The following is a 57,671-nucleotide window of genomic DNA, read 5'->3' as shown; positions in this document are numbered from 1 at the left end:
AGAACCCCTGTCGCAGGAGCCTTGAGATGAATGCGGTTGTGTTGGCTGGTCAACGCCTGACGCACCTTATCAAATTGGGAGATGCTTAAAGTCGACAGGTTCGGCTCCTTTTGATCATCCATTTTTTCAAGCATTTCGGTCAATTTGCGCGTCGCCTGCATTAAGGTCACCCGTGCGGTATCCAGGCTGGATTTTTCACTCAAATAATTGTTCTTTGAGAGCAGACCTGCGTCCCAGAGGTCCTGAGTGCCGGTGAATTTGGCCTTGGCAATGCTGAAACTGTCTTTGGCTTTAAGGTAATCGGTCAAGGTTTCATTGTACTGTTTTTGCAATTCACTGGAATTTAAGACAACAACGACCTCCTCTTTATCCACCAGTTGACCATAGTGATAGTTCATGGTTTCAACGACTGCATCCATGGGACTGCTTAAAGTGCTTTCATGCAGCGGCTGAATATTGCCGGTGAAATAGAGCGACTTGTGCAGGACCTCGGGTTTGACCACGTAACGCTGTGTATGGTCTTGTTTTATCTCTTTTTTGCCGCAGGCTGAAAGCAATAGCGCGGCCAGTAAAAGCCCCAGTAATTTTAGACTAATCTTCATTCCCCGTACCTGAGTTTAATTTGCCAATGATCCAGCGTGGTGCCAAGGACACGCTGCAGATCGGACAGTTGATTAAGGTAAGCAATTTTGGCATTGATAAGGCCCGCCTGCGCCTGAATAAGCTGGTTTTGCGTGTTGCTCACATCAAGGGCGCTGGCAATGCCCGCCTGCTGTTTTTTCTTTTCCAGTGCATAGGATTGCGCTGCCAGTTTGACCTGCTTTTCAGCCAGCACATAGCGTTTAGCCTGGCTTTGAATGTTATTAATGGTATTGGTAATGGTAGTAATCAGCGCCCGGCGCATGGCGATGAGATTAAGCCTGTCTTTTTCAAGCTTTACCTTGGCGTTAATCAATTGACTGCGGCGATTCACGTCGTGAATGGGGACCGTGAGGGTAATATTGGCCGATTCGCTGGTATTGCGGCCATTGTAAATCCCCTTCAAACCATTATTGCCATCGACATCCGTCACCATGCCGCTCTGCACGTTAGCGCCCACATCAAGCTGCCATAACTGCTGGTTTTTGGCGACGTCATATGCCCGCTTATCTGCCCGCAGCAGCATCTTCTGAGCGAGGAACTGGGCATTATGATTTAAGGCCATCTCGATCGATTGGTTTAAATCAGGAATGGTTATCTTATCCACAATCACATCACTGGGGACAGCCAGGCGCATTTGCGGGTCCAGACCAATGGTCTGCAGCAAATCCTGTGCGGCAATCTTAAAATCATTTTCCGCCTGCTCCACCAGGAGACTTAAGGATTCGATTTGATAGGATTGTTGAATATTGGCGGTGGGTTCCAGCTGGCCAGCCTTGATTTTCTTTTCATTGATCGCATAGGTTTTTTGGGCCTCATCCAATTGACGACGCTGATTTTCAAGGTTATTGCCGCTTAATATCAACGCGCGGTAGGCGCTGATGACCTGGGTGATCTGATCGCTGACCGCCTGTTGCAAATTGATTTTATTTAACCATTCACTGTCGATGGCATCCCGCAAGGCGGCCTCGTTCACACTTTTGCCAAACCCCCTGAGCAAGGGCTGGGTCACTGAAAAATTAAGGACTGGGCTGTTGTTGTTAAATGCAGTGGCATTGTTCTCGAGGTTTAGGGACAACTGCGTGCCTAATTTGGTTTTCAGGTCCACTTCCGGGGTTAATAAAAAACTCTTATTGGTGCTTTTACCAATGTCCTCGAAACGGTTGCGCTGCACGGCTGCCGAACCCGCCAGGGCATATTGCAACTCAAATTCATTGTGGGCGAGACGCAATTGATAACGCTGGATAATGCGATCGAGTTCTGCATTTTTGATGTTCGGATTGTAGCGCAGCGCTAAAAGAATGGCTTCACGCAGGGTCAAATGCCGGGTTTTTCTGGTTTTGGCATCCGGTGCGGAGGGCAGTTCCACCCAGTGATGGAGCATGTATTCGGGGTTAGCGATTGCCAGGGCCAGACGCTGCTCCGCTTCATCAAGACGAATGGCTTCCTCACCGGGTTTATCCCCCCAGCGATTAAGTGATGTCCCGTTCACTGCGGGCGCCGCAGCGGCCCATGTTAACCCGGACATCAGCAGGAAGAGCAACGCGCAGGCTGGTCGTATTTGACGCCAACTTATCCTAAGTGACACAGAAATGTAACCTTGATAACAATCATGTTTAAAATTAAACCACATTTTACCTCAATACTAAAGAGGCAGATACGCTCTCACGCGTCAACTGACCAGACGTTTACCCGCCGCATGAGCAATAAACAACCTTTTGACCAGCAGAAGGCGATCGCAGCACGAAAGCCCCAGGCCGCGGATCCACCGCACGGGCGGCAAAGGGTTGGCAAACAAGCCCTTCAATGCGTCCATCAAGGCGACACTTTGCCACACCGCATGCCGACGGTGACGCTGATAGGCGGCAAGCAGGCGCGGCGAGTTAAGCGAGCGTCCGCTGGTCAGGCAATCAAGCCAGGCACGGACATCCGCAAGGCCGATATTTAACCCCAGCCCGGCTAAAGGATGGATAGTATGGGCGGCATCGCCTAACAATAGCCAGTTTTTACCGGTGTAATGTTTGGCATGACGCATGATGAGTGGAAATTGATATCGCTCACTGCGTAACGTAACGGTTCCAAGTTTATGGGCAAACGCCTTGGCCAATTGCTGATTGAAACCGTCTTTATCCAGGTCAAGCAATTGCTGCGCCCGGGCAGGACTCGTAGACCAGACAATCGAGCAATGCCTACTGTCAGCCAAAGGCAAAAACGCCAGGGGACCATCGCTGTTGAACACCTGATACGCCGTTTGTTGGTGCGGCTTTTCGGTTTCTACCGTGGCAATCACCGCGTGTTGATGGTAGGGCCAACGGGTTAAGCCTACCCGTAATTTTTGACGTGTAGCGGAATTGGCACCGTCGGCAACAAGCAGTAAGCGGCTTTGCCATTCCATGCTCGAACTCGCGACAGTGACCTGCGGCCCATCGGTATTGACTTTAACGATTTCCTGATGTGGCAGAAGCACGACTTTACCCTGCTCCTGCAGACGCAACAACAGCGCCTGTTTAATGACGGACTCCTCAATGATCGTCCCGAGCTTGTTCTCTGCAATCATTCGGGCGTCAAAGTCAATGCTGGCGCCATTGGCGGCATCCCACACGTGCATATGCTGGTAAGGCGAAAGGCGGGACGGGACCATTAATTCCCAGACCTTCAGTTCGCGCAGCAGGGATTCCGAAGCCTGATTAATGGCATAAACACGAACATCGGGCGCGGGGCTGCCCGCTGTCAGTGAACCCGCATCGATAACCGCCATATCCAAACCGCGTTCGGCCATTGCCAAAGCCGCTGTCAGGCCAACGACGCCACCGCCAACCACGATTCCATCATAAATCACTTGCATGCGTTGTTCCTTAAGTAAGAGTGATACCGCAGGCCAGATCAGACACTACACCGGCATAGCCGCGGGCATAATGCGACAGAATGAACTTTAACAGGGGGGCATTGTCCATCACCATCATGCCCAGGTTGCGTCCGGCGCCAAGACCCGGAATACGACTGCCGAAAAGCGTCACCAGCCCATCGGTAAAATGAATGATCGCCTGCTGATCGTGGAGGCGCATGGCCTGGTATTGTTCCACCATGGCGGGATTGATGCCTTGCTCAACAATGACCTGGGCTAAGGCCGCCATGTCGCGAAGCCCGAGATTAAACCCCTGTCCGGCCACAGGATGCAGGGTCCGGGCAGCATTGCCGACAAAAATAACCGGCCACTGGACCGTTTCAGGCATGACGATCTGTTTTAAGGGATAAACCGCACGCTCGCCCACTTTGATAAAGCGTCCCAGTTTGTACCCGAATACCTGTTGCAACCGTCGTAAAAACTGCGGCTCAGGCAAGGCACTGACGGCTTTGGCTTCGGCAGGAGGAAGACACCAAACCAGCGCCGAGCGGCGGTTTGTCATCGGTAACAGCGCCAGGGGGCCATTGCGGGTAAAACGCTCATAGGCAACGTGATGATGGTCGCGATTCAATCCAATATTGGCAATGACCGCGTGCTGATGATAATCCTTGCCATGCGCCGGTAAATTCAATAATTGCCTCACCGTGGATTGCCCGCCGTCTGCAGCGATAAGCAATTGCGTCGTGATCCGGCGCAATCCCTGCCCATCGTCAATGACTGCCAGACGCTCATCATTATCCCAGGAAATCAATTTTGCCGGTGCAGCCACCTGCTGCGGCGTCAACAAGGGGTACACGGCACGTTGGATGGCCTGCAACGGCACGACATAACCCAAGGGATTGTCTTCTCCGCCCTGTAATCGCGTCGTGGCAAAACGGCCCTGTTCAGAAACATGGATGGTGGTAATCGACGTGGCATCCGGAGCAATCGATGGCCAGAGTTTGAGCATGTTCAGAATGGTGACGCTCGCCGGTGAAAGGGCCAGGGTTCGCGTATCAAAATCGTCCTTAAGCAGGGTGCTGTAAGGCAGCGCTTCAATCATCAAAACGCGATAAGGACTGTTCGCCAAAGCCAGCATCAGGGCGGCACCAATCAAGCCACCGCCGACGATTAAAATATCAACCTGTTCATCAACCACGCATCAACGCCTCTATTTCATCAATTTCTACTGGCAGCGCGGCAGTCAGGTTTTCATAGCCGTCTGCCGTTACCACAATATCATCCTCGATACGAACCCCGATGTTCCACCAGCGCTCATCCACCCCCGGCATTCCAGCACGGATATAAAGACCCGGTTCAACTGTCAGAACCATCCCGGCCTTCAGGGGCCGCCAGTCATTGTCCACTTTATAACTGCCGCTGTCATGCACATCAAGACCCAGCCAATGCCCGGAATTGTGCATGTAAAACGGCTTATATGCTTCAGTCGTCACCAACGAATCGACATCCCCCTGCAATAGCCCCAACTCACAAAGCCCCTGGGTTAAAATCCTGACCATGGTTTTCTGCACCGCATTCCAGGGCAGGCCTGGTTTAATGCAGGCAATGCCTGCACGCTGAGCCTCTAATACCAGTTGATAAATGGCACGTTGCTCTGCACTGAAGCGGCCATTCACCGGAAAAGTACGGGTGATGTCCGCAGCGTAATTTTCATACTCTCCCCCGGCATCAATCAACACCAGATCGCCATCTCGCAAGCGTTGATTATTGTCGGTGTAATGGAGAACACAAGCATTGGCACCGCCGCCCACGATGGGATCATAAGCCGGGCCACGGCATCCCTGACTGAAAAACTCATGCATTAATTCGGCTTCCAGCTGGTATTCGTATTCCGCTTCGCGGCAAGCCTGCATGGCGCGGACATGGGCATTGACGGAGATGCCCGCCGCCCGCCGCATCAAATTGAGCTCCACCTCGCTTTTAAACAAGCGCATCTCGCTTAACAGTGGGTCAAGATCACAGAGTGCGCCAGGCGCCTTCACCCCTCGACGAATCTGACCTTTCAACTCATTCAGTACATGGATGATTTTTTCTTCGTAGGCCGGATGTTTACCCAGCGCATAATAAATGGCAGTTTTATCCGCCAGCAACTGCGGCAAATGGATATCCAGGGTTTCAATGGCAAATGCTTCTTTCATACCCAGGCGGCTGCACGCGTCTTCCTGACCCAGGCGTTTGCCTGTCCATTGCTCCTGGGCAGGGTTACGCGGCCGGTTAAACAAATAACTGTCGCCTTCCTGACCGGCAACAATCACCAGCACTGCCTCAGGCTCATTAAAACCGGTCAGGTAGTAGAAATCGCTGGCCTGGCGAAAACGGTAATGGGCATCGCCATTACGCAGGACTTCATCGGCCGCCGGAACAATGGCCACGGCGCCCAAAGGCAGGGATTGGGCCAGTTGTTGTCGTCTCGCACGGTATTCTTGCTGGGTAATCATCATCTATTCCTTGTTTAACTGGACTAACGCTCAAACTCTAATGAGCCGCATCAGGATTATCCTTATCGCTGCCTTCCTGTAAATCGCTGTGTAGTCGAAGCACGGCCATGCGCGTGTATTCACTGACTTCCATTAAGGCTTTTTCGTCCTCTTCATCGACATCCAGGGATTGGTAATCGAGCTCGGCAAATTCGGTGATGTGTTGCAGGGTATCCTGAGAATCTTCCTCGGCAAATTGTTCAAACCCCACACCCGCGAGAGTCATGCCCTGGGTAAATCCCTCACACCATTCACTGAACGCCTGGGCGCGATAAAGCAGCGGCTCGTGATCGTCTGGCAGCAGCAGCTGAAAATCAAAATCCAGCGTGTTGATCTGCTGTTCACTTAAAGCATAGACGCTGAACATGGCCATAGCCGCCACGCGGGTGGCGTCATCCTTACGGCTGTTCACCGCTAATGCGCGCAGGTAAGCCTCCCCCTGCTGCGGAGCGCCGGCGCACAGGTAACCGCACATCATGCCGTGCAATTCGCTGCTGGAAATCGGCAAAGCCAACACCGCAATGGTTTCAGTAAAAGCCTGGTAATCAGGCAGCTTCGTCAGATGGTTTTCAACCGGCATGGTAAACTCGTTAAAACAAATGGCTAATAATAACTGATTTGCCCCAACAAGCCAAAATTGTTACCATTTACTCATTGCTGTAACCAGAAAGGCTCGCTGACATGAGTACATCCAAAACGTGTTCAATTAGGTTATTAAGTAAAACCTATGACATCAAATGCCCTGAGCATGAAACTGACAACCTGCAATTAGCTGCCCAGAAGCTGCAGGATCAATTGCTTGCCAATAAACGAAAATTCAAGCAGCTGGATGACTTTAATAATTTATTACTGGCCGCGTTGCACATCTCCCATGAGTTGATTAACTACCAGCGTCTACAGGAACAGCAACGCCATCAGGTCACGCAATTCATCAGTTCCCTTGAAAATAAAATCAATCAGGTGGTGAATGGCAGTCCTGAGCTGCAGCCCGACTGACCGTAAAAAGAGAGTAAATTTTACTTTCCTCTGGTGACGAACAGGCCTTCGGTGCTATACTGCAATTAACCCGGCAGCGAGTGATTTATGAACCAACACTCACTGACAGGGGAGCATCCTGCAGCACAGTGTTGTGCAAGCCCACCCTGAGTGGGAAGCCTGAACTGTCTCATCCGCCCCCCACTTGAACCCCAGGGTTCAAAATCTTGGCCTGTCGGGCTGCTTATACGCTTAACTGCTCGCCTGGTTTTGTTTTTTCCTGTAAATCCCCCAACCGACCCTGATGAGCTGCCAACCATTCCAGTAACCCTAATTTTTCAGGGACGCCTAAAATTATTTGTTCCTGTTTTTTTGCGGTACGGTATTTCACCTCACTTGAAAAAAACGTATGACTCAGGCCTTCGCTCTCTCGCTGCTCTCTATATTGCTGCAGCTTAAACAGCACCAGGCTTTCATCGAGTAATTCCCTGTCTTTTGGAGACAACAACCATCCCTCTTGCCCTTTAATCTGTTGACAAAAGGTTTCTATCCTTTCGTACGGCACAGCCATGGCTTTAAATTGCGCGGTTATCGCATTGCATAAGGCCACTTTGCGCGTGATGGCATCGTCAATCCAGCGATCCTGGTTGGCTCTAAAATGCCATAAGTCAGGCGCAAGGGCTTTTAATAACCCCTTGCGCAGAGCCGGCAACAACGGGCGGATGGCTTCAAATTCCTTCTCTTTCAATAGAATATGGTAGCTGATGCAACTCTCCATTTGGTTGATGAGTTCGACAGCGCGGTAGGGGGTGTTTCTTAAAAGACGAAGCATCGCTGATTCAGAGCGCCGCTCTTCATCCGTCGTACGGTCCCGGTAATAAATAAGAAAAGGAATCAACGCCGCCCGCTCCTCGGACGTTTGGTAATACAGCAGATAAAAAAGAGCGGCCATGGACGAAATGGACATGTCGAGATTGGCTTTGGCTCCCGGAGAAGTACTCTTTGCCCGCTTTTTAAGCCTCGCTGACGGGTAACAACCCATTTCCTCGTGTTCCGCATAACCAATAACCCGACAGGTTGATTGCATGAGTGCAGAAAGGGTCTCCGCTTTAAAAAGCCCCGGCGATCCATTAAAGCGGTCAACAATTTCTTTAAAACAGAGGCTGTGGTGGTCATTGACGGGGATCATTTGCTGGGTTTCGAGTTTCTCTTGAAACCGGATAAGCGGCAGAGCTTTTGCATCACTTTCCCATTGATCCGGCTTTAACGTGACAATCACATCCTGCCAATTGTTTTTAATCATCTGCCTTAAGAGCTTTTTTTCATCCTCCCCCACCGTGGAGGTTTCATCAAGCTCGCTCAACGCGCCTAAAATCCCCGTTGCCCTGTCCACCCCCAATGGCCACTTCAACTGCTGATACGCTTCAATCAGTTCCTGCAACGCCTTTTTTAATTCACCTACCGTCATAAACGCTCCTTGGTCTTGTTGATTCGTGCCCTATCCAGTCTTTAGTTGTTCTTTTAACGCCAGTAATTGATCCCGCACCTGCGCGGCCTGTTCAAATTCCATGTTCTCTGCGTGGGCGTGCATCCGCTTTTCCAGCAATTTAATCTGTTTAGCCAACTGATCCGGCGGCAAATGTTCATACCCTGCTTTTTTCTCACTGCTCCTGCGTTTAATGGCATAAGCACCCTCCATGATATCCGCTACGGATTTGCGAATCCCTTTCGGGGTTATGCCGTGCTGTTCATTAAAGTACATCTGTTTTGTTCGGCGGCGTTCCGTTTCGTCAATGGCCCGCTGCATGGAGCCCGTGATGCGGTCAGCGTAGAGCAGTGCGCGTCCGTTGATATTACGCGCCGCCCGGCCTATGGTCTGAATCAGGGAGCGATCAGAACGCAAAAAGCCTTCCTTGTCGGCGTCAAGAATCGCCACCAGCGCCACTTCCGGCATGTCCAACCCTTCGCGCAGAAGGTTAATGCCCACCAGCACATCAAATTCGCCAAGACGAAGATCGCGGATGATTTCAACCCGTTCAACCGTGTCGATGTCCGCATGCAGGTAGCGGACTTTAATGCCGTGCTCGCGCAGGTAATCCGTCAAATCCTCCGCCATCCGTTTCGTCAATGTGGTCACCAGCACGCGCTCACCCTGGCTTACAACCGTATGGATTTCAGACAGCAAATCATCCACCTGATTTCTCACCGGGCGAATCTCCACCTGAGGATCCACCAAGCCAGTGGGCCTGACCACCTGCTCGGCGACATTGCCGGCCTGCTCCTGTTCAAAGGGGCCCGGGGTCGCCGACACGTAAATGGTCTGGGGCGAACGGTGGTCGAACTCTTCGAAGCGCAGCGGCCGGTTATCGAGGGCTGAGGGAAGACGAAAACCATAATTGACCAGCGTTTCCTTTCTGGCGCGATCGCCACGGTACATGCCGCCAATCTGCGGCACCGTGACATGCGACTCGTCGATAATCAACAGCGCGTCCGGCGGCAGGTAATCAAACAAGGTCGGCGGCGGTTCACCTTCGCTTCGTCCCGATAAATAGCGGGAATAATTTTCAATGCCTGAGCAATAACCCAGCTCAAGCATCATTTCAATGTCAAAACAGGTGCGCTGCTGCAGGCGCTGTGCCTCCAGCAGTTTGTTTTCGCGGGTAAAGTAGTCAACCCGTTCCTTGAGCTCCTCCTTCACCCAGTCAACCGTTTGCAGAATACGTTCTCTTGGAGTGACATAGTGGGTTTTAGGGAAAATCGTCACCCTCGGCACACGCTGCAGCACTTCGCCGGTCAGAGGGTCAAAAAAGGACAGGTTTTCGACTTCGTCGTCAAACAACTCAATGCGCACCGCGCTTTTTTCAGAGTCGGCAGGGAACACATCGATGATGTCGCCGTGCACTCGAAATTGTCCCCGCTCCAGAGAAACCTGGCTGCGAATGTATTGCATTTCAGCAAGTCGTTTTAATATTTTACGTTGATCGCATTGTTCTCCGCGAGAGAGATGTAATAACATACGCAGGTAAGAATCCGGATCACCCAGACCGTAAATCGCCGATACGGTGGCGACGATAATTGCATCCCGACGCTCAATCAGTGCTTTGGTCGCCGATAAGCGCATTTGTTCAATGTGCTCATTGATGGAGGCGTCTTTTTCGATGAAGGTATCGGAGGAAGGGACATACGCTTCCGGTTGATAATAGTCATAATACGAGACGAAATACTCAACGGCATTATCGGGAAAATACGCTTTGAATTCGCCGTACAGCTGCGCTGCCAGTGTCTTGTTGGGCGCCATGATCAATGCCGGCCGTTTCATGGCCTGGATAACATGGGCAATGGTAAAGGTTTTACCCGAACCGGTCACCCCAAGCAGCGTCTGGCGGGCCAATCCCGATTGCAGCCCATCGATCAGTGAGGCAATGGCGGTGGGTTGATCGCCGGCGGGTTGATAATCGGCATAGAGTTTAAAAACGTTTTTCATACGAGTAACCGGGTGTTGTAATTGCCTAAAATTAAGGCAGACAGTTAACATCCTAGCATAGGAGTTTAAAAATGAATATCACACTAGCCGGCCGTGTGCAGCAAGTCAAGCCGTCACCGACATTGGCTGTCGCGGCCAAAGCAGCGCAGATGAAAGCCGATGGGCTTGATGTCATTGGCCTGGGCGCCGGCGAACCTGATTTTGATACCCCAATGCACATCAAGGAAGCCGCCATTGCCGCCATTGAGGCCGGCTTCACCAAATACACCGCCGTGGACGGCATTCCCGAACTCAAGCAGGCCATACGCGACAAGTTCAAACGCGACAACAACCTGGATTACCAACTCAATCAGATTTTAGTTTCTGTCGGCGGCAAACAAAGCATTTTTAACCTTTGCCAGGCCTTCATCGACGAAGGCGACGAGGTTTTAATTCCAGGCCCCTATTGGGTTTCCTACCCGGACATCGTCCTGCTCGCGGGCGGCACACCGGTGATTATCCCCTCGACGCCCGCCCAGCGCTTTAAAATCACGGCAGACCAGCTCAAACAAGCCATCACGCCAAAAACCAAAATGATTTTTATCAACAGCCCATCCAATCCATCGGGTGTTGCTTATAGTTTAGCGGAATTAAAAGCCCTGGGTGAGGTTTTGAAACAACATCCACAGATTCTCATTGCGACAGACGACATGTATGAACACATTCTCTGGTCACAGCCTTTCTGCAATATTTTGAATGCCTGCCCGGAATTGTATGAACGCACCATCGTGCTGAATGGCGTATCGAAAGCCTATTCCATGACCGGTTGGCGCATAGGCTATGCCGCCGGACCCGCTGTGCTCATCAACGCCATGAAAACCGTGCAATCGCAATCAACGTCCAACCCCTGCTCCATCGCCCAGCGTGCATCAGTCGCTGCTTTAAATGGCGGGTTGGAAACCGTGCAGGCGATGGTCAAAGCCTTCCATCAACGCCACAACTACATTGTTGAACGCCTTGAAGCCATTCCCGGCATAGAAACCATTCCTGCCGATGGGACATTTTATATCTTCCCCAATGTGCAGGCGGTTATCGAACGAAAGGGCTTTGTCAATGACATGGAATTTTCTGAAAAACTGTTAAAAGAGACCGGCGTCGCCTTAGTTCCCGGTTCCGCCTTCGGCAATGAGGGTTGTATCCGCCTGTCCTTTGCCACCAGCATGGACATCATCCGCGATGCCATGGATCGTTTAGCCCGTTTTTGTAAATAAACGAAAAAAAGTTCCGTAATCCCTTGACCACCAGGCGGAATCAATTTAAGATTCCGCCCTATTCCCCGGTAGCTCAGCCGGTAGAGCGGATGACTGTTAATCATTAGGTCACAGGTTCGAGTCCTGTCCGGGGAGCCAAATCCAGTCTGGGTTTTGGCGAATTCCAAGTTTTCCCTTCCTGAAGCTTGGTACCAGTTTTGGTACCGATTTTAAAATACAAAATAACGAAAGTGTGGGTATTTTCCAATTATGATCACAACCCTAAGAAGAAAGCTGTTGAATCCCTTTTTCAAAAGTACCGCCTGATAAAGCATTATTTAAATGAAAGTAAAACAAATCCCTGTGTATTTTTTCAAGTTCAATCAGAAATAGTTTTGTTAATTTAATGTTCTCTTTACCATTATGAACAAAATTATTTCGATGCTCTTTTATTAGCGTTAGCAAATTTTTAACTTTAAATTTGTTTGAGTATAGTGAAGAACATCGTTCAATTAATACATCAACTGAACCATTAGTTAATTATTACTGAGCATATTTAATGCTACCTCTTTAATTGAATTGTCTCGAAAATCATTACTCCACCATTTGTTTTAAAATAAGCTTTGGTTTTAGTCCAAATTGACTCTACTCGAATAGCATCCAAAATGCTGATATTGATTGATATTAAATGATATTTTTTTGTGTATGGTAAGGCGTACACAACGAGGCTTGTGTACAGTAAAATCAAAAAAATCGGACACAACTTATTTTGGTCTCCAATTATTTGACACACAGGCTGTATAATCTGCTATAATACTATTAACTCATCTACCTTCAGTGTAGAAGGAGCATTCGAGGTCGCTTAGGCGGCCTCAGCTTTTTCTAGGATCCCTATTCACACTTGACTCTTTCTGATTTGTCCTACCTTTTCTTTCATCATGCACATAGGCAGTAGTTAACGAATAGTAGTCTTTACGCTTTGAAAGAATAATCATATATTGTTCTGGAGGAAGCCAGAGTACAGTATTCATATTCGATTCTCTTTTGTTCTCCCAACATAAAATTTCAGAGTAACCACTATGTTGGATTATGTGTGGGATCCAACTAATTCGTTCACAACGACGAAAATCTACAATTCGATCTTCATCAACCCCAGGACCTGATGTGATCAAATGCCAAAAACTTCCATGCATTTCAGAAACTGGTTCTAAATAGCGGCATCTAATTGGTAATCCCAGAAATGATAATTTACGATCAATTTTATCAAGGAATAGTTGATATAAAGCATTTTGGTAGTTGTTCCAATCACTACCAAAACTTTCAAACAATACAAGATCAGGTAAGGGATACAAACTCACAAACGCCCCTCCCAATTAAATAAGTTAAATTTACGTGCGCCGAGAGAGGTACTGCGAACAAGAGATAGACCAGTACGTGATTTGATTAGATCTACAATTCTTTGCTTTGCATCACTTTGCCCACCTTGAGGATAACGGTTGGCATAGGATATGGAACCAATCAATAAATCAGCTAGTTGGATTAATACATTTTCATGTGATCTTACTTCTTGGATTCTTGCGACCACCTGTTTATTAAAATCATGGTGGGAGTTACAAAGCACTTCATGGAGTTTTTCTATTTTTAAATAGCCTTGAGTATCTTTAATATCAAGATAGATATGATAGGAATTTTTAGGATCAATGAACCACTCCAACATTTGCCAATACATTTTGTAATAAAACTGATCATGAGTATGGTTAAATTTGTCGTGTTGGAGTTGATTTTTATCAATGATAATTGCTCTAAAAGAGAGTTGCTCACAACTAAAAAAATAATTTGTTAAAGCTTCATATGCTGGGAGCTTATTACGTGTAACCTTTGTCCATTTTATTTCTGAGAATTCTTTAAGCTTATTTTGACGTTTAATCTCTTTAATTTCTTGAAATATTGCATCTTTATCTTTAATAGGACAGGCGATGGCACCAAGTACCATGTATCTATTATTTACGGTAATTGCTGAGGATTCTAAATGGCAACTTTCATCACAGTATATATTTATCAGTTCATTCATCATAATTCCATTCATTAGGAAACCATATCATATGTATTTATGCCATCACTTTGCTTTAATATTTAAATACACAATGTTATTAGCCATTAAATTGTGAATATAGTGAGACCATTGTTCTAAAGCTTCTTTTCTTTGGGGCAACATTTCATTTATTATAAGTTGCCATGATTCGTGGCATTTTATGTCCCAGACATTTCTCATAACTACAGGATCAATTTGTAAAGCCTCTCCAAGTTGATTGGCGAAAGTACGACGTAGATCATGTGCAGTCCACTCCGAAATGCCCACACGTTCTTGAATACGTTTAATAGCTCTGGTAAAGCATTTTCTGTCAATGGATGACAATAGTCTATACCTGTTAAAACATAATCTGATCTACTAAGTGATTTTAGCTGCAAAAATAATTGTTCGGTCAAATCACTAAGATGTACTTTGTGAACCATGCTAGCCTTGGAATGCAAGGCGGGAATTGTCCAAAGTGACTCATCAAAATTAATTTCACTCCACTTTGCCAAACGCAGTTCAGCAGTACGAACACCAGTCAGTAAAATAATCTTAATGGCGATGCGGGTTTGAGGTGCCATTTGTGAGTCGTTACCATCTAGAAATAGCCAGAGAGATTTGATTTCATCCAGACTTAAAACACGCTCTCTTGGTTTCTCATGACCGCCAATATCCCTTGCATGCCAAAATTGGGGCGCTGAAAAACATTGCTGAAAAATTCAAGGATCATTCTTTTGATGCCGGGGCATTCAGAGCGGCAGTAACGAGTTACCGCACGCAGGATGTTTCTGCAAGCCTTGGAAAAAGCAAAACCAGGGAACTGATTGACGAGTTAGAACGCCTGAGTCAGCAAGCAAAACATTATATGCTGACCGATAAGGATGAAAAAGTTCGCGTGGCGCCTCCCGCAGTTAAACACTAATCACGGCATCCTGAACTATACTAAAAATGAATCCCTGCGGATTGAATGGGAGTTATCATGTTGAATGAAATGAAGAAAATGGATTCTATTCTCAGGAACATTGAAGCATCCTCGGTCAGAGCAAGCCTGAATGGCGATGTAGGGGATTTTATTGCCACCCAGCAACGTCTGAATAAATTAAATAGCGACTTCAGGCTGATGCTATTAAAATACCTGGAAGAAATGGAAAAAAGCGGATTAATGCTTCCGCAGCGTTAATCCTTACGGAGCCCCTATGACTCAAACCGTGACCGACGAAGCGTTTACTATTATTCAGCAATTTAACCATCTCAATGCGTCGCGCGCGCCCATGGTTGAATTCCTGAAGATCATTGATGCGGAGCGCTTCGAAATTCGCCTGCGGGGCAGTGATATTCATTTTAAAGGCATTGCCGGGTTCGCTGATCATCAGATTGGGAAGCTGATTTATTTTGATCAGCATTTTGATTGTGAATTGGTGGGCAGTGAGCAGGAGGGCAATCAAGTCACTGTTCACACCAAAGGGGCCTGGCATGCCAGGCTTTGGCAATCGCCAGCGGCTTACAGCCAGCAATTGATCGCCGACATGACCCACACCTGGATTTTGTCGCGTCAAGGGGCGGACTCGCCGTTGTTAATCATTTCTCATGTGTGTGAATCCTTTGCCTACCGGAAGGGCTATTCCCCTGCCGATACAGTCGAAGATTTTCATCTTCGACTCAAATGAATGAGGGATGAACCCTAGGCCTGCCAATTACCGGCCAAATGTTTGGGCATAAACACAGTTCATTTCATCATAAACCGCCGCACCGCCATTGATGATGTTGCGGAAGGTGTTATTCAACTCCTCATGATTCTCACTGCCCGTCATGTTTGAAAAGAAGCGATTGGCTGCATTCAGCAGATTAGAACCCGGACGCCGTGATTGTCCCAAATCATGAAGCACCTTCAGCAGGACAGCATTTACCGCAACAGAGACGGCAAGACCCAAGGTAGAATCGATGCAATAAAACGGCAGAACAATAAGATTTGCCGCCACAACGACTTTCCCGGTCTTCAGCGCTTTATCTTCAACGGATTGCTTGACTTCTTTACGCATAATCACTCCTTTTCTATAAGACAATTACAGAGTACTCAGTGAACGAGCAAGTTGCAATATTTCGAACAATCTGGCCGCATGGGCAACTGATCGTGCACTATGAGGTACTGTCTATACTTGTTATAAACAGGAAGGCATCACCATGGACAGCGTTGAACGCAAAATCAATGAAGCGATTACCCGTCGCCATCGTGTCATCTTTCATTACGATGGGCATTCGCGTTGCGCGGAGCCCCATCATTATGGGCTCCTGAATGGCATAAAACAACTGCATGCTTACCAGGTATCGAATGGCAGCGCCAGCGGCCATCTTCCGCAATGGCGCAATTTCAGACTATCGGGAATAAACAATCTGGTGGTGGCCGACCACGCGTTTAACCCGCGCGGCGATCATCATCCGGACAATGCCCATTACAGCCGGATTTTTAATTCTGTCACTCCCTTAAAGAGTAATTGAAGCCTGGGAATCATCGCGGTCACGAGTAGCCACACGCGCAGCCTCTTCCTGAGGCTGTAACTGTTCCTGATGCAAGTGATCATTAATCAGGGTTAAATAATGCGTCAGTGGTTTAGGCCTTGACATGTTTAAAGCCAGAATTAACGATTTAATTAGCTCGCCCTCCACTGATTTAAAGCAATCCTGATTAAAATTGTATTTGTATTTCCAATCGATGTAATGCCCTTTGACAGAGACAGGTAACTTCCCGGTCATTAACTGATAGAGGGTATTGGCCAGGGTTTGTCGTTGCAGGCGCTCGAGATTGACTGATTTGCCTTCGAACACGGACGATTGATAATACGCTTTTGAGGTGTTGGTTTTTGCAGAGGGCATTTTGCTTTCATGAGACATCAGCAACCCTTTGAGATCGCTTATCACAAGGCCGCCCTGACTATCGAGAAGGATATTGCTGGGCTTAAGATCAGTATACCAGACGCCCCGCCTGTTTAATTCCAGATAAAATTCAAGGAATTTCTGCGCATAAAGCAACACCATGGTCTCCCTGTTGGGAGAATCCTTCTTGTGGTCGTCCAGTTGTTTGAATAATTCCTCAATATTCCCCTGGGGATAATAATGGCCGAATTCAATGTATGTTTTCTCCTGAAAATCATTGGCCACATAATGCATCAGCAACGGTTGGGGAACCTGGGGCATGCCGCTGACTTGCTCCCGGGCCTGTTTTGGCGATACCCCCCGTTCTTCATCCTGACTATCCACCCGGACAAACCGCATAATGAATTGCTGATCCTTATTGAGCGTCACATGGAGAATGGGGTTGTTGCCGCCTCCCAGGGACGTTACTTTATAACTGGAATCAATCGCCATCAGCCGATCCTGGACCAGGCCTTTAAAACTGTCCTTGCTGGTGTATTTACTGTACAAATTATCAAGATCCATCCGTTTAGCGATTTTTTTGACCTTTTTTTCAAGTTGACGGTGTTTGACCAGGTCGATAATCTGCTGGTGGGTTTTGTAAAGGGGGTGAGCAAGAAACCAATTTTTAATGATGGTATCGGCCTCGCCTTTGCCCATGATCTTGCGATGCAGCGCTTCGAGTTTGCCGTAATAATAGGGTAATCGTTCAGGGTCGCTTTTTTTGCTGTGATTCATCTTCTTAAGAATATCATTCAGAAGAACAATCTGTTTTCTTTTTTGGCTAAGCAAGCCGCCTTCGACGGGGAGTAAGTCAAACATAAGTTCACCATCCATGAGAATCTTATGTTTAAACTATAGACAAAAATTAGGCCTATTTGTTGTAATTTTAATCTAATTGGTATTTTTTATGCAATTTCCCGGCAATGACGCTGCCAGAAGTCGATTTCTGGCAGCGCGATGGGTTAAGGAGCCTGGATCTGATCTTTAATGTAGATACCGGCCGGCTTTAGGTTGCTGTCAACCCAGGCGCCATTGGCGCAGGTATTGGTCTTCCAAATGGCTCCCGAGCGAAAATCATCGGAATAATTCCAATTCGTCCAGCCGATTTTTTTAGCCGCCATCAACGCCATGTAGCGATTGGACATATCAAAATCATTGGCCCCGTCGCCGGTGAAGGTTTGCGTACCAAACTCGGTTACAAAAATCGGCAGGACCTGCGATGCATTGTCCAGTGCCGCCAGGTAATTATCGCGATGGGATGCCGCATAAAAGTGGAAGGAGTACATGATATTGGAAAACTGGACCGGATTATTGACTATTTCCTGATACGAGCCCCCCTCCGATACCCCCAAAGAACTCCAGGCGCGCGTACCGACAATGACTGGCGCTTTGGCGTCAATTGCCCGAATGACTGGAATGATTTCATTGGCATAGCTTTTAATCGTACTCCAGCTCACGCCATTGGGCTCATTGGCAATTTCATAAAGAATATTGTTTTTGTTCTTATGGGCCGTGGCAATGGCGGTGAAGAAAGTCTTGGCGCGGGCCAGGTTATAGTTCGGATCACCCGGGTTTAATATATGCCAATCCACAATCACATAGATTCCGCGGTCATAGGCCTCATCAATCAGTTGACTGACCTGATTGGTGAATTGCGTCGGGTTGGTTTCATACCCCCCTTCCTGGACATACAGGGAAACTCTGACGACGTTGGCTTTCATCTGATTGGTCAGATAGTCCAGGGACGCTGGCGTAGCGCAGTTTGCAAACCACTGCAGACCATGCGTACTCATGCCCTTCAGTTGAATGGGTGAACCGTGCTCATTACACAGTTTTGTTCCGCAGACCGTAAGCTGACCATTGGCGCCGACTGGTGTACTGGCATTCACCGGCGTTAACGTGATGGTTTCAATGGCATTTGCCGTCGCAGTTAGGGGTTGCGGTGAAAAATGAATGGCGTACCCGGGTACGGCATCGGCCGAGAGCGTGTAAATGACCCCATCCGTTAAATTCATGGTCAGAGAGCCGCTGCCATTGCTTAAGTCAATGACGGTCGACAGGGCTTCAGAACCATTATTTGGCGTGAGATGAACCGTTAACGCGGCCAATGTATCCGGCGCGCCGCTGACATTCATGGTGACGGTGTCCTCTGCAACCCTGAGGCACTGATACGTCAATTGGGTAACCGGCGTGGTCGACGCACTGGCAGTCACACTCGCGGGTTGGAATCCCGGCGTGCAGCGGTAGCCATTGTATTCAATCAATGCGGTCGAGAACGTGTAGGCCGCTCCCTCTCTTAAGTTTGAGACGGTGGAGGACGCATTCCAATTTAAGGCTTGCGTCGTGGATTGCCCCGTTTGACTTTGCGTGATCAACGCGGTGGGATTGCTGCCATACCCCGACAATTCGGCAGGCAGTGCCTGCAGTTGAATGGCCAGTTTGCCATTGGGTTGTACCCGTGCGTAACTGACCGACGCATGGACGGACTGATTGGCTGTCAACGTCAGGGTACTCGGCACCACGCTACCCTGGTAAACGTCACCATTGCTGGCGGTGATGGTTTCTGCTGCCAGTGAATAATTGCCAACCGCCAATCCGGATAAGGTTTTGGGTGAGGACCAGGGCAGTTGGATGCTATTGACGATCTGGCCATTCATCGACAGGTGAACCAGGGCATAATTTTCCGCCACGTTCGCGGGCTTTTCCGAGCTATTCGTTAAAATCAGGGTGCCGGACTCCACCACAGACCCGGTGTACACATTGACGCTGCCCTCAACATGATTGTCGCTGCTGACGCCATAATTGATTTGAAAAGCGCTTCCTGCCGGCAATTTGGAGTTAGCGCCGGGATAAGAAGGGAAATGCAGGGTCAGGGTGGCCAGAAACCGCCCATCAACCTGAGGCTGGGAACTGATAGTCAGTGCATTATCAGGGTAAGACAAGGGGGAAAATTCACCCCAAAATGTCGTGGAAATCGGGGTTGTACTTTTAAAGGTAATCGTCGAATCCTGAAAATCCACCGCCTGAGTGCACTGGTTGGTTAATTTCAAATTCACCGTTTTCCAATGCTGGTTTCCTTGCGCGCTGAATTGTGACGTGATGCAGGCGGTGGGTTGTGCGGCGGCGACAGCGACAGGCTGTGTGACAGCGGCTTGCGTCACGGCCAGAAAGGGGATTAAACCCAATAGAGGATATTTCATGAATGTTGCTTCCTTTTAATCAATCAATCTTCGGGAAAACTACAACATGAAAAAACCCGTCTTGCGAATTTTTTCAGGCCTAAAATAGCCTAAAAAAACAAGGATGTAAAATAAGCAGGGAGGGGAGGTGTCTTCTTTTAAACCAATCCGGAGGCGGCATGAGCACCGCCTCCCCGGATTGTCAATGCGTTATTGCTCTTTCGGTGCGTATTCTTCGGAATAGGTTTTAGCCAGGTCTTTCGCCTTCTGCAATTGTTCCGGCGTTAAGTTCTTTTCTAAATCGTCACGGTTTTTGGTTGCGTCCGCAAATTTGTTATTGACGGCGGCACTAAACCAGGCATAGGCTTCGACTGGATCTGCCGCCACACCAATGCCATCACGGTAAAACACGCCTAAGCGGTTTTGGGCTCGACCGTATCCCTGACGCGCAGCCTTGGAAATCCAATCCACCGCTGTGGCTAAATTCTTTTCAACGCCATCGCCATAAAAATACATGTCGCCGATGTCGTATTGGGCAGTGGCATTGCCCTGATCGGCGCTTTTTTGATACCAATAAGCCGCTTTCTTCAAATCCACGCCGCCGTATTTACCCGTGTCGTAGATATTACCCAGCTCCAATTGTGATTTGGCGTGTCCTTTCTCAGCTGCCTTGCTTAAATACTCAAAGGCTTTATTCATGTCTTTCGGTATACCGTCTCCGTATTCATAGATGGTGCCGAGGTTGAATTGCGCGCTGGTATTCCCCAGGTCAGCGGCCTTGGTATACCATTTGACCGCCTCAGGGATACTCTTGCTTACCCCGGTCCCCATGTCGTACATGTAACCAATGGACATCATGGCGTCGGCATTGCCTTTGGCAGCCGCTTTTTGATACCACATCATCGCCGTGTCATAATTTTGTGCCACCCCGGCGCCAAAATTGTACATGTAGCCGATGGCATATTCGGCATTGGCGTTGCCTTGCGCGGCCGCTTTTTCATACCAGCTTAACGCCTTGGTATAGCCTTCCGGTGTTTTTTGATACCAATAAAAGTCTGCCAGTAAAACCTGAGCATCCACATTGCCCTGGTTGGCTGATGCCAGCAGCCATTGTTCCGTTTTTTCCGCGCTGTAGGGAACGCCCTGGGCGTGATAATACATGGAACCAAGAAGGTATTGAGCCTTGGCATCGCCTTTTGCCGCCTCTTCAGAAAGGAGCATGTACGCTTTGTCATAACGTTGCTGATTATAGGCTTCCTCACCCTCAGCGGTGGTTGCAAACACAGGAAAACTGCTCATTAACGCGGCAAGAGAAACAGCTAAAAGGCTCTTTTTCATCTCCATGATATGACCTTATTTAATGGTTTCAGCTTTCTAATTTATAGATAATGTTTGGAAATTTTGCCAATAATCAAGGGAATAAAAAAAAAGCGGCGTTAAGCTGGCTAATCGGCATTGGGATCAAAGGTTTCAAAATCGCCCTCGGTTAATGAACTGTACTGATCCACCTGCTCCCCGTGAGAAGGGTTCTCTTTGGGTTGCTCCGCCACGACATGCTCTTGTTTTTCCTGACGGGCATTCTGATGATTTTTTTTCCACTCCTGCAATGACTCTTTATTTAAACCAGGCATGACTGTTGTCTTCTGCGAAACGTATTCAAAGTTTAGTCAGAAATGTGCAATTCTGCTTCAAACTCCTGACTAATCAGGCTACCATTACCTTACTCATTGTAAATGACATGACGCGTATGGCTCAGAATTTTATCGACAAGCTGCTACACCATGCAGATACCGCGCTGCGCACCCTTTGTCCGCCGCAACAGCGGGTATGCAGCCGCCCTCTACCCAATGAAGGCATCGTTAACGCAGCCCCTTTGACCGACAGGGAAAAACAGCACGTCGCCGGCTTGATGCGGGTTAACCATGCTGGTGAAGTCTGCGCTCAAGCCCTGTATCAGGGACAGGCGATGACGGCACGCTTAACGGAAGTCCGTCAGCAAATGGAACAGGCCGCGGCTGAAGAAGTGGATCATCTGGCCTGGTGTGAAAGGCGTCTTCTGGAATTAAACAGCCGGCCGAGCGTACTCAACCCCTTATGGTACCTGGGTTCTCTGTGCATAGGCGCCTTAGCGGGGCTGGCCGGGGATAAATGGAGCTTAGGCTTTGTGGCTGAAACAGAACGTCAGGTCGGCGCTCATCTGCGGGATCACCTGGATAACCTGCCGGCGGCTGATTTAAAAACCAAAGCCATCCTTCAGCAGATGCACGAGGAAGAAAGCCATCACGCGGCCATGGCCGAAGCAGCAGGTGCAGCCGCATTGCCCTCCCCCATTCAGGCCATGATGTCGACCGTGTCCAAATTAATGACTAAAACGAGCTATTACCTGTGAGTCTCTTTAACCTGTTTCTCATTCTTGTCGGCCTGGCGCTAGTTCTGCTCAACGGCTTTTTTGTGGCGGCGGAATTCGGCATGGTTAAACTGCGTAATACCCGCGTGGCTGCCCTGTTGGATGAATACCCTATCCGCGGCAAAATTCTCGCCAAAGTCCATGAGCAGCTTGATGCCTACCTCTCGGCCTGTCAATTGGGCATTACCTTAGCCTCCCTGGGATTAGGCTGGATAGGGGAGCCTGCTTTTTCAAGGCTTTTGACCCCTTTGCTGCATGCCATGGGGTTTATGAGCGATACCGTTATCGAATTCCTCAGTTTTATTTTTGCTTTTTCCCTGATTTCGTTTCTCCACATCGTGGTTGGCGAGCTGATGCCCAAGTCGCTGGCAATCCGACAAAGCGAACAGATTTCCCTGTGGACTGCCGTGCCGCTTTATGGGTTTTACTGGCTGATGTATCCCATCATCTGGATTCTAAACTCCTGCTCTAATTTTTTATTGACGTTACTCGATCTGGATGTCATTCACCCCAGTGAGCAGGCGTACTCCAATGATGAAATCAAGTTAATTCTGCGCTCAAGCCAGATTCACGGCGAGTTAACCCCTCAGGCCAGCAGTATCCTTGCACATACGCTTGAACTGGCTGACCTGCAGGCCATGGATGTCATGCGCTCTTCCGATGACATCGTCATGATTCATACCCCCATCATCAAACGCCAACTGGTTGAAACCATCACCCGCACGCGCTTCAGCCGCTACCCCGTCTATGATCGCAAGAAAAAACAGATTATCGGCTTGTTGCACGTAAAAGACATCCAGATGCTTCTGGAGAACCATCACAGTGACGACACGCTGCCTTTGCAGGACGTGATTCGTCCGATTCCCAAGGTGTCCTACCGGCTGCCGGCTCTGGCTTTGCTCAGGCAATTCCAAAGGGAAATCCCTCATTTTGCGCTGGTGTATGGCCGTCAGAAAAACATTATCGGCTTCATTACCCTCGATAATTTACTGCATCTGGTCATTGGCGTGATTAAGGATGAATTCCATAAAACGCAGGATGCCTGGATTCAACATGGTGACGGCTCCCTCACGGTAAAAGGCGATTGCCCTCTTTACGCATTGGAAAGAGCCCTTAATATTGAAATCATCCTAAACAGTGAGGAAGAAGAGGAAGTATCCACGGTCACCGGTTTGATTCTCTATAAGCTTGGCTCACTGCCCAAAGAAGGACAGACGGTTCAATTTACTGATTTTTCCGCTACTATAGAAAGCATTCAGGGTGCACGGATTACTCAGATCCGCATTGTTCCTCGCAAAAATGAATTTGAGGATACGGTCGATAAGGAATAAGGATAACCATGGACACCGGCACTTTCTTTATCCTTTTTGTGATTGTCATTGCCTTTGTTTTTGATTTTATCAATGGCTTTCATGATGCTGCCAACGCCATAGCCACCATTGTCACCACCGGCGTTTTAACCCCGAAAAAAGCGGTACTCTGGGCTGCGTTTTTTAATCTCATTGCCTTTTTAGTCTTTAGCTTGTCGGTGGCCAAAACCATAGGCAGCGGCCTCGTCAATCCTGGTTTGGTGGATCCGCAGTTAATTTTCGCCGCCTTAATGGGTGCCATTTTCTGGAATTTAGCCACCTGGTATTATGGTCTTCCTTCCAGCTCCTCCCATGCCTTAATTGGCGGGTTGGCTGGGGCTGCGGTGGCTAAAGCGGGCTTTTCAGCCTTGATCCCAGCCGGCTTTAGCAAGGTCGTGGCGGGAATTTTTATCTCACCACTTGTGGGCATGCTGATTGGCTATTGGTTAACCTTAGGCATGACGCGGTTGGCCAAACGGTATCCTCGGGAGCGGACGGAGCGCCTGTTTAAACGACTCCAACTCGCTTCCTCGGCATTACTCAGCCTGACTCACGGCGGCAATGACGCCCAAAAGACCATGGGAATTATCGCCATCCTGCTTTATTCCGCCTCCTGGCTTAAAGGAGACTTTCATGTGCCCTTCTGGGTCGTCATTTCATGCCATACCGTCATTGCCCTGGGTACATTAGCGGGGGGATGGCGCATTGTCGACACCATGGGAAAAAAAATCACTGAACTGACGACCCTTCGCGGCTGTGCCGCTGAGACCGGAGCCGCTGCCATGATTTTTGCTGCGACAGAACTGGGAGTGCCAATTTCCACCACACACACGGTCACCGGTGCCATCGCGGGTGTCGGTTTCGTCAATGGACCGAGTCTCATGCATTGGCCGGTTTTAAGGCGCATTTTTTTAGCGTGGTTACTGACCATTCCAGCAGCCGGCATCGTGGCTGCCGGCATCATGTTAACTATCCAGTGAAATAATGAATCATGCCGCGTGTCAATCCGATGAGCGCTAAGGCATACACTACCGTACCAGCGTAGGCTAAGACCAGAAAAAGGCCGTCCTTCTCGGCAATTCCCAAGCCAAACAGAATGATTAGCATGGCAAAAATAAAATTGCTAAAGGGAATGGGCAGCAACAATAAAATGCTTAACAACAGCAGAATCACGCCATGCATCCTCTCCATGAAGGGCGTAGAAAAAAAAGTCAGCCGCGGCTTCAGCAAGCGCTCAACGTACATTAAATAGGGCCGGGTTTTAGTCACCACATCGAGCAGGGTGCCGCGCTCAATGCTGCGATCGGCCAATTGCCTCGGCAACCACAGGATTCGGCGGCCTATCAGTAAATGAATGGCGATAAACAGGATGGGTAAGCCAAAAATAAAGGAAATACCGGGAATGGCAGAGACAGGCAAGGCACTGGGCAGAGCAAACAAAATCATAATAAGACCAAACGCCTGATCACCCAATTCCTTAACCAATTCACGAAAACAAACACGGCTCTCCTTTTCATGTTTCATCGCAATTTTTTTAAGCAGATGGGAAATTGACTGTTTTCTGCTTTTCTTTAACTCTTTTTTGTTCAAAAGCAACTCCTGACCTCATGGCTTTTCCTGTTTCACGGGATTTAAGCGGCTGGCAAATTGACTGTAGCTAAAGTAAATCACAACCCCCACCAGCATCCAGATTAAAAACCGCAACTGGGTAACCCAGGGAAGATTGATGATGAGATAAGCGCAGCTCACGATGCCAAGAATAGGAACCACCGGCATCCACGGTGTTTTAAACGGCCGCGGCATCTCAGGATGAGTATAGCGCAGAATAATAACACCAAGGCAGACGATGACAAAGGCAAACAGAGTGCCGATGTTCACCAGTTCAGCCAAATCGGAAATCGGAATCAGGGCGGAAATCAGTGCCATCACGCTACCGCACAGCAGTACGATGCGCACCGGCGTTTTGGTCACCGGATGCGTTTGGGCAAAGTACTGGGGCAGCAGGCCGTCCCGCGCCATGGCAAAGAATACCCGGGTTAATCCATAAAACAACACCAGCATGACCGTGGTCAGCCCGGCAATTGCGCCCACACCAATAAGCCCTGCCGCCACCTTGTAATTGAGCATGATGAGCGCATGGCTAATTGGCGAAGACACATTCAGCGTACTGTAATGGGCTATGCCTGTCAGCAGAGCCGCCACGATCATATAAAGGATGGTACAGATGATCAATGAACCGAGTATACCGCGCGGCAAGTCACGCTGCGGATTGATGGCTTCTTCAGCCGCCGTCGAAACGGCATCAAAACCAATGTAGGCGAAAAAAATCAAGGCAGCACCACTCATCACGCCCGTCCAGCCAAAGGGCATAAAGGGCGACCAATTGACCGGATTCACATTCATGCTGGCAATGATAATGAATAGGAGAATTACGGTGAGCTTAATAAAAACCATCACATTATTGGTCCGGGAACTCGACTTGACACCCAATATCAGCAAGGCGGTTAAAAAGAGAATAATGCCCATGGCAAAGACATTGAGCCAGCCATCATTTAAAGGCCCATGCAAAAGAGAGGGAGGCAAATCCAGTTTTACTATTTTAAGCATGTCATTAAAATAGCCGCTGAAGCCCACGGAAACAGCAGAAACCGAAATGGAGTATTCAAGAATAAGATCCCATCCGACAATCCAGGCTATCAATTCACCAAAACCAGCATAGGCATACCCATAGGCACTGCCACAACCGCCAATCGATGCTGCAAGCTCCGCATAAGAGAGCGCTGAAAAAGCACAGGCAAAGCCAGCAACTACATAAGAAAGAATAATCGCAGGCCCGGCATGCGTTGCTGCAACAATGCCTGTCAGCACAAAAATCCCTGCGCCGATGATTGCCCCGACGCCGAGAAACATCAGGTCAAAGGCTGTCAGGCATTGAGCCAGACGGGGCGCCCCATTCATCGATTCATGTATGGCTTTTTTGCGAAACAAGTCCATGTTAGTATGCTCTTTGTGCCGTTTGAATGTTGAAAGCAATAAGCGATCCAATCTCGCTGATTGCCTTAATCAGTTGCTGAGAATACGGAAACACAGAAATTAATGAAAAATTCATCACTCATTTTTGTCTTCACTTCCCTATTAATATGGCAACCGGCCTATGCCCATGAGGCCACCCCCTGCGCCAGCAAACCCTGGTTGTTAAGAAAACTGTGTTTACGGCTTCATCAGATCTGGTATGAAGGCAGTAATGAAATGTACTTGCCCTTTTATGCCTGGCATAACCGGTTCATGTACACTGAAGAAAAACTGCGTACAACCCGTTACAATGAAAACGCCTGGGGCGGCGGCATGGGCAAAGGCTTTTACGATGAAGACGGGGATTGGCACGGCCTCTACGCCATGGCCTTTCTAGACTCCCACAAACATGTGCAACCCGTGGCGGGTTATGCTTTTTTAAAAAACCTGCAACTGTCCCCCAATGCCAGAATCGGCGGCGGCTATTCCGTGCTGGTTACCATGCGACCGGATATTTTTGACGGCTACCCTTTTCCCGGCGCAGCACCCTGGATAAGCCTGACCTACAAGCAGGTGTCACTGTCCGCAGCCTACGTACCGGGCGGAACTAATATTGGCAATGTGCTCTTTGTTTTTGCACGCCTGACCTTTGACAAGGCATAAAATTTATTTCCTGACGTCTTGCATCTTCTCACTCCCCTTGCTACGCTGACCCGGCATTTTTGCAACCTAAAGGAGAGTCTTACATGAAGTTTACTGCCAAACTTGCTGCCTTTGCGAGCGCTTTATTTTTGGCCAGCGCCACCTGGGCTGCCAGTCACACCGTGGAATCCTGCCCTGACGTTAGCGTAATTAAAAACGAAGGGTTAAGCATGGCTCAGGTCATCATGTCCAACACCTACCTGACTTACCACATCAGTCAATACAATACCGATAACACCTGGGTATTTGGTATTGGTCCTGTTCAGGCAAGTGATGAAGAACAAGCCCTGGAAGAAGGCAATGCCCTGCTTTATCATTTATCCGGCCGCCCCTCTCCAGAAGATGATGGCGAAGGGTACAGTTACTGTATTTATGATCTGGGTTCTGATAATGTCCAGGCCTTTGCACTGCGCGCCGCCGACATGAAATCCATTCACCAGCTTAAAAAATTCCTGCACAAATAAGTCAAGACAGGGCATGGATTTCAAAAGCGTCCATGCCCATTGGAGTCCATTGTGGTCACACGTTGCGGATGGTGTAAACAGGATCCCCTGTACACCGCTTACCATGATGAGGAGTGGGGCGTTCCCGTCCGAAACCCTCAAAAACTGTTTGAAATGCTTGTCCTGGAAAGCATGCAGGCCGGACTGAGCTGGATTACCGTACTTAGAAAGCGAGACGCCATGCGTCAAGCCTTTATGCAATTCTCGCCACAGCATTTAGCTCAGGCATCGGATTCTGATCTTGCAGTCATGCTCCTGAATCCCGAAATCATTCGTAACCGATTAAAGATTCAATCAGTACGCACCAATGCCCAGGCGTTTTTACGGGTCGCGGAGCGGGAAAATGTCGCGGCGTACTTCTGGCAATTTACCGATGGCGAGGTGAAAAAAAATCGGTGGGAAACCTTAAGCCAGATTCCAGCAGTAACGGAAGAATCGACCCGCATGGCCAGACAACTCAAAAAAGACGGCTTTGCCTTCCTGGGACCAACCACCTGCTATGCCTTTATGCAGGCCGTGGGGATGGTCAATGATCATGTAACCGACTGTTTCCGCTGGTCCACCTGTTAATACAAAAGTGGAGCTTTCAGGCAGTATGTGCTAACTTTTTAAGAAAAGAAAGCAAGGACTTCAGGATGAAAACCTTTATAGAACAAGCCCGCTTTTACGCTCAATACCATCAAAAAACAGCCACTTTTTATACCCATATCATTGGGGTTCCGCTCATCATCCTGTCGCTGATGATCCTGCTCGGATTTGTAAGACTGGTCATACCACCCAATGTGCTGAACATCAGTTTCGCCGACATCGCCACCCTGCTGTTGTGGATTTATTACATGCGCCTCCATTGGCGTCTGGGTCTGCTTATTCTCCCGGTTCTGGTGATTCTACTCTGGATTGCGAACCTGATAACTTATGCCGGACTCACCAGCGGCGCATTCTGGACTTTCGTGGTCCTGTTCGTGTTGGGTTGGCTGTTGCAATTGGCAGGGCATTTCATTGAAGGTCGCCGTCCCGCTCTAATCGATAATTTTTATCAGGCTCTGGTAGCGCCCTTGTATTTAACAGCCGAAGTCTGCTTTATGGCTGGCTACATGCAGCCCTTAAAACAAGCGATGCACGGCGCGTCCGATAATACCGAGATAGTCACCAAAGCGCCCGAATAATACGAATCCTGACAATTCCCGTCCTGACCTCAAGGCCGCCGGTGGTCAGGACGTTGTGTAAGGCGCGCGTCAGGACTAATTCACCCGCCTTTCATTGATTGCTTACGGATTACAATAGTCACAATAGGTGGGCTCAGCCTCCAAAAGCCCATCGTTTCGCTCCTTTAATTCCTGATAATCGCACCGCACACAGGCCCAGACTTCGTGCTTATAAAACGAGGTTGAGGCTTCACAGAGACGACAGGGAAGGGAACCCTGGGTTGTCTTGAAGCCAAACCCAGGGATACGGCACTCCGGACACAAGGTTGCAATCCGTTGTGCCAATTTATCCGCCAGCTCGCCAAGCACCTCCATCCGGGTGGGGTTCATCATGGCCCGCATGTCCGTGCCTAAAAGCAATTCATTTTCGTTTTGGAAACCGAGTTCCAGAGAAGCATGTAAACAATCCCAATCGCGAATGCCTTTAGCCAGCACCCCTTTATCGGAACCGGCCTGCAACGTCAGGGCATGAGAAGGGAAACCGGTTCGTTTAAGAAAGGCGGTGATATCGGTTGTCTTCTGGATGGTCATCATGGCGTAGTTGGTTTTTTGACTTATCACCTGCTCGGCAATGACTAAACCCGGCTCTCTATCAATGAACACCATCCATTCTTGCGCACTGGCAACAAAAGGGATGAGCGGATGGGGTCCGAAACTGCCTTCGCTCGCCACAGCCAACCGATACCCATACTGCGCTGCTGCCGTTTCAGCCTTGAGCAGGCCTGTTTCATAGGGACTTAAACGGCGTTCAATCTCACCGGTGAAGGTACCAAACTGATCCGTGTTAAAATCATGGATCGCGAGCGTGCAGGACAAGTGCTCGAAAAAGGGTCTGGCGATGGCCCGTTCTTTTTCATGCATGGAGGCCAGAAGCACGGAGTGATGCTCATACAGCATGTTGTTGCTCTCCTTGATTGCATGACGCAGTCTGCGTGTCGCTTAATAAAGTCCAATGGCCCTGAGGATTAAGCTGATAGGGCAACTGGTTGACTGGATCAATGACCAGCAGGTGCACCCATTGGTTAAAGAACAGATTTTTTAGCCGCTCATGCCTGGCAATGATCGACAACACCCTTTCTCTGGGCGCATAAACCACTGTGAGCAACCGTTGGGGTTGATGATACGGCTGTTCATCGCTGCTCATCACCGATTGCAGCGGCAGACCGTGCATTAAATCGCTGCCATTGCCCTGCATAACACCCACTCGTCCAACGACATTGTGCGTGATTTTGCTGCCGCTTCCGAAGGCGACATTATCCAGCGTGGAAAACAAATATTGCGTGTTGATCCATTCAGCGACCACCATGGGGGCAGTTAAAATCGTCTCCAGCAAGGTCCCCTTATCATCCTCCTGCCAATGATAGGAATGAAGAAAACAACGTCCGTCCAACGGAATGTTCTTAGTCAACTGACGCGGTGCGGCAATAAACGCCGCGTTTCGTGCCAGTCCCCATTCAGGACGTGTTTCAGACCAGTCCACGCTTCTGCGGATAACATCCTGATGCGGATTTTTGCTTCCCAAGGTCAATCCGCGTTCTTGATTGGTTTTAAACTGAGCCGCCCTTAAATCATCCTGAAGTTGCTTTAAAAGCGCAGGATAAATGGGCGCAGGCGCATCCTGATGATGAATTTCAACCGCATCCGTGGTGGTATTATGAAGCGCTGCATAAACAAGGGTATCCAGAGGCAGGTGGATGCCGCGCTCTTCCAAACCCCATCGCACCCTGGGCTGATTGAGAATGGCGGCGAGTAGTTGTGCATTAAAGCCGCCATGATTACCGCCACAGGCCCCGCAGTCCAACGCCGAAGCATAGGGATTATTCTCAGTCGCACTCCCGTGACCGCAGAGAATAATGAGTTTGGCAAAATCCGAAGTCAGTCCCATGAGGCGCAACGCTGTTTCAGCATAAGTAATCTGCTCGTGCTGGGACAGGCCATGTTGCCAATCCGCGTCACTCGATTCATAGGCAACCCGAGTGGGCAGGGAAGGAGCAAACCAATGCTTCATGGTTTGAACCGCACGCTGGCTTAGATGGGGCGCCAGGGATTTAAACGCCAGGCTGACACCGCACCAGGGGCCTAAACACTCCGCTAAAGCAAAGGGAGATGAAATATTATGCTTCAACTGCGTGTAGAGGCTCCTTAAACGGCGGATAAACGATTTCCCTTTCTGAGAACGCTTTAAGGTTTTTTCATTGGCGGCGATGGGCGTTTCTTTAATCGCAAACCGGGGCTCTAATAAAACCGGACAACAGGCTTTGGTTTTGCCGGTTTCAAACTCACTGACGCGCACAGGCATTCCAAAAAATCCTGCAAAACCCACTGTTTCGTAGTGTTCTGATGCTTCAATGGCGCGACGGAGAGGCTCTGAGCGAACATCGATACAAAACACCCATTGCGCGGTTTTTCTTCCTGTTTTGATTGCGGGTGTTTTTACTTGCGGCAAAAGCCGGCTAAGCAGTGTCTGCCGATAGGCCGCCTCATTGGCTTTCAATGGCGAAACAAAGGCTTTCATCGCGTCATTGTCCTGCAGATGGGTTTGTTCTTTAGCCGCCAAAGGCCACAGTAAACAGGTCAGCACCAGGCGAACAGCAAGAAAATCAATCAGGGTCACGGGCTTTTCTGATGCGGTGACGCTGCGCCATTCGGTATGCCGTTTCACAAACCCACCCCATCCGGGCAGAGCAAGAAAGGTGCGCGAAAAAAAGCATTCTTCTTGACCGGCAGGCACCCCAAGCGTTAACAGACAGCGCTTAATTGCTTCTTCAGCCGACTCTGGCAATCCTCGCAGAAACTGCTTTGATGTCTGGTTGTTCTGGTGGAGTTGTTTATCAAAGCAGGCTAATTTTAAAAAAGCGAGGTAAAACCCGCTTGCCCGATGCGGCATGGCAATACGGCTTTGTCCTTCATCAAAAAAACCGCTGCACCACTTTATCATTTGCCGGTTTACCGCCAATAGCGAATCAGGCTCTGCTTTTGGCGATTGCCATTGCCTTAAGACCAGTGCGTCCTCAAAATCAAGCGATTCATAGCCATGAAGCGGATTGCAGGCAATAAAGGTTTCAAGCGGCCACACCGGCGCCAGCACCTCGGCCGCTTTTTCAACCAGCGCTCGGATATCAGGCGCCTTATTGAATGTTCGAAGGGGAAGAACCGTCTGTTGATTGCCCCATTCATGATCTTGTGCCAAAGCCATTTTTGCAGTGGTCATCTTTACTCCTCAATGCGTTTTAGTAGCTATAATCGGTCCGTAACGCCGTCACCGTCTTTGCAGAAGGCTGACTGGCATTAAACAGCGTCATATAAAGCCAACAGCCCAACCTTGTTGCGTTTAATTTCTCAGGAAGGCCCCCATTAAATCCAACCCATAAGGCGCCAAACAGGATCATGATTGTCCAATGCAACCATGACAGCGACAGCGTCTGGATCGCCATCAGGCGGGGAAGCAGCAGTTCGATGCCATGAACGCTGACGCCATATAAAAGCCCAGCCAAAGCCGCCGCGACTAACCCGGTAACCAGGCTTCCCCGGCTTTTAGGATGACAAACCCAGGTCAGCATCAACTGGGCACCGGCAATGAATGCAAAAAACAGCACAAAAGCAGATGCTTGCATCCAGGACATGGCTTTATGGGTAATCAGAGCAAACGCGCAGACGGCGATAAACCCGCCCAAAACGGCGGCAAGCAGCGAAATAAAGGACGGCCGCAGGGTGTTGCTTTCTGGCGAAGATTGCGCAATCGCGGCACCCGAGCCTAAAAAAAGAGAGGCTTTAAATAAACCATGCCAACACAGATGAGCGATGGCGGCAGCATACAACCCCAACCCGCATTGCATCATCATAAAACCCATTTGCGCCATGGTTGAACAGGCTAACATTCGTTTAATGTCATGCTGCATCAGTTTAAAGAGGGTGCCTGACAACGCCGAAAGAGTCCCCAATACAAATAAACCCGTCAGCAGTGCCGGATGCTGAGCCATCATTGGCGCAAATTTAACCATGAGTATTCCCCCACCATTGATAAGGCCTGCGTGCATGAATGCAGACACCGGGGTTGGGGAGTTCAAGGAGCTAAGCAGCCAGCGATGAAACGGGAATAATGCGGATTGAATCAGCACAGCAACCAACAGAAAGCTCATCGCCACCTGCGTCAGCGGCAAGTCCGGCGATGGGGCTTGTTGCATGAGGGTCTGAAGAGAGTCCGTTAAACTGCTTAAATAGAAAAGTACAAAAGCCATAAGTAAGGCGAGCGAACCAAAGGCCAACGTATAAAAGGCCAGCATGCCGGCATTTTTCGCGGCGCGCCATTCCTTTTTATGAACCATCAACATCACCAGCAGGCCATTGGACAGGAACCAGGACACCCAAAGCAGGGCGAGGTGGTCTGCAAGAACCATCAACAGCAGACTTAGGGTCAAGGACGACATCAGAATAAAAAAACGCCGGTAAAGCCTGTCTCCCTGCATGTACCGGTATGAAAAGCGATGCACGGCAAAACTGATGAACAAAACCAAGCTGCCTAACAAGGCATTTAACGTATCGATGTTGACCCAGAAACAGAGAACCGACTTCCCAAGCCAGGATAAATAACCCAGCAATCCCACGGCAGCTAAAAAGGCCACCCCCATCAAGTAGCCCGCATACTGTGCACTCACCAGGGGACGAGACGCTAAAACGAGGTGAAGACCCAATGCCATCATCGGACAGCCTAATAACAAGCTTAAAAAAAAGAGAATCATCAAAACCACCATTATCATTAGAATTTCTTTTGTTAAAAGGAAAAATATTAGATATACTGATATAAGTAAAATTAAAAATTATTATTTATATTATTAGGGATTCTAATGTCTCTCGATACAGTCACCCTGCAATGCTTTCTCGCTGTGGCGGAAACACACAGTTTTACCAAAGCTGCGCTGCGCGTCGGCCGCACACAATCGGCGATTAGCCAGCAAATTGCCAAACTTGAACAATTGGTTGAGAAACAACTCATTACCCGTGGACGTGACCTGTCGTTAACCCCTGATGGGGAACTTTTTTTAGGCTATGCCAAACGCATTTATGAACTTCACCGTGAATCGCTCGATCGCTTCAAGGCGCCTGAGCTTCAGGGTGAGCTTCGTTTTGGATTGCCTGAAGATTTTGCTTCCATGATGCTTTCAGACATCCTGGTCGAATTTTCAAGACTCCACCCTCGAGTCATGCTCAATGTGGAGTGCGATTTAACCCTTCGTCTGGTTGAGCGCTTTCATCAAGGCGAGTTTGATTTGATTTTGATAAAAACCAATGAAAAAAACACGGCAAAAGGGGTGAATGTATGGAATGAACCGGTTGAATGGGTAGGAAAAAAAGATCTGCTCCCAACCCTTAATCATCAATCGGTTATTCCTTTAGTCCTCTCCCCGTCTCCCTGCGTTTATCGTGGCAATGTCATCAAATCCTTGAACGAGCATCATTTAAAATGGCGTCTGGCCTTCAGTAGTCCCAGTTATGCAGGTAAAATGGCAGCTGTTCGGGCAGGCTTAGGCATTACCGCGATCCAGCGCAGCATGATTCCAAATGATCTGGATCGATTGGATAATACTGTTTTACCCTCGTTGGATGACATTCATGTATCGCTATTAAAAAGGGAAGAAGAGAATAAGGCCATTGAGTCGTTAGAGTTCTTTATTATGGATAAATTGAAACATTAGGCGAAGGTAAGCTATCCCATGAGTAGAAAGGGTATGAATTCCATTACGGAAGTATTGGACAAAGCGACGATTGCTTCCATCGTCATGATCAGCGTCCTGGTGAGCTTACTGACCTTAAGCATCCCCATTGCCGCCCAGACATTAATTAACCTCATTGCCTTTGGCAAATTACTCCAGCCGGTGGTGACCTTAAGTCTCATCGTCCTGGTGTTAATGCTTGCCCTGGGCGCGTTAACCATTTGGCAGAGTGTCATCATAGAAGTCCTTCAGCAGAAATTGATGGTCAAAATCAGTCTGAATCTCACCCGGCAGTTTACTCATCTCTCACTGGCGAATTTCTCCGTTCATCATGGACCGGAGCTGGTCAACCGCTTTTTCGAGATAACCACGCTGAATAAAGCATTGGCCAGCCTGTTACTGTACGGGGTCAATCTAAGCCTGCAGCTGTTTTTTGGTCTAGTCCTGCTCCTGTTTTACCATCCGCTCTTTCTGGTGTTTGATGGTTTTATCATTCTGGGCATCCTGCTTATCGTTTTCATTCCCTATCGCCGGGGGCTACGGAGTGCCAAGGAGGAGTGTGCGCAGAAACACCAGGTGGGTGCCTGGTTGGAAGAACTGCTCACCAATCGCTTTTTATTCCGCTTTAACGATTACCATCAATACGCCGTCCATCAGGTGGATAAACGTCTGGTTTCCTTTTTAAAAGCGCGCAACACCCATTTTAGGCAGCTGATTAAACATCAGTTCGGGTTTTACCTGCTTTCCGCTTTTGCCAGTAGTCTGCTGTTGGGCCTGGGTGGGTATTTAATTATCAATAACCAATTAAGTTTAGGGCAATTGGTTGCCGCCGAGATTGTCCTTGGGGCTTTAATCTACACCTTCAAACGCTTTAGCGTCTTACTGGAAAATTACTATGACCTGGTGGCCTCTGAAGATAAAATTGATACCGTGTTAAATCTGCCCTGCGAAACCATAAAAACAGAACTCAGTGAATTGATTATCCCCATGCAAAGCCTTACCCTCATGACTCAAGATAAAAAAGAAGCGTCAAGCCGCATGGGAGAGCCGCTTGTGATTGGTGTGGATGAATCAAAACCGGGTCAATACATCGCGGAATTAATTCTGGGATTTAAAAACAGTCTCCCAATCACCATTCTCGTCAACAACATCCTCTGCCTGGAAGAGCATCGACGCTCCCTTCGCGAGCATGCCTTGTTAATTCGCGATAATGAATGGTTTGCCGGCAGCATTTACGATAACCTCAGGCTGAATCATCCGTCTTTTTCCACTGAGCGACTCAAAGATCTGTTAATCGCCTTCGGACTCATGGATAAAATCATGCGGCAGCCTCATGGCTTAAAAAGCATTATTTTTGATTGGGAAGGCGTATTTACCCCACTTGAGCTTGTTCAACTCATGGTTATTCGTGCCATGCTGGCAAGGCCTCAGCTTCTCATCATTGATGGCACCCTGGATAAGCTAAACCGAAAAGACATCGAGCGCATCCTGTCGCATTTAGCCGCGATGAATGACACCATTCTGATTATCATAACACGTTACCCTGAGCTTATTCCGCTTGCTAACCGCCTGGTGCTCTCATGAAGTTACATGCCGACAAGATGATTGGTAAGTTACCGAACCCGCGCAAAATTGCCAGGGTTATTTTTTTAATCCTGTTGATTCTGTTTTTGTTTTTAAGCGTCACTCCCTGGCAACAATTCGCTTTAGGAAGCGGCAAAGTGATTGCCTTCTCTCCCACTGAACGGCCCCACACGGTCAATTCGCCCATCAATGGCCGCATAAAAAAATGGTATGTTGATGAGGGCATGCGCGTTAATCCCGGCGATCCGCTGGTGGATATCAACGACAATGATCCGCAATTACTGAAACGTCTGGCGCTTGAGAAAAAGGCCATCCTGCTTCGCATTGATGCCGCAGAGAGAGCGTTGCTGGCTGGAGAAGCAAACCTTAAGCGGCAAAAAAATCTCTATCAGCAAGGCATTAATTCCAAACGTCAGTACGAACTCGCGCAAATTGAATACACGAAATACCAGAATGAATTGGCACAGGCCAATATTGATAAGGTCACTATTGATGTTCGCATTGCAAGACAGCAATCCCAGCTCATTAAAGCCCATGTCAAAGGCATCATTTTTAAACGGTTAACCGGACAGGAGAGCGTGGTTGTCAAGGAAGGGGACATATTGGCGCAGATTATTCCAGAGACCGAGTCGCGCGCGGTGGAACTATGGATTGACGGCAATGACATTCCTTTTGTCCACTTACATCAGAAAGCACGCTTACAATTTGAAGGATGGCCTGCCATTCAATTCCGCGGATGGCCTCAGATTGCCGTGGGTACTTTTGGGGGAAAGGTGGCGTTCATTGATCCCACAGACAATGGACTGGGCCTTTTCCGCGCAGTGATTGTGCCTGATGAGCAGTGGCCTTCACCGCAATTTCTCAGGCAAGGGGTCCGCGTTCATGGCTGGGTTCAATTAGGGGAAGTTCCGCTTTGGTATGAATTATGGCGCCAGTTTAATGGCTTTCCGCCTGAAAGCGTAGCGGGGAAAACAAACCCATGATCGTTAAGAATCAGGTTCTATTAGCGTTGGCAGGACTAGGTGTCCTTCTAATTCCCCACGGCGCCCATGCGTTGCAAAAACCCCGCATGCTCCATTTAGTTGACGTACTGCAAAGCATTAATCACCATTACCCGCAGGTGAAAATTGCCCGCCTTGACATCGCAAAAGCACAGGGTGAGTTAATCAAAGCCCATGGTCAATTTGATCCGGAGCTTAAAGCCATCACCCGCTCCCAACCGGCTGGCGGCTACATCAACAATTATGGCGATACGCAGTTTACCGTGCCTACCTTTTACAATGGCGTCAAACTTTTTGCGGGCTACCGTAAGGGGGAGGGGGATTGGCCCATTTACTATAAAAATTATTTAACCAACTCAGGCGGTGAATACCGGGCAGGATTATCACTGCCTTTGCTTCGTGATCGGTTAATTGATAAACAGCGCACGGCCTTACTTTCCTCCGCCGAATTGATTCTCATGAAACAACAGGATGCTGAAGCTGTAAGAATTAAAATCTACCAGGAAGCCATCCAGGCTTACTGGCAATGGGTAGAAGCAGGACTGCAATTAAAGACATTTGAACAACTGCTGCACTTGGCAAAACAACGCCAGCATGCCATTGAGCAGCAGGCACAACAGGGCGATTTGCCCACGCTGGCCATCAGTGAAAATCGACAGCAGATACTCCAAAGGGAGCAACTGCTGAACCAGGGCCGAATGTTATTCGAACAGGCCAGCGTGAATCTGTCGCTTTATTATCGCAATGACAAGGGCAAACCAGTCATTCCGAGAGAATACACCGTGCCTTCGTTGGTCCAGGCCTCTACACCGCTGACTAAAAGCCCCGTACCGCTTCACCAACATCCTGAGCTTAAAAAGCTCACTAATTACTCCCATATCGTCAAATTAAAGCGTGATTTGGCAAGAAATGCACTGTTACCCCAGCTGGATGCCACCGCCTACACGTTCAAGCAAAACGGCACCGGCGGAGACCCTTTATTGATTCCCCAGGCCGCCATGGTCGGCGTCTCCTTTAAATTTCCCTTGTTGCAAAGGCAGGCTAAGGGCGATTTAATTCAGGCGGAAAGCGAATTACGCCAGATCAGAGTCGCAAGACGTTTTTTTTATGACCAGTTGCACAATGATTATTTAAACATGCGCATTGGCATTCGGCGGGGAATTCAACAAATCACACTTTTAACCCGGGAATTGAGACTGGCGCAAAAAGTACAACAGGGCGAAGCCAAAAAATTTTATGAGGGTGATAGCACGCTTTTTTTAGTCAATCAACGCGAACAAACAACCACGCAAATAGCCCTCAATACCTTGCATGCGCAAGCGATTGTTGAAGAACTCAAGGCAAAAGTGCGCTTTTTTGCTACTGCACACCTTACACCCTGCCCCTGCAAGCCGTGTAAACAGAAAACCGGCGCAGGGGATAAATAATCCGATGCGAAAGGCATCAAGCCTGCTTTTTTTCAATCAGGAAGCATTGATGAATGCGTTTGTTCCGCTTGAAATCCTCATCAATGGTTTCAGTGGAAATGTCCCTTACCGCATACTGGCCGTTTAGCATGGGCGACAATTTAAATTGCCTTAAATTGGTGGAAAAATAGAGGCTTCCCCCCGGGTTTAACAGGCGCATGGCAGCATGAATCAGCATCTCGTGATCGCGCTGGATATCCAGGGTCGTCGCCATGCGTTTGGAATTGGAAAAACTCGGCGGATCAAGGAAAATCACATCATAGCGATCCCGGGCCATTTTCAACCATTCAAGGCAATCAAATTGCACCAGTTGATGCCGGGACAGATCAAGGTGGTTGAGCTTAAAATTGTCCTGCGCCCATTTCAGATAGGTATTGGATAAATCCACGCTGGTGGTGATGGCGCCAGCTAAGGCCGCCTGCACACTGGCCGTGGCCGTGTAACAAAAACAGTTTAGGAAACGCGTACCTGCCGGCAGCTGGGAAAAACGCAGTCGTAACGGACGATGATCCAGAAATAATCCGGTATCGAGGTAATCGTATAAATTGACAATGAATTTTGCCCGTCCTTCGGTGACGGTCAGGGTTCGCTTAAACTCACCCATTTTTTGATACTGGTTACTGCCTTTTTGCTGTTTGCGCTGTTTAACAATCAGTTTGTCATTGGACACATTCAAAACCTGCGGCACAACCTGCATGACTTCGAGCCCCCGCTTTTCAGCCTTGTGGGCAGCGATAGAAGCTGGCGCAGCATACTCCTGCAAAACGGCATAGTCATTGTATAAATCAATGCCAAAATTGTATTCCGGCAAATCGGCATCATACACTCGGTAACAACTGATGTGATTGCGCTTTGCCCATTTTTGCAGGTGTTGTGCATTCTTTTTTAAGCGGTTGGCGAACATTTGCGCCCCACCGGAAAGTTCATCCCCGGTAGTCTTTTTAAGCAGGTTGCTCTCGCTTAAGCTCATGCAGTACAGTTTGCATTCGAGCGCGCCATTGAAAAGCGTGTATTGCTTACTGGAGCGCAATCCCGTCGCCTTAGCCAGTAAGGGATTGGATGTAATCAACGCCGCTTCCCATCCCTTGAAATGAGCATGCCAGGTTGCCCCTAGTTGTTGATAAAGGGGAATAAGCTGCGTGCTTTCTCCTAAACGCTCACCATAGGGCGGGTTACATAATAATAAGCCATTGCTGCTGGCCGGACGAATCTCCGCAATAGCCTGCACCGCAAACTCTACCAGGCGTGACACGCCCGCATGCTCGGCATTGGCACGAGCGAGGTTAATCATTTTACTGCTGTTATCCGTTCCCTTGATGCTTACTTTAGGCGGTTTAACCTGCTGCAGGGCCTGGGCCCGCAACTTATCCCACAGGGACGGCTGGTGTTGAACCCAATGAATTAAGGATTGATCCTGCCTTAATAAGCCGGGGGCAATGTGGCTGGCCATCATGGCGGCTTCGATCACCAATGTGCCTGAGCCGCAAAAAGGATCATGGAACGCATAGCCTTTTGCTGCAAGCTGCGGCCACTTGGCGCGAAGCAGCATGGCGGCAGCCACCGTTTCCTTCAGCGGCGCTTCCCCAGCCTGAGTCCGGTAACCGCGCTGATGAAGGCTGTAACCGGTTAAATCCAGGCTCACTGTCACCTGATCCTGTTTTAAGTGAGCCTGCAGGCGAATATGAGCCTGCTCCCGGTCTATGGATGGACGTTGACCCTGTTGTTTGCGGAAATGATCGACAATGGCATCTTTAATCACCTGCGCGCCAAACATGGAATTACGGATGTGGGCGGAGGAACCATGAAATTCTATGGCCAGCGTTTTATCCACGGTAAATACTGTCTGCCAGGGGAATTGATAGCACAATTGATACAGGCTTTGCTCATTATGAGCTTCCCCGCTAAAAAGCAGCAAATGCACGCGGTTGGCAAGACGTGACCAGATGCACAGCTGATAAATCACCGCGAGACTGCCCTCACCAAAAACCCCCTGGGGACTCACACGCTCCACGTGCAAACCCAGCTGACGGACTTCGTCTTCAAGCAGGTATTCAAGCCCTTTCGCACAGCTGATAAAAAGAGAATAATTCATTATAAACAGGACCTTAGAAAACGAAATAATGCTTTCGATGCACCGGCATGGGTGTCCTTATCCCGTTCTTCAATGGCTTTTTTAACCAATTGGCGAAGCTGCTGTACATCCTCTGGATGGTAGCAATCAATAAATTGCGTAAGGGCGTCCTTGCCTTCCGTAATCAAGCGATCGCGCCATTGCTCCAACTCGTGAAACGCAGCCGTCCTGGCATTGTCTTCCTCAATAAATTGATTATAGGCCGTGGCAATGGCTTCATTGTCCGCCGCACGCATTAATTTACCAATCAGTTGGGCCTGACGGCGGATTGCCCCATGGCTCCTGATCGTTTTGGCGTCCATAATGGCCTGCCGCAAATTGGGCGGCAGGGGCAATTGATCCAGTTTGGCCTGGCTTAAGCCAATTAATTCCACACCCAATTTCTGTAATGCATCCGCCTCGCGTTTTTTTTGTGATTTACTTTTCGACTCTTCCATCAACTGGCCTTCTTCATCTCGTTGTCAGGCAATACCGCCAACAAACCCGCATCATCAATGAGTTCCTTTACCTTGTCAGCAATAAAACGGTGCACAGTCGTGGTCGGATGAACACGATCCCAGAAAAGGTAGCCGTCGCATTGTAAAGGTTCATCCTGAAGTCGAGCGGGAAGTAACGCATGCACATAATCGGTTAGCATGGCTTCATGCAACTCGGGATTGGAGTTTATCATTAACCACTGCTGTTCGGTAAGCTTAGGATAACGTTTCCTCATGTTTTCAAGTAATTCATCCTCATCAGGCAGCAAAGCCTTCACCCAGCCGGTATACCCCCCCAGATAACAGGGCTCCTCGGTATTGGTTAATCCATAATCATTGGCATGCTGGGTGGCATCAACAAAATAGCTGTAAATATCAAAATAGATGAACGTCACATCCGGGTATTTTGCTTTCAACCGCTCCACTTCCGCTTTCAATTTGCGGTTGTGAGTCACGGTCAATAACGTCAGTAACTCTTCATTGCTGTTTTCCCGGGCAAACGGGGCATGACCGATGTCTGGCAGGTTCACGATTAAAAATTTGTTGCCGCCATAGCTGATAAGCCGCTCGGCTACCGAACCAATGGCTGCCACCACCCCATCCGTTAATGGTTCGACATTGGTCGGGCCATTCAAATAATTATTCGCACCAATCCACAAGGTATACAACGTGGTTTCCTTACGCCCATAGGTATGCCAATACAGGTAATTATCGAGCTCAAACGTCAAGGTGAACGGCAGGTTTTCCTTGTAGGACAAGACCGCCCCCGCACCGCCAACGGCGTAATCCTGAAAGCCTGCGGTGTAGTCCGTGGGGAAATAATGTTGATAGAGGTATTCCACCCATAAAGGTCCATTGGAAAAGCGGCCGTCATAATAAGGGGGGGATGCCGGCAGATAGTGCCAGAGAAAGCGGTAAATATTGCCATTGTCAGACATGCTGTCCCCAAAAATAACCATGGTATCGAAGCGGTTATTTAGGGCATGACTGGAAAAACTTAACAGGATAGCGGCTACAATGCTTGCAATTTTTTTCATGACTTCGTCCTTAAAGCGTATCCAAAATTAACGGGCTCAGGTGCACGACATCAGCAATTCCTGGCTGCGCGCCTGCGTGCGGTTTTGAAAATAGGTACGGCTGATAGCATAAAGATTATAAATTAAAATAACCAGCAATAATGAATGCAGCCAGGTCACCGTTAGCGACGTAAATACCGGAATGGTGACAAGAACCCCAATGCAACCGGCTAAACTTAACACCAGCGTCTTTTTCATCGGAATTTTATCGTGTTGCAAAAAAACCAGCGTGGTAAGAGGCTGCTGCATTGCTCCGGCCGTGGTCATGATGGGGAAGGCGACCACCGGTGAAACATTCAATAAAAATAACACGCTTTGCACCATGACAAAGAGGCCAATGCCTACGGAAGTCAACGCGCCGCAGACAATCATGGCCAGAAAGCCGATAAACAACTTATAGGTATGTAAATCCACCGCATCCCCGCCAAAAGGAATAAGGCGCAATTGATGGCAAATCAGCAGCGCGATTAATAAGGGAAAGCAACACATCATGGCAAGACGAATGGCTTGTTTACTGAGCCGGCTTACCACCGCACCGCCGATTAATCCGCCTAAACAGGCGCCGGAAACGAGGGTGATTAAGGTCGTCAGATTGACATCAATCATCTGCATGAAAAACAGCGATTCAATAGTACCCGGAATAACCTGGGCGCCATTGTTCACCGCGGGTAATTCATCGTCGGGAAAAGTGCCTAAAAACTTGGCAAGAGCCACATTCACCGCAAAGCTGCCCACTCCCAGGGTATCGGCAATGAAGGCAATAATCCCGCTTGCCAGCAGTTTGATGTAATCCAGGATGGACAGAGAGACTTTAGGCTGGGTATACAGACGATACAGCATGGCGGCAACGCAAATCACGCTTAAAAGTAGAATGGTAAAAATAATAAAAGGAATTGCCATCAGACGCACAAAGCCATTAAAAAGTTAACTTAAGCCTTATCAATTGGCAAAGAAAAGCTAAATTAGCCATTGATATGCCGGAATGACCAGTGATTATACATCATTTGGCCATGCCAGCAAATAACCTAATGGGCAAATTGTGCGCGATAAATGCAAAAAACAACCCGTTCTTCAGCCAAACAGGCGCTTGGCCAGCGAGGCCACATGCCGTCCCTGGGCGCGTGCAATTGTCAGTTCAATGGCGTTGGGTGTCAATTTACCATCCGAACCGGCAATGGTTCCGGCGCCAAAGGGCGAACCGCCGCGCATCTGGCTTAAGTCGGTCAAAGCCGATTCCGAGTAGGGCACCCCCACGAGGACCATGCCGTGATGCACCAGGGTATTCCAGAACGACATAATGGTCGACTCATTGCCGCCGCCCGTGCCTGTCGACACAAACACGCTGCCGACTTTTCCAATCAAGCCGCCTTTTACCCACATGCCGCCGGTCTGGTCAAGAAAATTGCGCATCTGCGCCGCCATATTACCAAAACGGGTTGGGCTACCAAAAATAATGGCATCGTAATCCGTCAGTTCCTGGGGTGTAGCCACGGGAGCTGCCTGATTCAGTTTGACACCGGCTTTTTTAGCTACCTCCTCCGGCATGGTTTCCGGGACACGTTTGACAACCACCGTAACCCCATCCACCTCCTTAACGCCCTTTTCCACTTCGTAAGCCATGGTTTCAACATGACCGTAACTGGAATAATAAAGAATCAATACCTTTGCCATTCACTCCTCCTGAGTTAAAAACGCTGATTGCGGAAATCATCAAGGGCCTGCATGACTTCCTCCTGGGTGTTCATTACAAAAGGCCCTAGTCGGGCAATTGGCTCATGCAGTTTTTTTGCGGTGATGAGTAAACAGCGTGTCTCTTCATCCATCGCCTGCAACCGCAATGCCGTCCCTTCACTTAATACAGCCAGGGTATGAGCGGCCACCGTCTCGCTGTCGACAGCCAATTGGCCTTTCAAAACAAAAAGCAACGCCTGATGGTCTTCTGCAACGACCTCATTCACCGCTTGTCCCGCCGCGAGGGAAATATCAAGAAACAAAGGCTGGGTGGCTATGCCGTGGATAGGCGATCGGCTACCGCGCAGGGTTTCTCCGGCAATCACTTTGATTTGTCCGCCTGCCGGCAACGCTTCCACAGGCAGTTCGTCAGCAGTAAACTCCTGATAATTCGGCTCAACCCACTTACTGGCCGCCGGCAGATTAAGCCACAACTGTAAACCTGTCAGGCGGCCATTGCCCTGTTGAGGCATCTCCGAATGAATGATGCCTTTACCGGCGGTCATCCATTGCACATCACCAGGCCCAATCAAGCCGCGCCGGCCATGATTGTCTTCATGGGCAATCTGTCCGTCGAGCAGGTAGGTCACGGTTTCAAAGCCGCGGTGAGGGTGAGGCGGAAACCCCGCGATAAAATCCAGGGGATTGTCGCTGTCAAAAAAATCAAATAATAAAAACGGTTCGTACGGGTTTTGTCTGTCAGCCCCGATATAACGAAACAGTTTAACTCCCGCACCCTCTCGCATCAACGTGCCCTGCAGGCGTTCTTTTACTGCGATTTGATTCATTGGTTTCTCGCTTCAATCCAAATGACTTTAGCATAGTTTAAAAACATCCATTTAGGGATCCCTGAGCGCTGATTTATTCATCCTTGTCCTTTTGCCGTTTTAAAGAGCCTGTTCTATGCTTACTTATCTGGGAGTCGCCCACCCATCCCAACCGCATCACCGGCGGTTATTTTATTCAACAACAAAAGGAGTTTGTCTGTGGATACCAAGGAACATACAGAATTGGGGAATGCCTTAAAATTTAACGGCTTTAAGAACAACCCTTACCTGAAAACAGGCAAGCAGGGGGAATTATCCTTGCAGATGATGCGCTTTTCCGATAGGGGTATTCCTGAACCCATGAATCTGAATTTATCCTTTGGCAATGTCATCGCCATGGCAGGGGATTTTTTCACTGATCCAACCTGGTCTATGGCGTTAAATTTACCCAAATGCCATGGGCAGAAAGCCAAATCCGTAGGCAAAAAACTGATACGCCAACCAGTCAGGCCCGAAGACAAAGAGGCTTTACTGCGCGCTTATAATAATCTGGCTTCCCCCGACGTTCAAAACAGTGATATCGATAAAATTTATCGCATTGACAATACACGGTATGTGTCCTTTTCTGACACTTTAAATGATTATGTCAAACAGTTAATGTTTTATTTACGCGTGAAAGATTATGGGGAAATGTTAAACCGTAATCAAACGCATTTTACTCCCTGGTCCGTGCGCGTCTACACCATTGGCCATCACCTCGCTCTGGAATTTTCCCGCATTGCTTATGAGTTTCAGCAATTGGCGGCCCGCCAGGATTATATTCCCAAACAGGAGTCAGCTCGCCTGTTATGGGAAACCCTGAAAGCGGAGAAAACCTATACTGCCGATGAACTGAATGATCTGGCCTGCCGTTATCAGGCCATGGGGTTGGGACTGGAGTTATTCACTTTCCATTATTATTCCGATCACTTCGCGGCAGGCCATATGTCCATGGTCAGTGATTTACGTGTCCTGCTGCAGGAGCGGTTTGGTGTATGGGGAAGTATTCTTGCCAATGATCTGCACAATGAGCTGAACCGTGTCGGTGTCTACACGACCCGGGCTTATGACCCAACCCCGATGCCGTCAGAGGCGCCGAATGCAGCACGGGGCGACAGTGATTTTGATGAGTGCATTAATTATTTCAATAAGGTGGCCTGCCTTAGCGGCATGCAAAAATCACTGGGCGATCTGGAAAGGGTTTCCCAGGGCGGCGAACTGCCCACACAGGAAAATTATGCGGGACTTGAAGACCTGCCCGATGTTGACAAAACCTACCGACAGCCGCAACCCTTATTTATACTGGATGCAAACGAAAGAATTTTTTATCGCAACGATTTAAACCAAATCCGTTTATTATCGCCTTCCGATTACCAGCAACTGCGTGAGAATCCTGGTGCGCACGGTTATTCGCAATTAACCAGCTCATGGGGTGCATTCAAACTGGCAGCCAAATTAAGGCTTTTCCCTTACCTCTATCATGGCCAATTGCAGCCCCTCGCACCCCTGGATTTATTGCGCATTGAAAACGAAGAACAGGCGTTGAATCCTGAACGCCAGCCTATCCCTGTACCACCCTGCAGCACACCCGCACTGCAAAGTAATCTCAGCTGGCGCACCCCTGTCAATGGGGAAGCGCTACAGCAGGCCTTGCTCAGACACGGTCTGTTGGCCAAAGCGGTTCCTCATCATGAAAAAGAAGCGAGTCATGAGCCGATAATGGTTATGGAACTATAATCTGCGAGCGGCACCTGCATACCGAAAGGGCGATGCCTGCATCGCCCTTCTGTCAGGCAGCCAGCTTAAGGCTTGCCAAACACTGGTAAAGCAACATCTTCTTCAGGGTAGGAATAAAAGAATGACTCTTCCTGTGCCAGCGGCGTTTTATTAATTATCACTGAAATAATGCTCGCCAAGGTAAAAGCCTCTTTAAAAAGTGCCCAGTGTAACACGGAAAAATCAAATTTCTCTTCGGCTTTCTCAGACATTAAAGCGGTAATATCCAGCGCTCGTTTATGATTTTCAGCCAACACCGTCAGATTATGTTTAGCCATTACGGTTCTGGTCATACCAGGAAAAGGCAGGGACTGCACTTTTCCTTTCCGGTATTCGTCCACCTCGCCTTCATAGCGGATGGCTTTATTAACTTTGACATTGGGTTTGCCGTATCGGCCTGATAAGAATTCAGACTCACCAAATCGACGGGTGATGTCACCCTCTTCGCAGTGGTTATAAACCCTTATAAAATCACGATCATGAGCATGGCTTAATGCCGTCGCATCTTCATCGGTGGCCCTACTGACACCCGGGGAGCCTAGGGCATACAATGTTACACCAGAGATTTGGCTTAACCCTGTCATATTTTTAAATTTTTCTTTATCCGAATTTAATTTTTTCCTTAATCGCGCCTCATCGCTGTGTTTAAATCCAGCATCACTAATCCTGGTCATAATTGCATCCCGACCGCCTTCTTCCTGGGCAATGCAGGCTCGTTGAATGGTGTGAACAAACCCTTTGGCTAAGGCACCGCCAAGACTATGTCCGGCTACCCTTAATCGTATTTTCTTGTCGGGGTGTTGCTTGGAAAGCGCCAACACCATGTCATTGACTTTATTAATCAACTCTTTTTCATGTTTCTTTAATGTTTCCTGTCCTGGGCCACCATCGTCAATATCAGCGTGTTTGGAAGCAAAATCGATGGTGCCTACGAAATTGATATGAAGCTCTATGGTGTCCCCTGACCGATCAGTGGCGACCGCAGCGGAACAACGAAGCCCTGGTCTATTGAGTAACGGATGAACCTCATAATCGGAAACAGGCTGATTCTTATATTGAAAGATAGCCGCGTAATTGTCGTAAGTAAATTGATACAGTTTCGTTTGATATTCCCCGCTTTTTATCCGCTCGAACTCACCGTCCTTGTCAAGTGGGTTATCATAATCGATGGGTTTAGCGGGAACTTCAGCGACCAGAGCGCCCTTCATTTTATTTTTGCGTTCATTGGGTTTGTTTTTAACTTGATTCAGATTGGTTGAATGATTCAGAGCATCAAACAGACCTTTAGTGATTTCAATAGCAGGCATATCGGCAGACAAGGAGTTAAATTAGCTCAATTATAAATCGGGAACCTTAATGGATTATTAAATGGGTAATCCGGGTTAGTTGCACAGGTACCTCAGGCCATCGCTTGCTTGTGAGACTTCGTACAACATCATTCAAACTGATGCGCGTTTTTTTCCCCTTGAATGCCTGTTGAAAAATTATGATAAGATGTTTTTTTATCCCGGAATTTTGGCCATGTCACTCAAAAAATCCCTTGTTCTTGTCCTATTGCTTTTAAGTCACTGGGTACAGGCGGGCGTCGTATTAACCGATATTCAAGGCAGAAACATTTCCTTTAATGATCTTAAAGGCAAGTGGATCATGATTAACTACTGGGCGAGCTGGTGCCAGCCCTGCGTCGACGAAATTCAGGAATTCAATCGGTTTTACCGGATAGAAAAAGACCGGGTGGCTCTGTTTGCAGTCAATTATGAGGGCTTATCTCTGGCTGAACAGCGGCTTTTAATCAAACAATACCGTATTCATTACCCCAGCCTGCAAAAGGATCCGCGCCACTCCCTCGAACTGGGTGATATTCGCGGCGTGCCGGTGACGTTTGTTTTTAATCCCCGAGGCGAATTCATGACCGCCTTGTACGGCAGTCAAACCCTAGATACCTTAAGGGAAATCATCCGTGGCAGCTAATACTCTGCTTCCAGGTTATCACTTTTGGGGGTAAACAAACGCTCTTTCTGGCTTTGCGTCATTTTGATGGTCAGTTGCCATCCCCCTTCTTCCTTGCTTATTTCATCTGTCACCGCGCCCATCTGATAGAGTTGGGCACGCAATTTGGCCTGGTCCGGTCCAAGACTGACCGTTTCTTCAATAATATCCCCATGCAACAGGGTAGCCACGGCTTTGATCACTAAATCCAATCCTTCACCGGTTTTAGCTGAAAGCCAGACTTTGCAATTGCCTTCCTGCATATCCAGTTTCGGCTGCCAGTCTTCATGCTGGTCAATTTTATTAAAGACCTGGATAATGGGAATGTCATCAACACCGATTTCTTTCAAAACCTGCTGCACGGCAAACACGGTATCGCGCCAATTCGGATCGGCAATATCAATCACATGCAGTAATAAATCAGCTTCCGCCGTCTCCTCCAGCGTAGCACGGAATGCTTCCACCAGATCATGGGGTAGGTCACGGATAAATCCGACCGTATCGGCCAGGATAATGGGTGAGGAGCCCGGGATATCCAATTTACGCATGGTCGGATCCAGGGTCGCAAACAACTGATCGGCTGCATAACTGTGGCCGCCCGTCAGCGCATTGAACAGGGTGGATTTGCCTGCATTGGTATAACCCACCAGGGAAACGGTTTTAAGCGCTGCTTTTTGACGAGCGCGACGGTTCTGATCGCGGCTGCGTCTGACCTTTTCAAGGCGTTTATTAATGTATTTGATGCGCTCACGCAACAAGCGCCGATCGGTTTCAAGCTGAGTCTCACCTGGGCCACGCAAACCGATACCGCCCTTTTGGCGCTCAAGGTGGGTCCAGCCGCGGATGAGCCGTGTCGAAATATGCTGTAATTGCGCGAGTTCAACCTGAAGCTTCCCTTCAAAGGTACGAGCGCGTTGAGCAAAAATATCAAGGATCAAACCGCTCCTGTCCACGACCCGGCATTGAAAAAGCCGTTCAAGATTTCGTTCCTGGGATGGCGACAACTCATGATTGACTAAAACCAGTTCCGCTTGTTCGGCCTGAACCAACTCCTGAATTTCTTCCGCTTTGCCAAGGCCAACATAATACCGGGCCTCAGGGGTAGCGCGGGCGCCGGTTACGCAAGCGATCACTTCAGCCTGAGCCGATACCGCCAACTCTTTAAATTCATCTAAAGCCCTGCCGGCATCCACCCCGGGAAGCGCCAGTTGCACCAGAATAGCGCGCTCGCCACCTTGCGGTCGTTCAAACAATACGTCAATTCCACCACGTTGAAAGGGTGTCAGTCTGCCACATTTTCATCCTCATCACCAGTGGGCACTTTAACCATTCGTGACGGAACCACCGTCGAAATAGCGTGTTTATAAACCATTTGCGTGACGGAGTTTTTTAACATCACCACGTATTGATCAAAAGAATCAATCAGTCCATGTAATTTAATGCCATTGACTAAAAAAACCGACACCGGCACCTTTTCCTTACGAAGTTCATTCAGAAAGGGATCCTGCAGTAAGTGATTTTTATTAGACATTGCCTTCTCCTTGTTCTTGTTTTTTAAGGCAACCACATTCACAAGTATAGTCGGCATTCACTAAGAATACTTTAAGACTAAATGAATTAATTATGAGCGACCGGTTTGTTAATAAGGCATCGACAGGGATTAATTTTTATGGCCTGTTGGATAGACCAGTTTCGCCTGCTACACTCGTTGTTGACCGTTAATCTACCATCTGTGCATCAATACAAGGAGTATTCCATGCCAAAGTACACACCAGAACAATTACGCAATTTTAAGCCCACTGACGCCACGGCGCTTCTGGATGATGAGGATTCACTGATTGCCAGCCGGGAATCGTTGGACACGCTGTCTGATGGTGAACAACGACAACTGATTTTTCATATGTTGTCGAACCGAACCGATCTTAAAGAGTTAACCCACTTGAGCGACGCGCTGCGTAACCCCACCCTGCAAACCACCCACTGTTTTCATGCTTCTTTTTCAAGAGCACTGGAAGTCTGTCGTCGTCTTGACTCCATTACAGACACTAGAAACAAAAACCCCGGACGGGTATTTATCGGTGACGAACTGAATGTTGATTTATACAATGAACATGCCGCCCTCGTGCAACACCGCCTTGCCGGTAAGGAAGAGCAAATTGCCCATTGCCTCGTCAACTCCCCTGCGTCTCATACCGAGATTGCCAAAGGCCTCAGGATTTTATCCGTTCAACCCACGGGCGATGTTTTTAAAACGATTAATCAAAAATTTGGCAAGCTCATGGTTGCAAAATCCAAACAGGAAGAGGAAGAGGTGAGTTTACTTGACGACAACCCTTCATCTGACGATGAACATCAAAAGGGTTGTTGCATTTTGATTTAATCCCCTCTCCGCAGGGATACCGCGGCTTGCCGCGGTATCTACCCACTCACTCCTGTACTGTTTTCCCTGCAATGCTGCCTTCAAACAACTTTAATCAAATCAATGCAGTTAATCACTGCTGCCCTAAGATGGAACAAACTGTTTTTTGAGATATTTCTTACAACGGATAGAGAAGTAAACATCAAGACTTTTTTAGTGTCCTGGGTAATACTTGATTCAAAGGATGACACGGATTGTCTGACAGGAAGTCAAACAAGGGACCAGCACAATGGATGTGCTTCGCCGTAAGGATGCGGCTTTTTTGGAAAGGAATAGGTGATTCTGGCTTCCTCCGAGTGATTCACCTATCCCCTTCACACTGTCTGTGTTACCTCTTCCCTCTACACATCAATATTTTCAGCTTCCAGTGCATTCGACTCGATGAAATCACGTCGTGGTTCGACTTGATCACCCATCAAGGTAGTAAAGATCTGGTCTGCCGCCACAGCGTCTTCAATGCTGACTTGCAGCATGCGCCTGACTTCTGGATCCATGGTTGTTTCCCAGAGTTGCTCAGGATTCATTTCACCCAACCCTTTATAACGCTGGATGCTTTGGCCGCGTTTGGCTTCGTCCATTAACCAGTTAAGCGCATCCTCAAACGTTTCAACCACTTGCTTTTTCTCACCGCGCTGAACATAAGCACCTTCGTCAATGAGATTAGCCAGTTTGGTGCCTAAGCTGTTGATTTCTTTGTAATCTTTCGAAGCAAAGAATTCAGGGCTCAGGGGAAGGAAGTTTTCAATGCCGTGTTGCGCAATGCTGACTCGAGGGAAGTAATAATTGCCGTCTTGATGGTATTGTGTATCCACCGCATACTGCTGACTCTTGTTGTCGAGTTGCTGCAGACTTAAATGCAGTTGTTGAGCCCACCCAGCGATGATTTCCTGATGGTTGAAATCATCACTTTGCAAAGCAGGTAAATACATGATGCGTTTCAGTACGTTCTGGTTATAACGGCGTGACAGGCGTTTGATTATTTTTTCTACACGTCGATATTGCAATACCAATTCCTCAAGGGCTTTGGCCGTAATGGCAGGCGCTTCTTTATCCGGATAAAAAGCCGCTTCATCCAGGGCAGCCTGTGTTAAATATTCAAACAAAGCCTCATCATCTTTTACATACTGCTCTTGTTTTCCACGCTTAACTTTGTAGAGTGGCGGCTGCGCGATGTAAATATAGCCGCGTTCGATTAATTCAGGTGTTTGCCTGTAAAAGAAAGTAAGCAACAAGGTACGAATATGCGAACCGTCAACGTCGGCGTCAGTCATGATGATAATACGGTGATAACGTATCTTATCGGGATCGTATTCATCAGGTCCAATTCCGCAACCTAGGGCCGTAATTAAAGTCGCCACTTCCTGTGACGACAACATCTTATCAAAACGTGCCTTTTCAACATTGAGAATTTTACCTTTAAGGGGCAAAATGGCCTGGAATTTACGATCGCGTCCCTGCTTGGCAGAGCCACCGGCCGAATCTCCCTCAACGATGTACAGTTCTGAAAGCGCAGGATCTTTTTCCTGACAGTCAGCCAGTTTCCCTGGAAGACCGGCAATATCGAGAGCGCCTTTACGTCGCGTCATTTCTCTTGCCCGCCTTGCCGCTTCACGTGCCCGCGCCGCATCGATGATTTTACCCACAATCGCTTTCGCGACGCTGGGATTCTCGAGCAGAAAATCGTTTAATTTTTCAGCGACCACGGACTCCACAACCGATTTGACTTCGGAAGAAACCAATTTGTCTTTTGTTTGCGAAGAGAATTTAGGATCGGGTACCTTAACTGACAACACCGCCGTCAACCCTTCTCGTGCGTCATCCCCGGTCGTCGTCACTTTGGCTTTTTTGGCATACCCTTCATTTTCAATGTAGGTATTTAACGTACGTGTCAGTGCCGCTCTGAATCCGGCCAGATGTGTCCCACCGTCACGTTGCGGGATATTGTTGGTGAAGCAGAAAAACGTTTCCTGGAACGAGTCATTCCACTGCATGGATAAATCGACCGTGATGTTGTCTTTTTCAGCCGTTAAACTGAATACGACGGGCATAATCGGGGTTTTATTGCGATTAAGATGCTCAACAAAGGCCTGAATACCCCCTTCATAGCGGAAGGTATCCTGTTTTTGGGTACGCTCATCAAAGAGATGAATGCACACACCGGAATTAAGGAAAGACAACTCTCTTAGTCGTTTGGCTAAAATATCGTAATGAAACTCAATGTTACTGAAGGTATTGGCACTGGGCTTAAACCACACCTGGGTGCCTGTGGCATTGGCATCGCCGGTGATGGCTAACGGTGCATCTGGAACACCATTCCGGTAGTGCTGCTCATGCACCTTGCCATGACGGCGAATGGTTAAATGCAATTCTTCAGACAAGGCATTGACCACCGACACACCGACCCCATGCAAACCGCCTGAGACTTTATAGGAGTTATCATCAAATTTCCCACCCGCGTGCAGAATAGTCATGATGACTTCCGCCGCTGACCGGCCTTCTTCTTTATGAATATCGACCGGAATACCGCGACCATCATCTTTTACTGTGATGGATTCATCGGCGTGAATGGTGACAAATATTTCCTTGCAGTGACCCGCCAGGGCTTCGTCAATGGAGTTATCGACAACTTCAAAAACCATATGATGCAAGCCAGTGCCATCATCGGTATCGCCAATATACATTCCCGGTCTTTTTCTGACGGCATCCAAACCTTTTAAGACTTTAATATTGGTCGAATCATAGCTAGCATTAACAGTCATAAGTTTTCCTCTGTTACGAATCCTGCCTGTGCAAACCTTGGATTATAGCACTTTTCACCGAAGGATTATACTTTCGTACCGTTTCTTTACAGCGTTGCGTTGATTTGTTTCACGTGAAACATGGCGTTGCAAGAGGCACCGTCAATTGACTACACCGTGTCTATATCTGCTGACCTTGTTGGAGAGTAATGAGTTGATAATGATGTTCTTGAAAAAAATCGGTAAACCATCCCGACGTGTTTGAAGTAATAATAAATTGTGAGCCATTGGTTTTGATGTACTCAATAAGCCGGGAGAGGTGGGTTGGATCCAGTTCGGCGTTGATGTCATCAATCAGATGAATGCAATGCCGGGATACCAATTCAGCCTGAGCCAGTTTTAGTGCAAAAAGAACCATCTTTTGCTGTCCCCGTGAAAGATGGAACCGCGCTTTGTGCTCATCAATAGTCAGCATCATGTCGGCATGGTGCGGCCCGTAATGGGTAAACTGCCGCTGACGATCAGCCGCTAATGTCGCTTCGAGAATAGAACTCAGCGGTATATCCTCCTGCTTTCTATCCCACCCCTTGTAATAATTCAGTTGACAGGACAGATCGGAAAACGCAGCTAATATTGATTTGAAGCGCTCATTGAGCTTAAGCACATAACGGGTGCGTAAATCATGCAAGTCATTCGCCAAATCAGATAAAAGCTTATCCCAGGGAGCAAATTGCTGCACGGAAGCCTGCTGTTTGAGTAAACTGTTCCTTTGTTTTAAAGCCCGACGATAATTTTTCCATAACCCATGGTAAGTGTGTTCCACGTGAAACAATCCCCAATCCAACACAGTGCGGCGAACCGCTGGACCTGAATCAATGATTTGAAAGATGTCCTGATAAAAAATTTGCGTTGGTAAAAGGTAGGCGAGCTGACTACTGGCCAAACAGGGGGTGCCATTGATCTTTACGACGGTGGGTGCGGACAGGGATTTACTGATCGAAACCGTCTGCTCATCGGCTGTTTTAGTAAACACAGACAAAGCAGACTGCTGATAAGTTACGAGACTGGAAATTTCACGGGCTCTGAATGAATGACCATTACCCAATAAATAGAGGGCCTCAAGGAAGGAGGTTTTACCACTGCCGTTGAGACCAGTAACAAGAGTGAGGTGAGGATGCAAATTCACACGCAACGGCTGCAGGTTACGAAGATTATGAACATGCAATTCACTGAGAATCATAACTTCATGGGCATAATGATGTATTGGTAATTGGCGTCCTGCAATGACTCAACCAGAATACTCTTGTCCGTTGTAGACATGGATAATCGAACAAGTCCGTCAGGTAAATAAGCCAATACATCCAATAAATAACCCGCATTGATCCCAATCTTGAGTTCCTGACCATCCACGTGGGCTTCAAGCAATTCACTGGCCTCTTCTTGCTCCTGATTATTGGCAATCAACGTGAGCGAACTGGCTTGAATGTGAATAAGCACCGCACGTGATTTTTCATTAGCCAGAATAGCAATTCGAGACAACGATCGTTTGAGGATGTCCCGGTCAATCAATACAAACTTGTCCTGATCCGTTGGAATCGCTTTGGTGTAAGGGGGGAAGCGCGCTTCAATCAGTTTAGTCGAAAAAGTGTATTGTTCCGTCACTAAACGAAAATGACCTTTTCCAGCCGTTACGACAATTGACTCGTCCGCAACAGCAGCCAACAACCTGAGCATTTCCTGAACACCTTTGCGAGGCAACAAAAACCGCTGCGAAGGCAAATGATGATCACATTGAAACTTACAAATGGCCATGCGGTGACCGTCGGTCGCCACCGTGGTTAAATGGGCTCCATCGATATCCAGCAACAAGCCGTTAAGAAAAACACGAACGTCCTGCTGCGACATGGCAAAATGGGTGGATTGCAGCAGATGAATCAATGACTCGCGCTGAATGATGAACTCAAGCTCACTTTTATCCAAATCATTCACCGGGAACTGATCCGCCGGCAAAGTGGCCAACTTAAACTGGCTGCGTCCCGATTTGATTGCAACCGCACCTGCGGCTAATTTAATCTCGGCAACAGCATCATCATCCAGAGAGCGAATAATATCAATCAGTTTTTTTGCCTGCACCGTGATTTGTGATGCGGTGTCAACCGAATCACAATCCAACACAGCAGACATTTCAATTTCCAAATCGGTTGCTGTCAATACCAGGCGGCCGTTGGATACCGAAAGAAGGATATTGGACAAAATAGCAAGGGATTGCCGTTTATCCACAGCGCCAGCCACTGTTAATAACGCAGGAAGTAATTTCCGTTTTTCTATAGCCAGTTGAAACATGTTTTTTTCCAGTTAAGAAGACAAAATACGTAACAGATTTTTATAGTCTTCAGCAAAATCATTTTCTATCTGCACCAGTTCTTTGACTTTACGGCAGGCATGAATGACGGTGGTGTGGTCACGGCCGCCAAAATGATCGCCTATTTCAGGGAGGCTGTGATTGGTTAATTCCTTAGCTAGAGCCATGGCCATCTGCCTTGGTCTGGCAATGGAGCGGCTGCGACGCTTGGATAATAAATCCGCCACTTTGACCTTGTAGTATTCAGCGACAGTTTTCTGGATGTTTTCAATCGTGACCAGCTTATCCTGTAAAGCAAGCAGATCACGCAAGGCATCATGAACAAAATCGATGGTAATGCACTTGCCGGTAAAATGGGCATTCGCGATGACACGACGCAGAGCACCTTCCAACTCACGAACATTGGAACGTATGCGTTTGGCAATAAAAAAAGCCACTTCGTAGGGCAATTCAATATTGGATTGCTCCGCTTTACTGATCAAAATGGCCACTCGCGTTTCAAGCTCGGGTGGTTCGACAGCGACGGTCAACCCCCAACCAAACCGAGATTTAAGCCGCTCTTCCACCCCTTCGATTTCTTTAGGATAACGGTCACTGGTGAGAATGATTTGTTGCTGCCCTTCAAGTAAGGCATTGAACGTATGAAAAAATTCTTCCTGGGAACGATCTTTTCCAGCAAAAAACTGAATATCATCAATCAACAGGGCATTCAACGAACGATAAAACCGTTTGAATTCATTGATGGTATTGGTTTGCAGGGCTTTTACCATGTCCGCCACAAACCGTTCGGAATGAAGGTAAAGCACTTTGGCTTCAGGGTTATTTTTTAAAATGGCATTGCCTATCGCATGCATCAGGTGGGTTTTACCCAAGCCCACACCGCCATAAATAAAAAGCGGATTGTACGCGTCGCCAGGACGCTCTGCCACTTGCAGGGAAGCGGCTCTAGCCAGTTGGTTTGAATTGCCCTCGACAAAGGTATCAAAATGAAATTTTTTATTTAAATAACTGTTTTTATAGTCAGCGGTTTTTTTGGGGATGACTTTATTCACAGGGGCTGCAACCGGTGTTTCTCGTTCGGTGGTGGCGGTAGCCGGTTGAGCAGACGGTTTACTGCCGATCTCAATACTGACAGCGGAAATCAACTCGCCACCCAGTTGTGTAGCCAGTTCTCTTATTCGTGCAAAAAAATGCTTATTGACCCAGTCGACCACAAAACGGTTGGGTGCCAATAAAATAAGGCTGTTGTCCTGCACTTTCGCATGCAAGGGACGTAACCAGGTATTAAATTGCTGTGGGGGGTATTCCTCTTCCAGAAGCCCCAGACATTTCTGCCAAACGTTCGCAGACAC

53 protein-coding genes, 1 tRNA gene, 1 other RNA gene and 1 pseudogene (1 of these 56 running past the window's edge) are annotated in these 57,671 nt (G+C 48.3%); 22 read left to right on the top strand and 34 right to left on the bottom strand.

All coding sequences use genetic code 11. The annotated features are described in order from the left end of the window. The 6 genes from DYE45_RS00275 to DYE45_RS00250 all read right to left on the bottom strand — a co-directional run. A protein-coding gene (locus DYE45_RS00275; RefSeq protein ID WP_108291128.1) for an efflux RND transporter periplasmic adaptor subunit crosses the window boundary here: on the bottom strand, nt 1-602 show its 5' portion. It extends 541 nt beyond the left edge of the window; only the first 602 of its 1,143 coding nucleotides appear in the window; its start codon is at nt 600-602; its stop codon lies off the left edge, out of view. Beyond that, nucleotides 599-2,167 (bottom strand): TolC family protein, encoded by a 1,569-nt coding sequence (locus tag DYE45_RS00270; RefSeq protein WP_108291394.1) that lies wholly within the window; start codon nt 2,165-2,167, stop codon nt 599-601. The genes DYE45_RS00275 and DYE45_RS00270 overlap by 4 nt, the downstream gene beginning before the upstream one ends. 144 nt (nt 2,168-2,311) lie before the next feature. Then, the gene (locus DYE45_RS00265; RefSeq protein WP_108291126.1) at nt 2,312-3,484 is read right to left on the bottom strand and encodes an FAD-dependent monooxygenase; all 1,173 of its coding nucleotides are present in this window, start codon (nt 3,482-3,484) and stop codon (nt 2,312-2,314) included. A 10-nt stretch (nt 3,485-3,494) separates the two neighbouring features. Beyond that, nucleotides 3,495-4,682, bottom strand: coding sequence for an FAD-dependent monooxygenase (locus tag DYE45_RS00260; RefSeq protein WP_108291124.1), 1,188 nt, complete (start codon nt 4,680-4,682; stop codon nt 3,495-3,497). Further along, complete coding sequence (pepP, locus tag DYE45_RS00255; protein ID WP_108291122.1) at nt 4,675-5,982, bottom strand: Xaa-Pro aminopeptidase; 1,308 nt, start codon at nt 5,980-5,982, stop codon at nt 4,675-4,677. The genes DYE45_RS00260 and pepP overlap by 8 nt, the downstream gene beginning before the upstream one ends. A gap of 37 nt (nt 5,983-6,019) precedes the next feature. Beyond that, nucleotides 6,020-6,601 carry a UPF0149 family protein gene (locus DYE45_RS00250; protein WP_108291120.1) on the bottom strand — a complete coding sequence of 194 codons (582 nt, stop codon included), beginning with the start codon at nt 6,599-6,601 and terminating at the stop codon, nt 6,020-6,022. A 101-nt stretch (nt 6,602-6,702) separates the two neighbouring features. On the opposite strand from DYE45_RS00250, the gene DYE45_RS00245 reads away from it, so the two are divergent. Continuing rightward, nucleotides 6,703-7,017: a cell division protein ZapA gene (locus tag DYE45_RS00245; RefSeq protein WP_108291118.1), complete on the top strand. Its 315-nt coding sequence runs from the start codon at nt 6,703-6,705 to the stop codon at nt 7,015-7,017. 64 nt (nt 7,018-7,081) lie between these two features. Then, a non-coding RNA gene (gene ssrS / locus DYE45_RS00240) (6S RNA) lies at nt 7,082-7,242 on the top strand. Here the strand turns inward: ssrS and DYE45_RS00235 are convergent. Together DYE45_RS00235 and uvrB are read right to left on the bottom strand one after the other, a co-directional pair. Further along, on the bottom strand, nt 7,241-8,464 hold the full coding sequence (locus DYE45_RS00235) for a hypothetical protein (RefSeq protein ID WP_115300244.1): 1,224 nt from the start codon (nt 8,462-8,464) through the stop codon (nt 7,241-7,243). The genes ssrS and DYE45_RS00235 overlap by 2 nt on opposite strands. Nucleotides 8,465-8,494: 30 nt before the next feature. Further along, nucleotides 8,495-10,480 (bottom strand): excinuclease ABC subunit UvrB, encoded by a 1,986-nt coding sequence (gene uvrB, locus DYE45_RS00230; protein ID WP_108291114.1) that lies wholly within the window; start codon nt 10,478-10,480, stop codon nt 8,495-8,497. 71 nt (nt 10,481-10,551) lie between these two features. Between uvrB and DYE45_RS00225 the strand changes: the two genes are divergently transcribed. Next, on the top strand, nt 10,552-11,730 hold the full coding sequence (locus DYE45_RS00225) for a pyridoxal phosphate-dependent aminotransferase (protein WP_108291112.1): 1,179 nt from the start codon (nt 10,552-10,554) through the stop codon (nt 11,728-11,730). Nucleotides 11,731-11,792: 62 nt separating this feature from the next. Beyond that, a tRNA-Asn gene (locus DYE45_RS00220) sits at nt 11,793-11,868 on the top strand. 713 nt (nt 11,869-12,581) lie between these two features. Here DYE45_RS00220 and DYE45_RS14555 read toward each other — a convergent pair. The 3 genes and pseudogenes from DYE45_RS14555 to DYE45_RS00210 all read right to left on the bottom strand — a co-directional run. After that, nucleotides 12,582-13,067, bottom strand: coding sequence for a hypothetical protein (locus DYE45_RS14555; protein ID WP_133138163.1), 486 nt, complete (start codon nt 13,065-13,067; stop codon nt 12,582-12,584). Beyond that, nucleotides 13,064-13,783, bottom strand: a complete 720-nt coding sequence (locus DYE45_RS00215; RefSeq protein ID WP_207393859.1) for a DUF3800 domain-containing protein — start codon at nt 13,781-13,783, stop codon at nt 13,064-13,066. The genes DYE45_RS14555 and DYE45_RS00215 overlap by 4 nt, the downstream gene beginning before the upstream one ends. 42 nt (nt 13,784-13,825) lie before the next feature. After that, a pseudogene (locus tag DYE45_RS00210) lies at nt 13,826-14,463 on the bottom strand (tyrosine-type recombinase/integrase); the annotation flags it as partial. Between DYE45_RS00210 and DYE45_RS00205 the strand changes: the two are divergent. From DYE45_RS00205 to DYE45_RS00195, 3 genes are read left to right on the top strand one after another with little or no spacing between them, the layout of a single operon-like run. Next, nucleotides 14,433-14,705: a hypothetical protein gene (locus DYE45_RS00205; RefSeq protein WP_133138162.1), complete on the top strand. Its 273-nt coding sequence runs from the start codon at nt 14,433-14,435 to the stop codon at nt 14,703-14,705. The pseudogene DYE45_RS00210 and the gene DYE45_RS00205 sit on opposite strands and share 31 nt — an antisense overlap. Nucleotides 14,706-14,762: 57 nt before the next feature. Continuing rightward, entirely contained in the window at nt 14,763-14,963 is a 201-nt protein-coding gene (locus tag DYE45_RS00200; RefSeq protein ID WP_108291108.1) for a hypothetical protein, read from the top strand. Between the two features lie 16 nt (nt 14,964-14,979). Continuing rightward, on the top strand, nt 14,980-15,450 hold the full coding sequence (locus DYE45_RS00195; RefSeq protein ID WP_108291106.1) for a hypothetical protein: 471 nt from the start codon (nt 14,980-14,982) through the stop codon (nt 15,448-15,450). A 27-nt stretch (nt 15,451-15,477) separates the two neighbouring features. Here the strand turns inward: DYE45_RS00195 and DYE45_RS00190 are convergent, their stop codons facing one another. Next, on the bottom strand, nt 15,478-15,822 hold the full coding sequence (locus DYE45_RS00190; RefSeq protein WP_108291104.1) for a hypothetical protein: 345 nt from the start codon (nt 15,820-15,822) through the stop codon (nt 15,478-15,480). Nucleotides 15,823-15,964: 142 nt separating this feature from the next. Here DYE45_RS00190 and DYE45_RS00185 point away from each other — a divergent pair, with 142 nt between their 5' ends. Next, entirely contained in the window at nt 15,965-16,279 is a 315-nt protein-coding gene (locus tag DYE45_RS00185) for a WYL domain-containing protein (RefSeq protein WP_108291102.1), read from the top strand. Here the strand turns inward: DYE45_RS00185 and DYE45_RS00180 are convergent. From DYE45_RS00180 to DYE45_RS00165, 4 genes are all read right to left on the bottom strand, one after another. Then, nucleotides 16,265-17,515: a protein kinase family protein gene (locus tag DYE45_RS00180; protein WP_160160650.1), complete on the bottom strand. Its 1,251-nt coding sequence runs from the start codon at nt 17,513-17,515 to the stop codon at nt 16,265-16,267. The two genes, DYE45_RS00185 and DYE45_RS00180, sit on opposite strands and share 15 nt — an antisense overlap. Before the next feature lie 143 nt (nt 17,516-17,658). Continuing rightward, the gene (locus DYE45_RS14810; protein ID WP_207393858.1) at nt 17,659-19,896 is read right to left on the bottom strand and encodes a glycoside hydrolase family 5 protein; all 2,238 of its coding nucleotides are present in this window, start codon (nt 19,894-19,896) and stop codon (nt 17,659-17,661) included. A gap of 189 nt (nt 19,897-20,085) precedes the next feature. Continuing rightward, a complete protein-coding gene (locus DYE45_RS00170) occupies nt 20,086-21,219 on the bottom strand; it encodes a tetratricopeptide repeat protein (protein WP_108291098.1) in 1,134 nt (377 codons plus the stop codon). A gap of 101 nt (nt 21,220-21,320) precedes the next feature. Further along, nucleotides 21,321-21,506, bottom strand: a complete 186-nt coding sequence (locus tag DYE45_RS00165) for a hypothetical protein (RefSeq protein ID WP_115300243.1) — start codon at nt 21,504-21,506, stop codon at nt 21,321-21,323. 116 nt (nt 21,507-21,622) lie between these two features. On the opposite strand from DYE45_RS00165, the gene coq7 reads away from it, so the two are divergent. From coq7 to DYE45_RS00150, 3 genes are read left to right on the top strand one after another with little or no spacing between them, the layout of a single operon-like run. Beyond that, nucleotides 21,623-22,264 (top strand): 2-polyprenyl-3-methyl-6-methoxy-1,4-benzoquinone monooxygenase, encoded by a 642-nt coding sequence (gene coq7 / locus DYE45_RS00160; protein WP_242602664.1) that lies wholly within the window; start codon nt 21,623-21,625, stop codon nt 22,262-22,264. After that, complete coding sequence (locus DYE45_RS00155) at nt 22,261-23,613, top strand: hemolysin family protein (RefSeq protein ID WP_242602663.1); 1,353 nt, start codon at nt 22,261-22,263, stop codon at nt 23,611-23,613. The genes coq7 and DYE45_RS00155 overlap by 4 nt, the downstream gene beginning before the upstream one ends. A gap of 8 nt (nt 23,614-23,621) precedes the next feature. Continuing rightward, nucleotides 23,622-24,611 (top strand): inorganic phosphate transporter, encoded by a 990-nt coding sequence (locus DYE45_RS00150; protein ID WP_108291094.1) that lies wholly within the window; start codon nt 23,622-23,624, stop codon nt 24,609-24,611. On the opposite strand, the gene DYE45_RS00145 is transcribed toward DYE45_RS00150, so the two are convergent. Next, nucleotides 24,601-25,221: an exopolysaccharide biosynthesis protein gene (locus DYE45_RS00145; RefSeq protein WP_108291092.1), complete on the bottom strand. Its 621-nt coding sequence runs from the start codon at nt 25,219-25,221 to the stop codon at nt 24,601-24,603. The genes DYE45_RS00150 and DYE45_RS00145 overlap by 11 nt on opposite strands. 15 nt (nt 25,222-25,236) lie before the next feature. Next, entirely contained in the window at nt 25,237-26,625 is a 1,389-nt protein-coding gene (locus DYE45_RS00140) for an amino acid permease (RefSeq protein ID WP_108291090.1), read from the bottom strand. 102 nt (nt 26,626-26,727) lie between these two features. On the opposite strand from DYE45_RS00140, the gene pagP reads away from it, so the two are divergent. From pagP to DYE45_RS00120, 4 genes are all read left to right on the top strand, one after another. Continuing rightward, a complete protein-coding gene (gene pagP, locus DYE45_RS00135; protein ID WP_115300242.1) occupies nt 26,728-27,306 on the top strand; it encodes a lipid IV(A) palmitoyltransferase PagP in 579 nt (192 codons plus the stop codon). 83 nt (nt 27,307-27,389) lie between these two features. Further along, the gene (locus tag DYE45_RS00130) at nt 27,390-27,809 is read left to right on the top strand and encodes a DUF4949 domain-containing protein (RefSeq protein WP_115300241.1); all 420 of its coding nucleotides are present in this window, start codon (nt 27,390-27,392) and stop codon (nt 27,807-27,809) included. 51 nt (nt 27,810-27,860) lie between these two features. Further along, complete coding sequence (locus DYE45_RS00125) at nt 27,861-28,418, top strand: DNA-3-methyladenine glycosylase I (RefSeq protein ID WP_207393857.1); 558 nt, start codon at nt 27,861-27,863, stop codon at nt 28,416-28,418. Nucleotides 28,419-28,483: 65 nt separating this feature from the next. Beyond that, nucleotides 28,484-29,014, top strand: a complete 531-nt coding sequence (locus tag DYE45_RS00120) for an Mpo1 family 2-hydroxy fatty acid dioxygenase (RefSeq protein WP_108291082.1) — start codon at nt 28,484-28,486, stop codon at nt 29,012-29,014. 102 nt (nt 29,015-29,116) lie between these two features. Here the strand turns inward: DYE45_RS00120 and DYE45_RS00115 are convergent, their stop codons facing one another. From DYE45_RS00115 to DYE45_RS00105, 3 genes are read right to left on the bottom strand one after another with little or no spacing between them, the layout of a single operon-like run. Beyond that, nucleotides 29,117-29,950 carry a DUF6671 family protein gene (locus DYE45_RS00115; protein WP_115300239.1) on the bottom strand — a complete coding sequence of 278 codons (834 nt, stop codon included), beginning with the start codon at nt 29,948-29,950 and terminating at the stop codon, nt 29,117-29,119. Next, on the bottom strand, nt 29,940-32,264 hold the full coding sequence (locus DYE45_RS00110) for a DUF2309 domain-containing protein (RefSeq protein ID WP_108291078.1): 2,325 nt from the start codon (nt 32,262-32,264) through the stop codon (nt 29,940-29,942). Before DYE45_RS00110 ends, DYE45_RS00115 begins: the two co-directional genes overlap by 11 nt. Before the next feature lie 19 nt (nt 32,265-32,283). Beyond that, nucleotides 32,284-33,792, bottom strand: a complete 1,509-nt coding sequence (locus tag DYE45_RS00105; protein ID WP_242602662.1) for a proton-conducting transporter transmembrane domain-containing protein — start codon at nt 33,790-33,792, stop codon at nt 32,284-32,286. 105 nt (nt 33,793-33,897) lie between these two features. Here DYE45_RS00105 and DYE45_RS00100 point away from each other — a divergent pair, with 105 nt between their 5' ends. Genes DYE45_RS00100 through DYE45_RS00085 form a run of 4 tightly spaced genes read left to right on the top strand, consistent with a single transcriptional unit; the run spans nt 33,898 to nt 38,776 of the window. Further along, entirely contained in the window at nt 33,898-34,746 is an 849-nt protein-coding gene (locus DYE45_RS00100; RefSeq protein ID WP_108291076.1) for a LysR substrate-binding domain-containing protein, read from the top strand. A gap of 18 nt (nt 34,747-34,764) precedes the next feature. Next, nucleotides 34,765-36,348 carry an ABC transporter transmembrane domain-containing protein gene (locus tag DYE45_RS00095; protein ID WP_174703680.1) on the top strand — a complete coding sequence of 528 codons (1,584 nt, stop codon included), beginning with the start codon at nt 34,765-34,767 and terminating at the stop codon, nt 36,346-36,348. Then, nucleotides 36,345-37,331 carry an HlyD family secretion protein gene (locus tag DYE45_RS00090; protein ID WP_108291072.1) on the top strand — a complete coding sequence of 329 codons (987 nt, stop codon included), beginning with the start codon at nt 36,345-36,347 and terminating at the stop codon, nt 37,329-37,331. Before DYE45_RS00095 ends, DYE45_RS00090 begins: the two co-directional genes overlap by 4 nt. Further along, nucleotides 37,328-38,776 (top strand): TolC family protein, encoded by a 1,449-nt coding sequence (locus DYE45_RS00085; protein WP_108291070.1) that lies wholly within the window; start codon nt 37,328-37,330, stop codon nt 38,774-38,776. The genes DYE45_RS00090 and DYE45_RS00085 overlap by 4 nt, the downstream gene beginning before the upstream one ends. A 16-nt stretch (nt 38,777-38,792) precedes the next feature. Here DYE45_RS00085 and rlmKL read toward each other — a convergent pair whose 3' ends face one another. The 6 genes from rlmKL to DYE45_RS00055 form a co-directional block, all read right to left on the bottom strand. After that, nucleotides 38,793-40,907 carry a bifunctional 23S rRNA (guanine(2069)-N(7))-methyltransferase RlmK/23S rRNA (guanine(2445)-N(2))-methyltransferase RlmL gene (gene rlmKL / locus DYE45_RS00080; protein ID WP_108291068.1) on the bottom strand — a complete coding sequence of 705 codons (2,115 nt, stop codon included), beginning with the start codon at nt 40,905-40,907 and terminating at the stop codon, nt 38,793-38,795. Further along, entirely contained in the window at nt 40,907-41,383 is a 477-nt protein-coding gene (yjgA, locus tag DYE45_RS00075; protein ID WP_108291066.1) for a ribosome biogenesis factor YjgA, read from the bottom strand. Before yjgA ends, rlmKL begins: the two co-directional genes overlap by 1 nt. Then, nucleotides 41,383-42,459, bottom strand: a complete 1,077-nt coding sequence (locus DYE45_RS00070; RefSeq protein WP_108291064.1) for an SGNH/GDSL hydrolase family protein — start codon at nt 42,457-42,459, stop codon at nt 41,383-41,385. The genes yjgA and DYE45_RS00070 overlap by 1 nt, the downstream gene beginning before the upstream one ends. A 36-nt stretch (nt 42,460-42,495) precedes the next feature. Continuing rightward, nucleotides 42,496-43,398 carry a TSUP family transporter gene (locus DYE45_RS00065; protein ID WP_108291062.1) on the bottom strand — a complete coding sequence of 301 codons (903 nt, stop codon included), beginning with the start codon at nt 43,396-43,398 and terminating at the stop codon, nt 42,496-42,498. A 171-nt stretch (nt 43,399-43,569) separates the two neighbouring features. After that, on the bottom strand, nt 43,570-44,169 hold the full coding sequence (gene wrbA, locus DYE45_RS00060) for an NAD(P)H:quinone oxidoreductase (protein WP_108291060.1): 600 nt from the start codon (nt 44,167-44,169) through the stop codon (nt 43,570-43,572). A 14-nt stretch (nt 44,170-44,183) separates the two neighbouring features. After that, on the bottom strand, nt 44,184-45,017 hold the full coding sequence (locus tag DYE45_RS00055; protein ID WP_115300238.1) for a pirin family protein: 834 nt from the start codon (nt 45,015-45,017) through the stop codon (nt 44,184-44,186). Between the two features lie 198 nt (nt 45,018-45,215). On the opposite strand from DYE45_RS00055, the gene DYE45_RS00050 reads away from it, so the two are divergent. Then, nucleotides 45,216-46,772, top strand: coding sequence for a type IV secretion protein Dot (locus tag DYE45_RS00050; protein WP_108291056.1), 1,557 nt, complete (start codon nt 45,216-45,218; stop codon nt 46,770-46,772). Between the two features lie 65 nt (nt 46,773-46,837). Here DYE45_RS00050 and DYE45_RS00045 read toward each other — a convergent pair whose 3' ends face one another. Beyond that, nucleotides 46,838-48,118: an alpha/beta hydrolase family protein gene (locus DYE45_RS00045; protein ID WP_115300237.1), complete on the bottom strand. Its 1,281-nt coding sequence runs from the start codon at nt 48,116-48,118 to the stop codon at nt 46,838-46,840. 214 nt (nt 48,119-48,332) lie between these two features. On the opposite strand from DYE45_RS00045, the gene DYE45_RS00040 reads away from it, so the two are divergent. Then, nucleotides 48,333-48,782, top strand: a complete 450-nt coding sequence (locus DYE45_RS00040; RefSeq protein WP_242602661.1) for a TlpA disulfide reductase family protein — start codon at nt 48,333-48,335, stop codon at nt 48,780-48,782. On the opposite strand, the gene hflX is transcribed toward DYE45_RS00040, so the two are convergent. Beyond that, entirely contained in the window at nt 48,779-50,053 is a 1,275-nt protein-coding gene (hflX, locus tag DYE45_RS00035; RefSeq protein WP_108291052.1) for a ribosome rescue GTPase HflX, read from the bottom strand. The genes DYE45_RS00040 and hflX overlap by 4 nt on opposite strands. 29 nt (nt 50,054-50,082) lie before the next feature. Further along, on the bottom strand, nt 50,083-50,331 hold the full coding sequence (hfq, locus tag DYE45_RS00030; RefSeq protein WP_058527888.1) for an RNA chaperone Hfq: 249 nt from the start codon (nt 50,329-50,331) through the stop codon (nt 50,083-50,085). Nucleotides 50,332-50,556: 225 nt separating this feature from the next. Here hfq and DYE45_RS00025 point away from each other — a divergent pair, with 225 nt between their 5' ends. Continuing rightward, a complete protein-coding gene (locus DYE45_RS00025) occupies nt 50,557-51,180 on the top strand; it encodes a hypothetical protein (protein ID WP_108291050.1) in 624 nt (207 codons plus the stop codon). 380 nt (nt 51,181-51,560) lie between these two features. Here DYE45_RS00025 and gyrB read toward each other — a convergent pair whose 3' ends face one another. From gyrB to dnaA, 4 genes are all read right to left on the bottom strand, one after another. Then, complete coding sequence (gene gyrB, locus DYE45_RS00020; protein WP_108291048.1) at nt 51,561-53,978, bottom strand: DNA topoisomerase (ATP-hydrolyzing) subunit B; 2,418 nt, start codon at nt 53,976-53,978, stop codon at nt 51,561-51,563. 160 nt (nt 53,979-54,138) lie between these two features. Then, nucleotides 54,139-55,197, bottom strand: a complete 1,059-nt coding sequence (recF, locus tag DYE45_RS00015) for a DNA replication/repair protein RecF (protein ID WP_108291046.1) — start codon at nt 55,195-55,197, stop codon at nt 54,139-54,141. Beyond that, entirely contained in the window at nt 55,194-56,300 is a 1,107-nt protein-coding gene (dnaN, locus tag DYE45_RS00010) for a DNA polymerase III subunit beta (protein WP_108291044.1), read from the bottom strand. The genes recF and dnaN overlap by 4 nt, the downstream gene beginning before the upstream one ends. A gap of 12 nt (nt 56,301-56,312) precedes the next feature. Continuing rightward, nucleotides 56,313-57,671: a chromosomal replication initiator protein DnaA gene (gene dnaA / locus DYE45_RS00005; protein WP_108291042.1), complete on the bottom strand. Its 1,359-nt coding sequence runs from the start codon at nt 57,669-57,671 to the stop codon at nt 56,313-56,315.

Source organism: Legionella taurinensis (assembly GCF_900452865.1).
In the GTDB taxonomy this organism is placed as follows: domain Bacteria; phylum Pseudomonadota; class Gammaproteobacteria; order Legionellales; family Legionellaceae; genus Legionella_C; species Legionella_C taurinensis.
Note: the sequence above shows the minus strand (reverse complement) of the source record. Positions and strands in the feature narration are given on the sequence as shown.

Coding starts and splice junctions, on each gene's coding strand:
- DYE45_RS00110 (WP_108291078.1), bottom strand. CDS start 32,264: ATGACCACTGCAAAAATGGCTTTGGCACAAGATCATGAATGGGGCAAT.
- DYE45_RS00180 (WP_160160650.1), bottom strand. CDS start 17,515: ATGTTTGACTTACTCCCCGTCGAAGGCGGCTTGCTTAGCCAAAAAAGA.
- DYE45_RS00270 (WP_108291394.1), bottom strand. CDS start 2,167: ATGTCCGGGTTAACATGGGCCGCTGCGGCGCCCGCAGTGAACGGGACA.
- DYE45_RS00235 (WP_115300244.1), bottom strand. CDS start 8,464: ATGACGGTAGGTGAATTAAAAAAGGCGTTGCAGGAACTGATTGAAGCG.
- pepP (WP_108291122.1), bottom strand. CDS start 5,982: ATGATTACCCAGCAAGAATACCGTGCGAGACGACAACAACTGGCCCAA.
- DYE45_RS00215 (WP_207393859.1), bottom strand. CDS start 13,783: ATGATGAATGAACTGATAAATATATACTGTGATGAAAGTTGCCATTTA.
- DYE45_RS00070 (WP_108291064.1), bottom strand. CDS start 42,459: ATGAAAAAAATTGCAAGCATTGTAGCCGCTATCCTGTTAAGTTTTTCC.
- DYE45_RS00040 (WP_242602661.1), top strand. CDS start 48,333: ATGTCACTCAAAAAATCCCTTGTTCTTGTCCTATTGCTTTTAAGTCAC.
- DYE45_RS00120 (WP_108291082.1), top strand. CDS start 28,484: ATGAAAACCTTTATAGAACAAGCCCGCTTTTACGCTCAATACCATCAA.
- pagP (WP_115300242.1), top strand. CDS start 26,728: ATGAAAAATTCATCACTCATTTTTGTCTTCACTTCCCTATTAATATGG.
- DYE45_RS00100 (WP_108291076.1), top strand. CDS start 33,898: ATGTCTCTCGATACAGTCACCCTGCAATGCTTTCTCGCTGTGGCGGAA.
- DYE45_RS00115 (WP_115300239.1), bottom strand. CDS start 29,950: ATGCTGTATGAGCATCACTCCGTGCTTCTGGCCTCCATGCATGAAAAA.
- gyrB (WP_108291048.1), bottom strand. CDS start 53,978: ATGACTGTTAATGCTAGCTATGATTCGACCAATATTAAAGTCTTAAAA.
- DYE45_RS00185 (WP_108291102.1), top strand. CDS start 15,965: ATGGACAGCGTTGAACGCAAAATCAATGAAGCGATTACCCGTCGCCAT.
- DYE45_RS00150 (WP_108291094.1), top strand. CDS start 23,622: ATGGACACCGGCACTTTCTTTATCCTTTTTGTGATTGTCATTGCCTTT.
- DYE45_RS00140 (WP_108291090.1), bottom strand. CDS start 26,625: ATGGACTTGTTTCGCAAAAAAGCCATACATGAATCGATGAATGGGGCG.
- DYE45_RS00165 (WP_115300243.1), bottom strand. CDS start 21,506: ATGCCTGGTTTAAATAAAGAGTCATTGCAGGAGTGGAAAAAAAATCAT.
- DYE45_RS00225 (WP_108291112.1), top strand. CDS start 10,552: ATGAATATCACACTAGCCGGCCGTGTGCAGCAAGTCAAGCCGTCACCG.
- DYE45_RS00130 (WP_115300241.1), top strand. CDS start 27,390: ATGAAGTTTACTGCCAAACTTGCTGCCTTTGCGAGCGCTTTATTTTTG.
- DYE45_RS00025 (WP_108291050.1), top strand. CDS start 50,557: ATGCCAAAGTACACACCAGAACAATTACGCAATTTTAAGCCCACTGAC.
- DYE45_RS00105 (WP_242602662.1), bottom strand. CDS start 33,792: ATGATTCTCTTTTTTTTAAGCTTGTTATTAGGCTGTCCGATGATGGCA.
- yjgA (WP_108291066.1), bottom strand. CDS start 41,383: ATGGAAGAGTCGAAAAGTAAATCACAAAAAAAACGCGAGGCGGATGCA.
- DYE45_RS14810 (WP_207393858.1), bottom strand. CDS start 19,896: ATGAAATATCCTCTATTGGGTTTAATCCCCTTTCTGGCCGTGACGCAA.
- DYE45_RS00190 (WP_108291104.1), bottom strand. CDS start 15,822: ATGCGTAAAGAAGTCAAGCAATCCGTTGAAGATAAAGCGCTGAAGACC.
- uvrB (WP_108291114.1), bottom strand. CDS start 10,480: ATGAAAAACGTTTTTAAACTCTATGCCGATTATCAACCCGCCGGCGAT.
- coq7 (WP_242602664.1), top strand. CDS start 21,623: ATGGCTCAGAATTTTATCGACAAGCTGCTACACCATGCAGATACCGCG.
- wrbA (WP_108291060.1), bottom strand. CDS start 44,169: ATGGCAAAGGTATTGATTCTTTATTATTCCAGTTACGGTCATGTTGAA.
- rlmKL (WP_108291068.1), bottom strand. CDS start 40,907: ATGAATTATTCTCTTTTTATCAGCTGTGCGAAAGGGCTTGAATACCTG.
- DYE45_RS00055 (WP_115300238.1), bottom strand. CDS start 45,017: ATGAATCAAATCGCAGTAAAAGAACGCCTGCAGGGCACGTTGATGCGA.
- DYE45_RS00265 (WP_108291126.1), bottom strand. CDS start 3,484: ATGCAAGTGATTTATGATGGAATCGTGGTTGGCGGTGGCGTCGTTGGC.
- DYE45_RS00245 (WP_108291118.1), top strand. CDS start 6,703: ATGAGTACATCCAAAACGTGTTCAATTAGGTTATTAAGTAAAACCTAT.
- DYE45_RS00090 (WP_108291072.1), top strand. CDS start 36,345: ATGAAGTTACATGCCGACAAGATGATTGGTAAGTTACCGAACCCGCGC.
- DYE45_RS00250 (WP_108291120.1), bottom strand. CDS start 6,601: ATGCCGGTTGAAAACCATCTGACGAAGCTGCCTGATTACCAGGCTTTT.
- DYE45_RS00085 (WP_108291070.1), top strand. CDS start 37,328: ATGATCGTTAAGAATCAGGTTCTATTAGCGTTGGCAGGACTAGGTGTC.
- DYE45_RS00200 (WP_108291108.1), top strand. CDS start 14,763: ATGTTGAATGAAATGAAGAAAATGGATTCTATTCTCAGGAACATTGAA.
- DYE45_RS00045 (WP_115300237.1), bottom strand. CDS start 48,118: ATGCCTGCTATTGAAATCACTAAAGGTCTGTTTGATGCTCTGAATCAT.
- DYE45_RS00065 (WP_108291062.1), bottom strand. CDS start 43,398: ATGGCAATTCCTTTTATTATTTTTACCATTCTACTTTTAAGCGTGATT.
- recF (WP_108291046.1), bottom strand. CDS start 55,197: ATGATTCTCAGTGAATTGCATGTTCATAATCTTCGTAACCTGCAGCCG.
- DYE45_RS00170 (WP_108291098.1), bottom strand. CDS start 21,219: ATGGAGATGAAAAAGAGCCTTTTAGCTGTTTCTCTTGCCGCGTTAATG.
- DYE45_RS00095 (WP_174703680.1), top strand. CDS start 34,765: ATGAGTAGAAAGGGTATGAATTCCATTACGGAAGTATTGGACAAAGCG.
- dnaN (WP_108291044.1), bottom strand. CDS start 56,300: ATGTTTCAACTGGCTATAGAAAAACGGAAATTACTTCCTGCGTTATTA.
- hfq (WP_058527888.1), bottom strand. CDS start 50,331: ATGTCTAATAAAAATCACTTACTGCAGGATCCCTTTCTGAATGAACTT.
- DYE45_RS00195 (WP_108291106.1), top strand. CDS start 14,980: ATGACTCAAACCGTGACCGACGAAGCGTTTACTATTATTCAGCAATTT.